Source organism: Flavobacterium limi, assembly GCF_010645075.1.
Taxonomy (GTDB): domain Bacteria; phylum Bacteroidota; class Bacteroidia; order Flavobacteriales; family Flavobacteriaceae; genus Flavobacterium; species Flavobacterium limi.
In genome coordinates, this window is the sequence record NZ_JAADZV010000001.1 from 1,038,086 (window position 1) to 1,095,756 (window position 57,671).

At 35.6% G+C, this 57,671-nt stretch carries 49 protein-coding genes and 1 tRNA gene (2 of these 50 running past the window's edge); 25 read left to right on the plus strand and 25 right to left on the minus strand.

All coding sequences use genetic code 11. The features are described 5' to 3' along the window. The 6 genes from GXM16_RS04490 to GXM16_RS04515 form a co-directional block, all read left to right on the plus strand. Window positions 1-1,554: the 3' portion of a molybdopterin oxidoreductase family protein gene (locus tag GXM16_RS04490; protein ID WP_163393102.1), read on the plus strand. 663 nt of this gene lie to the left of the window's left edge; the window shows 1,554 of its 2,217 coding nt (coding positions 664-2,217); the start codon falls outside the window, past its left edge; it ends in the stop codon at window positions 1,552-1,554. An 18-nt stretch (window positions 1,555-1,572) separates the two neighbouring features. Beyond that, on the plus strand, window positions 1,573-2,142 hold the full coding sequence (locus tag GXM16_RS04495) for a 4Fe-4S dicluster domain-containing protein (RefSeq protein WP_163393104.1): 570 nt from the start codon (window positions 1,573-1,575) through the stop codon (window positions 2,140-2,142). An 11-nt stretch (window positions 2,143-2,153) separates the two neighbouring features. Further along, window positions 2,154-2,669 carry a Rieske (2Fe-2S) protein gene (locus tag GXM16_RS04500; protein WP_163393106.1) on the plus strand — a complete coding sequence of 172 codons (516 nt, stop codon included), beginning with the start codon at window positions 2,154-2,156 and terminating at the stop codon, window positions 2,667-2,669. 20 nt (window positions 2,670-2,689) lie between these two features. Next, window positions 2,690-2,935, plus strand: a complete 246-nt coding sequence (locus tag GXM16_RS04505) for a DUF6755 family protein (RefSeq protein WP_163393108.1) — start codon at window positions 2,690-2,692, stop codon at window positions 2,933-2,935. 34 nt (window positions 2,936-2,969) lie between these two features. Then, entirely contained in the window at window positions 2,970-3,995 is a 1,026-nt protein-coding gene (locus GXM16_RS04510) for a 2-hydroxyacid dehydrogenase (RefSeq protein WP_163393110.1), read from the plus strand. Window positions 3,996-4,090: 95 nt separating this feature from the next. Next, on the plus strand, window positions 4,091-4,690 hold the full coding sequence (locus GXM16_RS04515) for a hypothetical protein (protein WP_163393112.1): 600 nt from the start codon (window positions 4,091-4,093) through the stop codon (window positions 4,688-4,690). Window positions 4,691-4,737: 47 nt separating this feature from the next. On the opposite strand, the gene GXM16_RS04520 is transcribed toward GXM16_RS04515, so the two are convergent. From GXM16_RS04520 to lysS, 3 genes are all read right to left on the minus strand, one after another. Beyond that, window positions 4,738-5,232, minus strand: a complete 495-nt coding sequence (locus GXM16_RS04520) for a hypothetical protein (protein WP_163393114.1) — start codon at window positions 5,230-5,232, stop codon at window positions 4,738-4,740. Beyond that, entirely contained in the window at window positions 5,229-6,560 is a 1,332-nt protein-coding gene (locus GXM16_RS04525) for an AAA family ATPase (protein WP_163393116.1), read from the minus strand. Before GXM16_RS04525 ends, GXM16_RS04520 begins: the two co-directional genes overlap by 4 nt. Before the next feature lie 86 nt (window positions 6,561-6,646). Further along, complete coding sequence (lysS, locus tag GXM16_RS04530) at window positions 6,647-8,347, minus strand: lysine--tRNA ligase (RefSeq protein WP_163393117.1); 1,701 nt, start codon at window positions 8,345-8,347, stop codon at window positions 6,647-6,649. Between the two features lie 453 nt (window positions 8,348-8,800). Between lysS and GXM16_RS04535 the strand changes: the two genes are divergently transcribed. The 7 genes from GXM16_RS04535 (at window position 8,801) to GXM16_RS04565 (ending at window position 15,816) form a co-directional block, all read left to right on the plus strand. Next, entirely contained in the window at window positions 8,801-9,556 is a 756-nt protein-coding gene (locus GXM16_RS04535) for a hypothetical protein (protein ID WP_163393119.1), read from the plus strand. Window positions 9,557-9,561: 5 nt separating this feature from the next. Then, on the plus strand, window positions 9,562-10,260 hold the full coding sequence (gene lipB / locus GXM16_RS04540; RefSeq protein WP_163393122.1) for a lipoyl(octanoyl) transferase LipB: 699 nt from the start codon (window positions 9,562-9,564) through the stop codon (window positions 10,258-10,260). Window positions 10,261-10,277: 17 nt separating this feature from the next. Further along, complete coding sequence (locus GXM16_RS04545) at window positions 10,278-10,853, plus strand: Crp/Fnr family transcriptional regulator (protein WP_163393124.1); 576 nt, start codon at window positions 10,278-10,280, stop codon at window positions 10,851-10,853. A gap of 64 nt (window positions 10,854-10,917) precedes the next feature. After that, complete coding sequence (locus GXM16_RS04550) at window positions 10,918-11,658, plus strand: SDR family oxidoreductase (protein ID WP_163393126.1); 741 nt, start codon at window positions 10,918-10,920, stop codon at window positions 11,656-11,658. 131 nt (window positions 11,659-11,789) lie between these two features. Continuing rightward, window positions 11,790-12,641: a nuclear transport factor 2 family protein gene (locus GXM16_RS04555; protein WP_163393128.1), complete on the plus strand. Its 852-nt coding sequence runs from the start codon at window positions 11,790-11,792 to the stop codon at window positions 12,639-12,641. Between the two features lie 148 nt (window positions 12,642-12,789). Continuing rightward, complete coding sequence (locus GXM16_RS04560; protein WP_163393129.1) at window positions 12,790-13,371, plus strand: Crp/Fnr family transcriptional regulator; 582 nt, start codon at window positions 12,790-12,792, stop codon at window positions 13,369-13,371. 69 nt (window positions 13,372-13,440) lie between these two features. Continuing rightward, a complete protein-coding gene (locus GXM16_RS04565) occupies window positions 13,441-15,816 on the plus strand; it encodes a TonB-dependent receptor (RefSeq protein ID WP_163393132.1) in 2,376 nt (791 codons plus the stop codon). Window positions 15,817-15,862: 46 nt separating this feature from the next. On the opposite strand, the gene GXM16_RS04570 is transcribed toward GXM16_RS04565, so the two are convergent. Beyond that, window positions 15,863-16,531, minus strand: coding sequence for a ribonuclease HII (locus tag GXM16_RS04570; protein WP_163393134.1), 669 nt, complete (start codon window positions 16,529-16,531; stop codon window positions 15,863-15,865). Window positions 16,532-16,704: 173 nt separating this feature from the next. Between GXM16_RS04570 and GXM16_RS04575 the strand changes: the two genes are divergently transcribed. Both GXM16_RS04575 and GXM16_RS04580 read left to right on the plus strand, forming a co-directional pair. After that, complete coding sequence (locus GXM16_RS04575) at window positions 16,705-18,669, plus strand: putative porin (RefSeq protein WP_163393136.1); 1,965 nt, start codon at window positions 16,705-16,707, stop codon at window positions 18,667-18,669. Between the two features lie 47 nt (window positions 18,670-18,716). Then, window positions 18,717-20,078, plus strand: coding sequence for a pyridoxal-phosphate dependent enzyme (locus GXM16_RS04580; RefSeq protein ID WP_163393138.1), 1,362 nt, complete (start codon window positions 18,717-18,719; stop codon window positions 20,076-20,078). A 52-nt stretch (window positions 20,079-20,130) separates the two neighbouring features. Here GXM16_RS04580 and GXM16_RS04585 read toward each other — a convergent pair whose 3' ends face one another. The 9 genes from GXM16_RS04585 to GXM16_RS04625 all read right to left on the minus strand — a co-directional run bounded on the left by GXM16_RS04585 (window position 20,131) and on the right by GXM16_RS04625 (window position 30,488). Next, window positions 20,131-20,334 (minus strand): hypothetical protein, encoded by a 204-nt coding sequence (locus tag GXM16_RS04585; protein ID WP_163393140.1) that lies wholly within the window; start codon window positions 20,332-20,334, stop codon window positions 20,131-20,133. Window positions 20,335-20,532: 198 nt separating this feature from the next. After that, on the minus strand, window positions 20,533-21,753 hold the full coding sequence (locus GXM16_RS04590; RefSeq protein WP_163393142.1) for a DUF763 domain-containing protein: 1,221 nt from the start codon (window positions 21,751-21,753) through the stop codon (window positions 20,533-20,535). 83 nt (window positions 21,754-21,836) lie between these two features. Continuing rightward, complete coding sequence (locus GXM16_RS04595) at window positions 21,837-23,270, minus strand: glycosyltransferase family 2 protein (RefSeq protein WP_163393144.1); 1,434 nt, start codon at window positions 23,268-23,270, stop codon at window positions 21,837-21,839. Beyond that, on the minus strand, window positions 23,267-24,100 hold the full coding sequence (locus tag GXM16_RS04600) for a hypothetical protein (protein WP_229684135.1): 834 nt from the start codon (window positions 24,098-24,100) through the stop codon (window positions 23,267-23,269). Before GXM16_RS04600 ends, GXM16_RS04595 begins: the two co-directional genes overlap by 4 nt. Window positions 24,101-24,111: 11 nt before the next feature. After that, window positions 24,112-24,477 (minus strand): response regulator transcription factor, encoded by a 366-nt coding sequence (locus GXM16_RS04605; protein WP_163393146.1) that lies wholly within the window; start codon window positions 24,475-24,477, stop codon window positions 24,112-24,114. A gap of 80 nt (window positions 24,478-24,557) precedes the next feature. Then, window positions 24,558-26,546, minus strand: coding sequence for a GAF domain-containing hybrid sensor histidine kinase/response regulator (locus tag GXM16_RS04610; protein ID WP_163393148.1), 1,989 nt, complete (start codon window positions 26,544-26,546; stop codon window positions 24,558-24,560). A gap of 225 nt (window positions 26,547-26,771) precedes the next feature. Beyond that, the gene (locus GXM16_RS04615) at window positions 26,772-27,503 is read right to left on the minus strand and encodes a YqjF family protein (protein ID WP_163393150.1); all 732 of its coding nucleotides are present in this window, start codon (window positions 27,501-27,503) and stop codon (window positions 26,772-26,774) included. A 217-nt stretch (window positions 27,504-27,720) separates the two neighbouring features. After that, the gene (locus GXM16_RS04620; RefSeq protein ID WP_163393152.1) at window positions 27,721-28,326 is read right to left on the minus strand and encodes a YciE/YciF ferroxidase family protein; all 606 of its coding nucleotides are present in this window, start codon (window positions 28,324-28,326) and stop codon (window positions 27,721-27,723) included. A gap of 17 nt (window positions 28,327-28,343) precedes the next feature. Beyond that, a complete protein-coding gene (locus GXM16_RS04625) occupies window positions 28,344-30,488 on the minus strand; it encodes a catalase (RefSeq protein ID WP_163393154.1) in 2,145 nt (714 codons plus the stop codon). A 371-nt stretch (window positions 30,489-30,859) separates the two neighbouring features. Here GXM16_RS04625 and GXM16_RS04630 point away from each other — a divergent pair, with 371 nt between their 5' ends. Further along, window positions 30,860-31,114, plus strand: coding sequence for a hypothetical protein (locus GXM16_RS04630; protein ID WP_163393156.1), 255 nt, complete (start codon window positions 30,860-30,862; stop codon window positions 31,112-31,114). 75 nt (window positions 31,115-31,189) lie between these two features. Here GXM16_RS04630 and GXM16_RS04635 read toward each other — a convergent pair whose 3' ends face one another. Further along, a complete protein-coding gene (locus tag GXM16_RS04635; protein WP_163393158.1) occupies window positions 31,190-31,846 on the minus strand; it encodes a DUF6766 family protein in 657 nt (218 codons plus the stop codon). A gap of 280 nt (window positions 31,847-32,126) precedes the next feature. On the opposite strand from GXM16_RS04635, the gene GXM16_RS04640 reads away from it, so the two are divergent. Beyond that, window positions 32,127-32,720 (plus strand): YciE/YciF ferroxidase family protein, encoded by a 594-nt coding sequence (locus GXM16_RS04640; RefSeq protein ID WP_163393160.1) that lies wholly within the window; start codon window positions 32,127-32,129, stop codon window positions 32,718-32,720. Between the two features lie 89 nt (window positions 32,721-32,809). Here GXM16_RS04640 and GXM16_RS04645 read toward each other — a convergent pair whose 3' ends face one another. Beyond that, window positions 32,810-33,658 carry a mechanosensitive ion channel family protein gene (locus GXM16_RS04645; RefSeq protein WP_163393164.1) on the minus strand — a complete coding sequence of 283 codons (849 nt, stop codon included), beginning with the start codon at window positions 33,656-33,658 and terminating at the stop codon, window positions 32,810-32,812. 197 nt (window positions 33,659-33,855) lie between these two features. Between GXM16_RS04645 and GXM16_RS04650 the strand changes: the two genes are divergently transcribed. Then, window positions 33,856-34,146, plus strand: coding sequence for a hypothetical protein (locus tag GXM16_RS04650; RefSeq protein ID WP_163393167.1), 291 nt, complete (start codon window positions 33,856-33,858; stop codon window positions 34,144-34,146). A gap of 90 nt (window positions 34,147-34,236) precedes the next feature. Here the strand turns inward: GXM16_RS04650 and GXM16_RS04655 are convergent, their stop codons facing one another. Further along, complete coding sequence (locus tag GXM16_RS04655; protein ID WP_163393169.1) at window positions 34,237-34,992, minus strand: SDR family oxidoreductase; 756 nt, start codon at window positions 34,990-34,992, stop codon at window positions 34,237-34,239. Window positions 34,993-35,415: 423 nt separating this feature from the next. After that, complete coding sequence (locus GXM16_RS04660; protein ID WP_163393171.1) at window positions 35,416-37,218, minus strand: O-antigen ligase family protein; 1,803 nt, start codon at window positions 37,216-37,218, stop codon at window positions 35,416-35,418. A gap of 211 nt (window positions 37,219-37,429) precedes the next feature. Between GXM16_RS04660 and GXM16_RS04665 the strand changes: the two genes are divergently transcribed. Then, entirely contained in the window at window positions 37,430-38,857 is a 1,428-nt protein-coding gene (locus GXM16_RS04665; protein ID WP_163393173.1) for a transglutaminase-like domain-containing protein, read from the plus strand. Window positions 38,858-38,963: 106 nt separating this feature from the next. Here the strand turns inward: GXM16_RS04665 and GXM16_RS04670 are convergent, their stop codons facing one another. The 5 genes from GXM16_RS04670 to GXM16_RS04690 all read right to left on the minus strand — a co-directional run bounded on the left by GXM16_RS04670 (window position 38,964) and on the right by GXM16_RS04690 (window position 44,601). Beyond that, window positions 38,964-39,758, minus strand: a complete 795-nt coding sequence (locus tag GXM16_RS04670; protein WP_163393175.1) for a hypothetical protein — start codon at window positions 39,756-39,758, stop codon at window positions 38,964-38,966. Window positions 39,759-39,813: 55 nt separating this feature from the next. Further along, window positions 39,814-41,343, minus strand: coding sequence for a hypothetical protein (locus GXM16_RS04675; protein ID WP_163393177.1), 1,530 nt, complete (start codon window positions 41,341-41,343; stop codon window positions 39,814-39,816). A 55-nt stretch (window positions 41,344-41,398) separates the two neighbouring features. Further along, window positions 41,399-42,874 carry a T9SS type A sorting domain-containing protein gene (locus GXM16_RS04680; protein ID WP_163393179.1) on the minus strand — a complete coding sequence of 492 codons (1,476 nt, stop codon included), beginning with the start codon at window positions 42,872-42,874 and terminating at the stop codon, window positions 41,399-41,401. A 35-nt stretch (window positions 42,875-42,909) separates the two neighbouring features. Next, window positions 42,910-44,037, minus strand: coding sequence for a hypothetical protein (locus GXM16_RS04685; RefSeq protein WP_163393181.1), 1,128 nt, complete (start codon window positions 44,035-44,037; stop codon window positions 42,910-42,912). 479 nt (window positions 44,038-44,516) lie between these two features. Then, window positions 44,517-44,601: transfer RNA gene (locus tag GXM16_RS04690), tRNA-Ser, on the minus strand. Between the two features lie 284 nt (window positions 44,602-44,885). On the opposite strand from GXM16_RS04690, the gene GXM16_RS04695 reads away from it, so the two are divergent. Continuing rightward, window positions 44,886-46,391, plus strand: coding sequence for a MauE/DoxX family redox-associated membrane protein (locus GXM16_RS04695; RefSeq protein ID WP_163393183.1), 1,506 nt, complete (start codon window positions 44,886-44,888; stop codon window positions 46,389-46,391). Window positions 46,392-46,496: 105 nt separating this feature from the next. Then, the gene (locus GXM16_RS04700) at window positions 46,497-46,763 is read left to right on the plus strand and encodes a DUF6520 family protein (protein WP_163393185.1); all 267 of its coding nucleotides are present in this window, start codon (window positions 46,497-46,499) and stop codon (window positions 46,761-46,763) included. 75 nt (window positions 46,764-46,838) lie between these two features. Here the strand turns inward: GXM16_RS04700 and GXM16_RS04705 are convergent, their stop codons facing one another. From GXM16_RS04705 to GXM16_RS04715, 3 genes are read right to left on the minus strand one after another with little or no spacing between them, the layout of a single operon-like run. Beyond that, entirely contained in the window at window positions 46,839-49,490 is a 2,652-nt protein-coding gene (locus GXM16_RS04705) for a S9 family peptidase (protein WP_163393187.1), read from the minus strand. After that, window positions 49,480-50,877: a RagB/SusD family nutrient uptake outer membrane protein gene (locus GXM16_RS04710; RefSeq protein ID WP_163393189.1), complete on the minus strand. Its 1,398-nt coding sequence runs from the start codon at window positions 50,875-50,877 to the stop codon at window positions 49,480-49,482. Before GXM16_RS04710 ends, GXM16_RS04705 begins: the two co-directional genes overlap by 11 nt. Window positions 50,878-50,887: 10 nt before the next feature. Then, window positions 50,888-53,911: a SusC/RagA family TonB-linked outer membrane protein gene (locus GXM16_RS04715; RefSeq protein WP_163393191.1), complete on the minus strand. Its 3,024-nt coding sequence runs from the start codon at window positions 53,909-53,911 to the stop codon at window positions 50,888-50,890. A 504-nt stretch (window positions 53,912-54,415) separates the two neighbouring features. Here GXM16_RS04715 and GXM16_RS04720 point away from each other — a divergent pair. The 4 genes from GXM16_RS04720 to GXM16_RS04735 all read left to right on the plus strand — a co-directional run. Further along, entirely contained in the window at window positions 54,416-54,892 is a 477-nt protein-coding gene (locus tag GXM16_RS04720; protein ID WP_163393194.1) for a helix-turn-helix domain-containing protein, read from the plus strand. Window positions 54,893-55,364: 472 nt separating this feature from the next. After that, window positions 55,365-55,892, plus strand: a complete 528-nt coding sequence (gene kwaA / locus GXM16_RS04725; RefSeq protein WP_280115141.1) for an anti-phage protein KwaA — start codon at window positions 55,365-55,367, stop codon at window positions 55,890-55,892. After that, window positions 55,889-56,848, plus strand: coding sequence for an anti-phage protein KwaB (gene kwaB, locus GXM16_RS04730; RefSeq protein ID WP_163393198.1), 960 nt, complete (start codon window positions 55,889-55,891; stop codon window positions 56,846-56,848). Before kwaA ends, kwaB begins: the two co-directional genes overlap by 4 nt. A gap of 350 nt (window positions 56,849-57,198) precedes the next feature. Then, window positions 57,199-57,671, plus strand: partial view of a Piwi domain-containing protein gene (locus tag GXM16_RS04735; protein ID WP_163393200.1) — the beginning only. It continues 1,819 nt past the right edge of the window; 473 of the gene's 2,292 nt are visible here — the first part of the coding sequence; its start codon is at window positions 57,199-57,201; the stop codon falls past the right edge of the window.

Sequence of the window (57,671 nt, forward strand, 5' to 3'; positions counted from 1 at the left end):
AGAGGCGCAAAACTGATTGTAATTGATCCAAGAATAATTCCGCTGGCAAGAACGGCAGATATCCATTTAGATGTTCGTCCTGGAACCGATTCGGCTTTGTACGGAGCCATGTTAAAATATCTGGCAGATCACGATATGCTGGACCATGATTTTATAGACAATCATACTTCGGGATTTCAGGAAACTTTAGACGCTGTAAAAGACAATACACTCGAATGGGCGGAAGAAGTTACCGGAATAAAAAAAGAAAAAATACAGCAAGCAGCTGAATTATGGGGAAAAGCCAATACGAGTTTTTTGCTTCATGCAAGAGGAATCGAACATCATTCAAAAGGAGTAGATAACGTTTTGGGCTGTATCAATTTGGTTTTGGCAACCGGAAGAATCGGGAAACCTTACTGCGGTTATGCAACCATTACGGGACAGGGAAACGGTCAGGGAGGAAGAGAACACGGCCATAAATGTGATCAGTTACCGGGTAACAGAGATATCGAAAATCCGGAACACCGAAAATATATTTCAGAAGTTTGGGGAATTAACGAAAAAGATTTACCCGGAAAAGGTTTGTCTGCTTATGAAATTATAGAAGCCATTCACAGGGGAGAAATCAAAGGTTTATTGTCCATTTGTTTCAATCCGCTGGTTTCTTTGCCGAACAGTAATTATGTTCGTGAAGCTTTGGAAAAACTGGAGTATTATGTTTGTATTGACTTTTTCTTAAACGAAACTGCCCGCCATGCCGATATTGTTTTAGCAGGTTCTTTACAGGAAGAAGAAGAAGGAACGACAACTTCTGCAGAAGGAAGAGTTATCCGTATCCGTCAGGCTGTAACGCCTCCGGGAGATGCCAGAACAGATACTTCTATTATTTTGGAAATTGCCAAACGTTTAGGCGTAAAAGATAAATTTACCTATGAAAACAGCGAAGCCATTTTTAACGAATTGCGTGTAGCATCAAAAGGCGGTACAGCTGATTACTACGGAATTACCTATAAAAAAGTAGAAGATAATATGGGTGTTTTTTGGCCATGCCCAAGCGAAGATCACCCCGGAACGCCTCGTTTGTGGGAAGACCGAAAGTTTAAAACTCCTGATGGGAAAGCGCATTTTAATCCGGCACCGTATAAACTTCCGGGTGAAGTTACAGATGAAGATTATCCGGTAATTTTAACAACGGGACGTGTGGTTTCGCAATATTTAAGCGGAACACAAACCCGTAGAATCGGAAAATTGGTAGATCAGTTTCCGGAACCTTTACTGGAAATTCATCCGAATATGGCTAAACAATACGGAATTAAGCAAAGAGAATTAGTCCGCGTTTCAACCAGAAGGGGAGAAGGCGTTTTTCCGGCTAATATTGTAGAAACCATTCGGGAAGATACCGTATTTATTCCGTACCACTGGTCCGGGAAAAAATCAGCAAATCAACTGACACCGGGAACACTGGATCCAATTTCAAAAATACCTGAATTTAAAGTCTGTGCCTGTCATTTGGAACCGCTTAATGAAATTGCACCTCCATCGAGTGAATCAAAAGCCTACGCCAGTATTTAATCTATAAAAAGCGAATTAATGAATTATACCAGTTTTAATACAAACGAAGAATTTTTTGTAGACATGCAGCGCTGCATTGGGTGTAAAGCATGCGAAATGGCTTGTGCAGAATGTGAGACTAACGGTCAGGAAACAATGATACATGTTAATTATGTAGACCGTGCGGCTACTGTGCAGACAACCGTTCAGGTATGCATGCACTGTGAAGATCCTGTTTGTGCAAATGTCTGCCCGGCAGATGCAATTTCAAAAGATGAATTCGGAATCGTACATACAGCAAATACTGAAAGATGTATCGGATGTTCGAATTGTGTGATGGCTTGTCCTTTTGGTGTACCCAAAAAAGAAGAAAACTACGATTTGATGATGAAGTGTACCATGTGTTACGACAGAACCAGTGTTGGTAAAAAACCAATGTGTGCTACTGTTTGTCCAAGTGGAGCTTTGTTCTATGGTACAAGAGATGAAATTCAGGAAATGCGTCCTAACAGTACTCCGGTAAACAGTTTCATATTTGGAAAAGAAACAGTCAATACAAAGGTTAACATTATGATGCCTAAAGGAAGTACTGAACTGATAATTTATTAAAGATTGCACTCATGTCTAAAGAAGATAATTTAAACAAAAACTGGAAAAAAGACTTTCCCATTGAGAAACAGCTGGCAACAAGTGTAAGCCGGCGTGACTTTGCAAAATTCCTGACTTTGGTTTCGGGTGGACTAATGGTAGGCAGCGGTTTAGTTGCCGCTAAAGCTTATATTTACCCTAAAGAAGAAGTTGAAGGAGAACATTTTGTATGCAAGAAAGAAGAAGTCCCTGTAGGAGGAACGCGTGCTTTTGTAATTGAAGGCAGTACAATTCCGTATATATTGATTCACTTGGAAAATGGTGAATTTAAAGCGTATGAGCAAAAATGTACCCATCTTTCCTGCTCTGTTTTTTACAAACCCGGAACCGGAATAATTCACTGTCCTTGTCATGAAGGCTCTTTTGATGCCAAAACAGGGGATGTTCTTGCAGGTCCTCCGCCAAGAGCTTTGCCAGGTCTGGATGTGTTTTTCAAGGATAGTGATGTCTATGTAAGAGCTGTCGTTCAGCAAGAAAATCCGGTATAAATCATTAAAATAAATCAGTTATGAGTAATTTTAGAAGAAGTCAGAACCAATCCAATCCGAATAAGCTAAACGCGATTCTTTCGTCGCTGATTTTTATATTAATCCTGAATGTAAGTATTCAGATCTGGCTGTTGTATGCGGCATTAAACAATGCTTTAGATAACAATAAAGAAATTCTTATTCCTGCCTTTATTGCTTCTTTAATATTGTTTTTGATTGGCTTTAGCTGGCTGTATTATTTGCCGAAAGGGAATTTTAAAAAATGATCCGTACTAAATCAAAATTTTAAAACAATTAATGATGAGCTTAAATTCTATTTATAACAAAAAAAAGATTGCTTTTTTCTCTACCCAGCCGTACGATAAAGCATTCTTCAATAAATACAATGATGAATTTAGCTATGAGTTGGATTATTTTGAAACCCAGCTGAATCCGCAAACGGTAATACTGATCGAAAACGCAGCAATTGTATGTGTTTTTGTGAATGATATTGTCAATGAAGAAGTGATCAGACAATTGGCAGAAAAAGGCGTAAAAATTATTGCATTGCGCTGTGCCGGTTTTAATAATGTCGATTTAGAAGCTGCAAAAAAATACAATCTAAAAGTCTGCAGGGTTCCTGCCTATTCACCTCAGGCAGTTGCCGAACATGCTATGGCAATGATTTTAACTTTAAACCGAAAAACACATAAAGCTTACAATCGTGTTCGCGAGCAAAATTTCTCCCTAAACGGACTATTAGGTTTCGATTTATTCGGAAAAACAATCGGAATCATCGGAACCGGAAATATCGGTAAAGCTTTCGCTAAAATTGCCTTAGGTTTTGGCTGTAAAGTGATGGCGTATGATATTGTAGAAAATGATGAAATGATCAAAGACGGAGTCTCCTTTGTAACTTTAGAAGAGATTTTCAAAACGAGTGATATTATTTCACTGCATTGTCCCCTGAATGATCAGACCAAACATGTAATCAATAAAGATTCAATCAATTTGATGAAAGAAAGCGTTATGATTATCAATACAAGTCGTGGCGGATTAATTGAAACGGCTTGTGTCATTGAAGGTTTGAAACAAGGAAAAATCGGTTATCTCGGAATCGATGTCTACGAACAGGAAGAAAAGCTGTTTTTCAGGGATTTATCAGACGATATTATTCAGGATGATGCGATTCAAAGGTTAATGAGTTTTCCAAACGTTTTAGTTACAGCGCATCAGGCCTTTTTTACCAACGAAGCTTTAACGCAGATTGCTTTGGTTACTTTTAATAATATAAAATCTTTATTGACGCAGAATAATATTGAAAATAAAGCTGCATTATTGGTTTAAGATTAATTTACGGTAGAAACCTAACAGGTTTTTAAAACCTGTTAGGTTTAGCATGTCGGATATTTTTCGTATCTTAATGATTTAAAATACAAATCATGAAAAGTAAAATTTTAATAATATTATCAGTACTGGGATTGTTTTCCTGCCAGAAAAAAGAAGAAACCAGCAAAAATATAATCAAAGCAATTGTTCAGGATACCTTATCCAAAACAATCGGCGGTACTGCGGATGTAAGTGATGCTCCGCCAAAAGAAGATGAAACAGCCGAACTAATTCGCAAACAATTGCAAATTTTATTAAAGCAGGATTTACCGGCAATGACAAAAGAAGACCGCTATTTTTACTACGAAGCTTTTGATTTAAATAATGATCAGAAAGACGAATATTTCGTAGGTTTCTCCAATTCGTATTTCTGCGGAAGTGGCGGCTGTTCCGGTTATATTTTAAATAATAATGGAAATTTGATCAATAAATTTACCGTAACTGATTTTCCAATTTATGTCACAACAACGCCCACGGAAAAGTTTTATGATTTGATCATGGAAAGCGGTGGGAAATTCCGTCATATAAAGTTTAAAAATGGAAAATACCCATCAAATCCTTCTGTTCAGCCCGAACACAATGGAGATTTTCCGAAAGGTAGTTCAAAGGTTTTGGATATTCAGGGGAAGAAATTGGAGCGGTATTCGTTTTAAATAAAAATAAAACCCGACAAGTTTTAAAAAATATGTTGGGTTTGAAATTATTCGAAAGAAATATAATTACTTTCAATAAGATTTAGTTTGTACGAATCTTTAAATTCTTTTCTTTTTGTGGATTTACTTGCACTTACGATTCTTCTTTTACTTGGAAAACAAACTACGGCATTTAGGCTATAAGAATCAAAATTTATCAGTTTTGAATAATGCTTAAATGTGTTTTCTAACTGAGAATATGCATCTTTTCTGTGATTTGCCTGATTTCCTTTAGCAACTTTTACTTCCGTGAAAAAGACATCTTTATCATTACAAATTAGGTAATCACATTGACCGCCTTTGACCTTTTTCATAATGCAATCATCATTTTGAACAAAATAGCATTCAGTCTTTAATTTGTTTTCAATGTGTAAATGCCAAGAATCTTTTGATGTGACAAATAAAACGGTTTCAGCTTCAAAAACAAATGTATGTTTGTCCGTGATTGTTTTTAAACAACTGGCTTCAATATTAGGAAATGCTTCTTTAAGATGTTGAATCATAAATCAAGCAATTTATCAAACTCATTAGCAAAAGCATCCGAAACACCATCAATCATATTTTCAGAAATCTGTCCTAATTTGTCATTCATTATTTTTTTGGCTTTGCCATTTTTCAATTCATAAGCAATAAAGTTTTTAGGATTTAACCAGGATTCTTTCTTTATGATTTTATTTACTTCTTTTGGGTTTGTTTGTCCTTTATCATAAGCTAATAATAAATTATTTATAGAAGCTAAAACAAATGGGCTATGGGTAGTTAGAATTAAACTCTTTCTATCAAACAAACAATTTTTAATTAAATATTTAATAAGTTCATGTTGTGCTTTAGGATATAAATTTAATTCGGGCTCTTCAACAACAAAATTGAAATTATATTCTTCTTTTAATGATTTTGAATATTCAACTAAAAGTAAAATAGGTATTATTGATTGTAGGCCTGAGGCAGATTCTAGTAAATCAACTTTTTCGTTTTCGTTGTGATATATATAAGATGTTTTTCCTTCCCTTTTATATTTAATTTTTTTGTCAATAATAGTTAAAGGCAGTTCTTTAATTGTTTGAATTGCTTTTTCATAATCTTGTCCACTATTTAATAAATGCTTAGGAATTTGTATATTATTATTTATTAATCCTAAAGTATTTTCGGAAATTAAATGAAGAAAATTTCTTTCTGCAGGAATATATAATGAGTCAAATAAAAATATATTTGGAAATACACTTATTATTTTTTCATACAAAAATATATAACTTTCAATATTTTGCTCCCTTTTTAAAATATCAATTAATAAATCAATATGTAAATCTTTAATATTAAGTTTTTTTATTCTTACATTAGAAAATTCAATTTCAAATTTTACTTTTTGAGTTTCATTCTCAAATATATTGTAGAAATTCTCTCTAAGTAAAAGTTTGTAAGTGTTTACAGTTGACTTAATTAATTTTTTAGTTATTTCTGTTATCTCTTTTTCTTGATCTAAATTATTAAGACTAATGTTTTTAATTCTACCGACAAGATTTTGTAGTGTCGTTATGTCTAACTTATTTTTTTGAAAAGTAAAATCGGCAATTGTTATATTTTGATTTTTACTTTTGTAGTCGATATAACTCTTATCAGTGAGGTAAGATAAAATATTATATTTTTTTAATTCTTCTTCAAAAGATACTTTATAATCACCTCTAAAATTCTCATCTTCAAATATTGATAATAACTTAGCCAAAGTACTCTTCCCAGAAGCCTGCGCACCAATAAAAGTGACCATTTCCCTAACTTCGATATCAATATCCTTTAGAGGTCCAAAATTTTTAACAATAAGTTTTGCTCTTTCCATGTTTTCAAAATTAAGGAAAATATTTATATATGAAAACGGAGCTTCGATAAAAGCTCCGTTTTAAATTTTATATGATTAAAATGAATTTACTCCACCAATTCCACAAACTTAAACTCTCCTTCCACAGCAACTTTCGTCAAACCGTGTTTCGATAAATTTTTCATCGAGGCATCCCATTTTTTACCGCTTAAGTTGGCCGTAATTTTTAATTGCTGAAGATCCATTTTATTATCATTACCTTTCAATAAATCGACGATAAATTTCTCTTCATCAGAAAGTTCAATTATTTGTTTTTTCTCAGGACGCATTTGCGGGAACAATAAAACCTCCTGAATCGAAGCGTTATTAGTCAAATACATAATCAAACGGTCCATTCCAATTCCCATTCCGGATGTTGGAGGCATACCGTATTCAAGCGCTCTTAAGAAATCTTCATCGATAATTCCGTTCGCTTCATCATCCCCTTTTTCAGAAAGACGCATCTGTTCTTCAAAACGCTCTCTTTGGTCAATTGGGTCATTCAATTCAGAATACGCATTTGCAATTTCTTTTCCGCAAACCATCAATTCAAAACGCTCAGTCAAATCCGGATTGTCGCGGTGCTCTTTACAAAGCGGAGACATTTCTTTTGGATAATCCGTAATGAAAGTTGGCTGAATATAATTTCCTTCACATTTTGCTCCAAAAATCTCATCAATCAGTTTTCCTTTACCCATGGTTTCGTCAACCTCAATTGCCATTCCGCGTGCTGCTTCAAACAATTCCTGTTCTGTTTTTCCTGAGATATCAAAACCGGTAAAATGTTTGATAGAATCAGTCATTGTCACACGAGCGTAAGGCGCTTTAAAGTTGATTGTGTGCTCGCCAAAAGTCACTTCGCTGGTTCCGTTTACAGCAATTGCACAATGCTCTAATAAGCCTTCTGCAAATTCCATCATCCAGTTGTAGTCTTTGTAGGCTACATATATTTCCATTGCGGTAAATTCAGGATTATGCGTTCTGTCCATTCCTTCGTTACGGAAGTTTTTAGAGAACTCATAAACACCTTCAAATCCGCCAACAATCAATCTTTTTAAATACAATTCGTTCGCAATACGCATGTAAAGCGGAATATCAAGCGAATTGTGATGCGTGATAAAAGGTCTCGCCGAAGCTCCACCCGCAATAGGCTGCAAAACCGGAGTCTCCACTTCAAGATAGCCTGCATCGTTAAAATAACCGCGCATCGCAGTAAACAATTTGGTACGTTTCAGGAAAGTTTCTTTAACCTGTGGGTTTACCGTTAAATCTACGTAACGCATTCTGTAACGCAATTCTGCATCGTTAAACGCATCGAATACTTTTCCGTCTTCGTCCACTTTTGGCAAAGGCAACGGGCGTAATGTTTTACTCAAAAATGTAAAACCACTCACACGAATACATTTTGCACCAACCTGAGTCGTAAACAATTCACCTTCAATTCCAATAAAATCCCCTAAATCGGTCAATTTTTTAAATACCTGATTGTACAACGTTTTGTCATCACCTTCGCACAAAACATCACGGTTTACGTACAATTGAATACGGCCTTCGCTGTCCTGAAGCTCAGCAAAACAGGCTTTACCCTGATCACGAACACTCATCAAACGTCCCGCAACAATAACCTTCTTACCCTCTTCAAACGTTTCCTTTATCTGCTTCGAAGTATGATTTACAGGAAAAAGATTAGCCGGATAAGGATTGATTCCTAAGTTGCGTAAGTTTTGAAGTTTTTCTCTTCTGATGATTTCTTGTTCTGATAATGCCATTTTGTGCTCTGTTTTTAAGTGTGCAAAGATAGTTTTTAAGTCGCAAAGTTGCAAAGTCATAAAGTCTAAAGTTTTAGAATAGAATACTATTTTTTATCAGGAGCAGAAAAATCAGGTTTTTCAGGACATTCTGTCCCGCTATTCACTGCAATCTTTTGCTTTTTAAAGAAAAAAACAAAAGGATTTTCGCTGCTATCGGGGCTAGATTAGAAATCTTGTTTTCAAAAGATGTTTTGTTAGAATCTTTAAAATTTTATCGTATAAAAACCAATTAAATTCCGTAGGAATAAACGATATTGTAGCAACGGATTTTAATCCGTTGAATAAAATAATGTCGGATAGTCGAGTTCCATAGGAACGATCCATATAAAAAATCAAGACATCATAACCTAAGGCCTCATTGCCTTAAAAGTAAAATAGTCTTCGTATCTTTGATAAAAAATTACACTTAAGATGAAATTATACAAACTGCTTAGTTTTTCTTTTTTACTGGCAACACTTACAAGCTGCACTTTTACAGAAAATATCACAATCAACGACAACGGAACAGGAAAATTTTCTGTAGATATGGATGGTTCTGCCTTAATGGCAATGGCAGGTGACCAGATAGGAAGCCAGCTGGGAGCTGATGCCAAAAAAGATATCGACTCTTCTTTTACATTCAAACAGCTATTCGAGGAGAAAAAAGATAGTATTGCAAAGCTTTCCCCTGAAATGCAGAAAGAACTGAAAAAACTCGAGAATTTTGTGGTAAAGACCAAAATGAGCTCTGAAAAGAAAGAGTTTTTAATGACGCTTACAACCGATTTTAAAAATGTAAATGAAATGCAGGATATTCTGCAGACTTTAAGTGTTTTACAAAAATTAGAACAGGGAGGAAGCTCAGTATCACCATTTGGGAGCAATTTCGGGAATAATAATAGTAAATTGAATTACAGTTATGACGGTAAAAAATTTAGCAGAAAGGCAATAATTGATACCAAAAAACTGGCTGAAAAAGCAAAAGATACTACAGCAGATATGTCTAAAATGATGTTTGCCTCGTCTAGTTATGTCGTTAAATATCACTTTCCAAAGAAAATCAAAAAGGTTTCGAATCCGAATGCTTTGTTCAGCGAAGACCGTAAAACAATTACCATTCAATACCCTTTCACGGATTATATGGAGAATCCCGACAAACTAAACTTTGATGTTGAGTTTGAAAAATAAATAAAATGAATAAAAAAATTCAACTTCAGGATCTGGGAAAAAGAGATTACAAATCGACCTGGGAATATCAGGAAGAAATTTTCAAAGATATAGTCGATTTAAAAATCAAAAACAGAAGGGAGGAACTTGATCTGCCAACTCCAAATTACTTATTATTTGTAGAGCATCCTCATGTTTATACTTTAGGGAAAAGCGGCGATTTTGAAAACCTTTTATTAAACGAAAAACAGCTCGAAGCCAAAGGAGCTACTTTTTATAAAATCAACCGCGGCGGAGATATTACGTATCACGGTCCCGGACAAATTGTAGGTTATCCGATATTAGACTTAGAAAATTTCTTTACCGATATTCACAAATACCTGCGTTTACTTGAAGAATCAATTATTTTAACCTTGGCAGAATATGGTATAGAATCGGGCAGAAGCGATGGAGAAACCGGAGTCTGGCTCGGTGTTGGAACTCCTTTCGCCCGTAAAATCTGCGCAATGGGTGTTCGCGCATCCCGCTGGGTTACTATGCATGGATTTGCCTTAAACGTAAATGTTGATTTAGGGTATTTCGATAATATTATTCCGTGTGGCATTCGCGGAAAAGGCGTTACGACTTTAAACGTTGAACTTGGTGTTGAAAAAGTAGACGAAGATGAAGTCAAAGCTAAAATTATCAAACATTTGACAGCTTTATTTGAAGCCGAATTTATTTAAGATTCAGGGTGATTCGGATGGAAACTGGAGATAAAAAAACATTTTTAAGTCATTTAAGCCTTCCCGAAAGGGAATTACAGGAATTGGCAGCTATTTCTGAATATAAAATAATTCAGAAAGGAAATTATTTTATCAGAGAAGGTCAGATTCCCCGTAAAATGGCTTTCGTTATCAAAGGTTTGTTTCGATATGTTTATACGCACGAAAACGGAAATGAATTCACTAAAAACATCATAGCCGAAAAGAATTTTATCAGTTCCTATTCGGCTATGATTTATAATACCCCTTCTTATTTTTCTGTTGAAGCGCTAGAGGATACCGAAATTCTCGAAATCGATTATTTGGATTGGCTAGACATAAAGGGAAAAAATCCGTTTTGGAATGCATTTTTAGTTAAGGTTCTTGAAAAAGCTTTTTACATTAAAGAAAAACGGGAAAGAGAATTATTATTGCTGGACGCAGAAAAGAGATACGAGATCTTTATTACTGAATTTCCAAATATCGAAAACCGCGTGTCACAGCAAATCATAGCTTCGTATTTAGGTATTCAGCCTGAATCGTTCAGCAGACTCAAAAGAAAGCGTAAGAATTAACATAGGTCAATGTAAGCTTTCAATTGGTAAACTATTTTTGATTCATAATTATAAAACACGAATTATGGAAATCTCAAATAGTACCGTAATTATTACCGGAGGAAGTTCCGGTATTGGATTTGAAATGTGCAGACAGCTTATTATGAAAGGGAATAAAGTAATTACGTGTTCTCGCTCTTTAGAGAAACTTACAACTGCAAAAAAACAGCTGCCCGATTTAATTATTTACCAGTGTAATATCGCTCAGGAATCTGAATGTAAATCCTTTGCTGGCTGGATTAATGAAAACCATCCTGAAGCGAATGTTCTAATTAATAATGCCGCAATTGTATCGCAAACTAATTTTACAGAAGATCCTTTTATTCTGGAAAAAATGAATGTCGAAATAGAAACAAATTTTCTTGCCCCGATTCGGCTCATAAAACTTTTGTATCCGATTTTGATTAAAAACAGCCATTCTAAAATTATAAATATTACAACAGGATTAGTGTATGTTCCAAGAGCTATTTATACTTTTTATAATGCTTCAAAAGCAGCGTTGCATTCTTTTACACAGATTTTGCGTGAGCAGTTAAAAAGTGAAGATATTAAGATTATAGAAGTGCTGTTTCCGGCTGTTGATACTCCATGGCATCATGGAAATCCTCCCAAAATTGCCATTTCGCCCAAAAAAGCAGTTTCAGAAATGCTAAAAGGAATCAATCGTGATAAAACTGAAATCAGGATTTCAAAAGTGAAGCTGCTCTATTTTATTTACAGGTTAGCTCCCGGATTTGCTTTCAAAAAAATAAATAATATAAGCTGAAAATGGCTTTTTTGAAATAATCCGGTTTTAAAAAGTAAATTACGTATCTGTTGTAATTCTTTTCAGGATTTTTGGTAAATTTAGGTTCATGTTTATTTATGAAGCTTTTATTAATCTAATCTGTCTGAATCATGAGAAAAATTTACTTTATCTGTTTCCTTTTTATATGCAATGCTATTTTGGCTCAAAAGAAGGATAAATTATATCCGGTTACGATTTATGAAAAAGCCTGGAAGGAGAAAAATAGTGAGGCGAGATTAAAGCTGATCAAAACAATCTGGCTCGAAGACAGCACTTTTGAAGAGCCTTCGACTTCAATAAAAGGTATTGCAGCATTTAATAATGTAATCAATGAATTTTACAAAAAATTCCCGGATGCTGTTTTTACGTTCGGTTCAAAAGTTGTAAAAGACAATTACGTAACCTGGGAATGGAAGATTCAGGATTCTAAAAATAAGCTCATAATGGGCGGCCGTGATTTTGCCAGATTAAACGGAAAAGGTCAGGTGAGCAAAATAATAGGTTTTTGGGACAAGGATGCGACTTTCTCAGAAGAAGATATTTTGAAAAATCTGGAAGCTGATAATTTTAAAGTTGTAGCGCAATATTTTGAGTGCCTTTTTAAAACCAGGGATTTTAATACAATGGCGACTTTAATTGAAGAGGGTGCAATTTACAATCAGGCAGAAGGATTACCTTATGGAGGAACTTATAAAGGATTTAATGAATGGACTAAAATGTATGCAAAATCAGCTGAATTCTTTGATTTAGAAATTGAAAAAGAGCCTGTCTATTTTAGCAATGCAGCTAAAAATGAGGTGATTATTTATTTCACCATAAAATGCAAAGCAAAAAAATCAGGCAAAACACTTTCAATGCCAATCTCTGAACATTTTGATTTAAAAGATAGAAAAATTACTGCCATAAGACCTTTTTATTTTGATACCAAACAATTTGCTGAGTTTTTAAAAAGCAGGAAATAACAAGTATTATTAATTCATTAAATAGTTTAAAATTTTTAGAAAAAGTTTATTTTTGTTTAATAAGATTTTTTGGAACAATTTTAAGTAATCGTTTCATTTATATGTATTTAATTAAAATAAAAAAGGAAGTTTCTAAACTTTTTGAATAATGCAGAGTATACTAACAGATTTATCACGATTTATAGAATGTAATGAGGCTGAAAATCAGGCTTTTTTAGATGCTTTGATACTAAAAAAAGTAAAAAAGAAACAACATCTTTTGCTTGAAGGTGATGTTTGTAATTTTGGTGTTTTTATAATTGAAGGGTGTATTCGCTATTACTACCTGGAAGATGGGGTAGAATCTACAGGAAATTTTTTCTTTGAAAACAGCTGGTATGCCGATATCGATAGTTTTTTAAACGGAAAGCCTTCTTTATTATATATTGAAACTCTCGAAGATTGTGAGATGTATTTTCTTTATAAACATGATCTGGATAAGTTAATCCGTGATTATCCTGTTTTTAGCATGTTTTTGCCTAATATGATGGAAAGAAGTATCAGGGGATTGACTACCAGAAATAAAGCAATGTCAACATTTTCAATTGAAGAAAGATATCTTCGTTTTATCAAAGACAGGCCTAAGGTAATGGAGAGGGTTCCTCTTAAATACGTTGCAAGTTATTTAGGAATCAAACCGGAAAGTCTAAGCCGATTAAGAACCCGTCTCACATTAAATAGTAAATCTTAACTTTGGTCAATTTTTAAGAATTTTCAGCGATTTACTTTTGCCTTTATAATCAATAAAGCAAAGTAAAAAATGAAAAAAATATTTTTAATTATTTTAAGTCTCCTTGGCTTGACTTCTTTTGCCCAGACAGGAGTTGTTAAAGGAAAAATAATTGATAAACAATCTGAAAAACCAATTTCCGGAGCGGTTATAATGCTCATAGGGAATGATGAAAATCAAACCACATCTGATGAAGAGGGTAATTTTAAGCTATCCGGAATTCCTCTGGGGAGACAAAGTATTTCTATAAGCCTTACAGGATATGAAAGTACATCGGTTTCTGATCTTGATATTACCACCGGAAAGGACAATCTGCTCACCATCCCGTTGACCGAACAGTTCAATACGTTAGATGAAATTGTAGTTACTGCAGGATCCAATAAAGCGAAAGCGATTAATAAAATGGCAATCGTTTCTACAAAACAATTCAGTCCCGAGGAAGTTACAAGATTTTCCGGCGGAAGAAGTGATGTGGCGAGACTTGTTTCGAATTTCGCCGGTGTTTCAACAGGTGATGACAGCCGAAATGATATTGTAGTACGTGGGAATTCGCCTTCAGGGATGTTATGGCGAATTGAAGGAATGCCTGTTCCAAATCCGAATCACTTTGCGACTTTGGGAACTACCGGAGGACCTGTTTCTGCTTTGAATCCAAATCTTCTGGCTAATTCTGATTTTATGACATCTGCTTTCCCTGCTGAATATGGGAACGCCATTGCAGGGGTTTTTGACTTAGGTTTCAGAAAAGGAAATCCGGATGAGTACGAATACATGATCAGTGCCGGAGCTTATCCCGGATTAGAATTTATGGCAGAGGGGCCGCTTGGCAAAAAAGGCGGGTCGTTTGTAGCATCAGCACGATATGGTTTTGTAGGGGTAACAGGTTTGGCCGGAACAGATGCACAGCCTAATTACAGCGATGTTAGTTTTAATGTTGATTTTGGGAAAAGCAAAATAGGTAATTTTTCAATTTTTGGAATTTACGGAACTTCGGATATTGATTTCTTAGGAAAAGACATAGACAAAGAAGATCCTTTTGCTGCTCAGGACGAAGACGGCTATGTAACCTCCCTGTTTGGTTCTGTTGGTTTGAAACATAATCTGGCTATCGGAAGCAATTCGTCATTAAAAACAATTCTCGGATATTCTAATTCCGGAAACACCTATAAAAATGACCGTTATTACGATTTTGGTACACCTGATGAAAATAAACTGAGGTTTTCAGATGTTGATAATACCGAAAACAGATTCACATTTTCTACTTTGTTCAATTCTAAACTCAGCAAAAAAACGACAATAAGAGCGGGATTACTGTTTGAAAATTATACTCTTAACGCTAATGTTAAAGACAGGGACAGACAAGATGATGCTGATGGCGACGGTTACGCAGATTTAGTACAGATAGTGGATCTTGACGGGAATTACAATATTGTACAGCCATTTGCGCAGGGGCAATTTCGATTAACCGAAAAATTAACTTTTAATGCAGGGATTCACGGGCAGTATTTCTCTATAAATGAGCAATTTGTTTTTGAGCCCAGAACGGCTTTAACCTATGCTTTCAATTCATCCAATTCTGTCAATTTCGGATATGGTTTGCATCATCAGAGTGTAGCGGCTCCTATTTTGTTCCTGAATGAATTTGTAAACGGAAATCCGGTTCAGACGAACAAAAATCTGGATTTAGTACAGAGTCAGCATTATGTTTTGGGATATGATGTACGATTCTCTAAAAAATGGAGAGGAAAAGTAGAAGTTTATTATCAGGATATCAGCAAGGCAGGTGTAGAATCGTTTCCAGGCAGTTATTCAACTTTAACAGAAGGTGCCAACTTTGGTTATTCGATAGATAAAACATCATTGGTGAGCAAAGGGAAAGGACATAATCAGGGAATTGAGTTTACGGTTGAAAAATTCTTCAGTGAAGGGTATTATACTTTATTTACCACCTCACTTTTTGAAAGTAAATATAAAGGTAGTGACGGAATCGAACGAAATTCGCCTTTTAATAACGGCTATGTGGTTAATCTTTTGGGAGGAAAAGAATTTAAAATCGGAAAGGCAAAGAAGAATGTCTTTTCGATCGATACAAAGTTTACCACAGCAGGAGGCCGTTATTATACTCCGGTTGATTTGCAGGCTTCAAATGATGCCGGTTATGAAATCAGGGATGATGCCAATGCTTTTGGCAAACAATATGATTCATATTTAAGGCTGGATGTGAAATTTGGAATCAAATTCAACAGTAAAAAGAAGAAAAGGTTTCATCAGTTTTATATTGATCTTCAAAATATTACCAATCACACTAATATTTTCACAATGGAATATAACAGGCTGACGAATAGTATAAATCAAAAAGATCAAATTGGTTTTTCACCGGATTTTGGATATAAATTTCAGTTTTAGTTAATAGATTTTTAGTAAATAAGGCTTGTCGGTTGATAAGCCTTTTTTAATGCTCAAAAAAATCGAGTTCTAATTGTTCGGGCAGGAGCCTGAAACTCATTCGGTGATATTTGGTAGTACCATATTTTTTAATGGCTTCACGATGTTCTTTGGTAGGATAGCCTTTATTTTGTTTCCAGTTGTACATCGGGAATTCTTTGTGAATTTTGTTCATGAATTCATCACGATACGTTTTTGCCAGTACAGAAGCTGCGGCGATACTCAGAAATTTTGAATCACCTTTTATAATGCTTTGATTCGGTATTGATTTTAATAACTCAATTTCAGTAGCAGAGAATTGTCTTCCAAAAGTATTTTTCAGGCCCAATTTTGCATTCAGTGAACGGTTTCCGTCTACAATAATAAATTCAGGTACCTGGTTTAATTTAAGGATGCATTCCTGCATTCCTTTCATCGAAGCATTCAGGATATTGATTTCGTCAATTTCATCGGGATGTAAATGCGTTACGGCAAAACAAATAGCGTTTTCTTCAATTATAGGTTTTAAAGATTCCCTTATTTTTTCTGAGAGTTGTTTACTGTCATTTAAGAACGAGTGCTCAAAATCAGCAGGTAAAATTACAGCTGCAGCAGTTACGGGTCCGGCAAGGCATCCACGGCCGGCTTCATCGGTTCCGGTTTCGAAGACATATCCTGAAAAATTTTTCTGAAGCATTCTTTAATTTTTAAAACACAAATATTGTAAAATTTTCTGTAAAAATATACGTTCTCATTCTGTTTGATAAAGCAGTTGCATAAATTGATGCGTTTTTTTATTTATACATATTTATAATTTACCTTTGCTTTAGCAATTTTATCGAAAATCATTACACATACATACGCTATCAAATGAGAATACTTTTTTTTCTATATCTATTAGTTCTGCCTTCTTTATTATTTTCTCAGGAAGTAACTCCTAAAAAGAGTTTAGATATGAATTCTCAATATTCCAGTATTACGGATACTGTAAAAAAGAAAAAAGCACTTGTAGCTAAAATTGATCAATATCAAATCGTTACTTTAGAACACGATACCACAATTGTGGATACTTCTTTAACTTTAAAAAGTGCCTACAGACAAAATTACCTTAGAAGGGATAACTTTGGGCTTTTGCCTTTTTCTAATATTGGGCAAACCTACAATACGTTGCAATATAGCCTGACTGATTTTTCTCCTTATCCGGACATTGGTTTCCAGGGAAAACATTTTAATTTTATGGATGCTAGTGAGATTCACTATTACCATGTAGCAACACCATTGACTGAATTATTTTTTAATACATCCATTGGGAAGGGACAAAACGTTGACTCGTTTATTACGCTGAACACATCAAAAAACCTTAACTTTTTTGCCGCCTACAGAGGTTTGCGTTCTGAAGGGAAATATATTAACCAGTTAACCAGTATTGGTAATTTTAGAATTGGGGCAAGTTATAATACAACGGAAAAGCGTTATGTCTTATATGCCCATTATACTTATCAGGATGTTTTAAATGAAGAAAACGGCGGAATCACAACACCTGAGGATTTTGAAAGCGGAGATCCGAATTTTACTAATCGCCAGCGATTGGAAGTGTATCTGACAGATGCTGAATCTTTCCTAAAAGGAAAAAGACTCTTTTTTGATCATGCCTTCAGGATAAATCCTAAAAATGCAAACAATAATTTATATATAACACATCAGTTTAATTTTGAAAATAAATTTTTCGAATATAAACAGCCAACAGTTTTGTCAACAGTAGGAAGCACATCTGTACAGCGATTTGGGGAGTCGTATGTGACCAGTAATCTTAAAGACCAGACGCATTTCGAAAAATTGTATAATAGGGTTGGGGTTGCATATGAGAATTCATTGCTGGGAAAATTTAATTTCTTTATTGATGATTACAGGTCAAATTATAAATACGAAAGAATTATTGTAATTGATGAAGATAATTACATTCCCGACAATTTATTCAGGGAAATCAATAGTATAGGAGCGCAATATGAATATCAGAAGAATAAATGGAATGGAAGATTTTTGTTCTCAAGATCCATTACAAAAGAAGCTATTTCTGATTTAGATGCGAAGCTGAGGTACAATTTAAATGAAAAAATTCAATTTGATTTCCGTTACAGAAACATTAGCAAACTGCCTAATAACAACTATAATCTCTATCAAAGCAGTTATATAGAATACAATTGGTTTAATGATTTTAAGAATGAAAAAATCAATTTGCTTAGTGCCAAGATATACACTCCATGGCTAAATGCAGAGGCCAGCTACAGGGTTTTAAATGACCATTTGTATTTTGAAGATAAATCAACAGATGCTCAAAAGGCTGTGAATACCCAAATTATAAAACCAGCACAATACGGGAGTGCTATTAATTATTTAGAAATAAAAGCAAACAGAGAATTTAAATTCGGGGCTTTTGGATTAGATAATACATTATTGTACCAAAAAGTAGATCAGTCTCAGGCGATTTTGAATGTGCCTGATTTTGTAACCAGAAACACGTTTTATTATTCAACTCATTTGTTTAAAAAAGCGCTTTATATCCAAACCGGAATCATCTTTAATTACTTTACAAAGTATTATGGAAATGATTACAACCCTGTAGTAGGAGAATTTTTTGTTCAGGAAACTGAAAAAATAGGAGGTTACCCAACTTTTGATTTTTTCCTGAATGGTAGAATTCGCCAGACGAGAATTTATTTAAAAGCAGAACATTTTAATGCTGCTTTTGGAGAAAGCAATTATTATTCAGCTCCAAATAACCCATATCGTGATTTCACTATCCGGTTTGGTCTGGTTTGGAATTTCTTTCAATAAAACGAACTTTGTTTTATCTTAAAACAAAAAATTAAACTTATATAGAGATGGACTTTTCAAATAATATTTTAGGAACCATAGGCAACACACCATTAGTGAAACTTAATAAAGTTGTTGCTGAAATTGATGCTTTGGTATTAGCAAAAGTCGAAACTTTTAATCCCGGAAATTCTGTGAAAGACAGAATGGCTGTGAAAATGGTTGAAGATGCTGAGGCTGATGGCCGTTTAAAACCGGGCGGAACCATAATTGAAGGTACCTCTGGAAATACCGGTATGGGATTGGCACTTGTTGCTATAATAAAAGGGTATAAGCTAATTTGTGTAATATCAGACAAACAGTCGAAGGAAAAAATGGATATTTTGCGTGCTGTTGGTGCCAAAGTAGTTGTTTGTCCCACAAATGTCGACCCCGCAGATCCAAGATCGTATTATTCGGTTTCAAAGCGTCTGGCTGAAGAAACGCCAAATTCGTGGTATGTAAACCAATACGATAATTTATCCAATACTCTTGCGCATTACGAACAGACAGGACCTGAAATCTGGAAACAGACAGATGGAAAAATCACTCATTTTGTTGTGGGAGTAGGAACAGGTGGAACTATTTCGGGTGTTGGGAAATATTTAAAAGAGAAAAATCCGAATATTAAAATCTGGGGAATTGATACGTATGGTTCCGTTTTTAAAAAATACCACGAAACCGGTATCTTTGATGAAAACGAAATCTATTCCTATATCACAGAAGGTATCGGGGAAGATATTTTACCTAAAAATGTTGACTTCTCACTGATTGACGGATTTACAAAAGTAACTGATAAGGATGCGGCTGTTTATACAAGAAAAATTGCTCTTGAGGAAGCCATTTTTGTTGGGAATTCTGCAGGAGCATGCATAAAAGGATTGTTGCAGCTAAAAGAACATTTTAAACCGGATGATGTTGTGGTAGTTTTATTTCATGATTCCGGAAGTCGTTATGTAGGTAAAATGTTTAATGATGACTGGATGCGTGAACGAGGTTTTCTCGATGAAAATGTTACAAAAGCAGAAGATGTTATTAAAGATCATATAGACAAAGAATTGATTGTCGTTCGTACCGAAGAATTGGTTTCGCATGCTATTGAACGTATGCGTAAATATAAAATTTCACAAATTCCGGTAGTCGATATTAATGGATTTGTCGGTTCTGTTGATGAAACCGATTTGTTCAGAAGTTATGTGGCTGATAAAAATGTAGCCGAAAAACCGATCAAGGAAGTGATGGGAAAACCTTTTCCAATTGTTAGGTTAGGCACTTCAATTGAAGATGTGTCAAAACTGTTCACGAAAGAAAATGATGCCGTTTTAGTAGATTTAGGAAATGGGAATCATCATATTATTACGAAATACGATATTATTGGGGCTATAAAATAAATGCTTATTGTATAAATTATAAAAGGCATACATTGTAAATGTATGCCTTTTTTTAATTACTGCGTTTTTCATAATAATCAGAATCGGTATTATTCGAATTCTCTCTTTTTGAAATCCGGTTTGGACTATCATCTATAAATTCTTCAACAGTCTGGGTGTTTTTATTTTTCTCAGAGTGTATTTTTGAATAAAGATTTTCTATCGTGTCTTTTTCCGGACAATTATCGTTATCCGGATCATAATTTTTCTCGACCATGACTTTTGATGTTTAATTGTTTTTGGCTGAATCATTAAACTGCTTTTTCAGGATAACAGTTTTAGTGTTAGATATATATGTCAATAAAATTAGATAAATTAGTACATTTCTTTTTATAAGATTGAAATCTGCATTTATATAATTATGAGCCAATAATTTGAAATCTTTGGATAGTATTTATTCCAGATTTGAACCAACCTAAAATAATTCCAGTTGATTACTGGGATTTATGGGCTTGTTTTTGGGAGGTTTTGCATCGCCAAAAACAGTTTTTCCTCCATATTTATAAGATTCATTCCGTTCTTTTTGAATCAGTGCATCAAAGTTAGAATTGGGTGTAAAACTCTCCTCGGCTTTTCTTGAGATTTCAGACAATTTTTTAATGGCTTCTATTTTATCACTATTACCTATTTTAGCTCGGTTAATGGCTCTTTGCAAAGTGTCAATTGTTTCATCATAGATTTTTACAGGTACTGGAAAGGGATGTCCGTCTTTACCACCGTGAGCAAATGAAAATCGTGCAGGGTCTTCAAATCGGGTTGGGGTGCCGTAAATTACTTCACTTATCAGGGCCAGTGATTGCAAAGCTCTTGGTCCCATTCCTTTTAAAAGCAGTAGTTCTTCAAAATCTTCAGGATTATTTTCATGTGTTGCCCATAACATTGCACCAAGTCTTTTCATATTGACATTTTCCATTCTGACATCATGATGTGCAGGCATTGCAAGATGCTGCATTTCTTTCATGATTTTTGTTGGGGATTCTTTCGAAAGTTCTAAAATCCCTTCTCTGGATTTTACAGCACTATTTGCTGTAAGATTTAAAATAGAACCTTGGTTTTCGCCATATATGAACGTATGAGGTTCATTTATAAAAGATTTCAGTTCCTGCGAATGCCAGTGATATCTTCTGGCTGTTTTAGAGTTCGGATTCATTCCTTGCTGTATAACAGCCCATTGTCCTTTGTTGTCTACAATAAAATTATGTTGGTATAATTGAAAACCATCCTGGATAGCTGTATTGTCAACTTTGGCAGTTAGTTTGCTGCAATTTGCAAGATTATTGCCGTCAAGTCCTGTTTTTTCACCAACAAATAAAAGTTCATTAGGAGTAAGCATAGAATGTTTTCCTTTGCCTCCGCAGATATAAATGCCCAGTTCTTTTGAATGTGGATTTACGGATTTTTTTAAAGCACCAAGTACAGAAGTTGTAATTCCTGATGAGTGCCAGTCCATTCCCATAACGGCACCAAAACTCTGAAACCAGAAAGGATTACTCAGCTTACTGATCACTTCTGAAGTAGAAAATTCCATCGCAATAGTTTCAACAATGGCAAGGCCAAGTTTCGACATACGTTCGGCAAGCCATAAAGGTACATGTCCATAATGTAATGGAAGATCTGCTGTTCCGGAACGTTTCATGTAATGGGATTTTGTATACTACAAAAATACAAAAAAAGTTTTTTAATGCCTGAGAGCAAAAAGCCCGGACCAGACTATATGAATTATTCTTTCTTTGTAAAACCTTTTCGGGTCATTTCACCCCAGCCTTTGGTCCCCATGACTTTTTCTTTATACCCCACTAAGGCAGCATATACCGTAAGTGGATGAAAGTACAAGGGTTCTATAAAGGCAGCCAGCAGAAGCTTGAAAAAATCAGCCTGTTTTGGATATTTGTGATAGGTATACTCTTCACTAAACAAGGCTATAACTGAAAAGAATACAGCAAATGTATAAACAAAAAGGACCAGTAAAAGGAAGAAATGCCAGTTAATGAACCCGAAAAATATAAATATAAGGGTAATAAGCAGCCCAATAAATTCTATTGCCGGAGCCAGAAATTCAAAGAATGTCCAGTAAGGGATACTAACTATACCCAGAAGTTTATACTTAGGGTTTAGGAACATTTTTTTGTGAATTGTAAGTGTCTCAATGGTGCCCCTCATCCAGCGGCTGCGCTGTTTTTTGAATATTTTGAAATCTTCAGGAGCTTCTGTCCAGCAGAGTGGGTCAGGTATATAACTAACAGAGTAGGGTAATTTATTTTCAACCATATAACGTCGCATTCTTACTACAAGCTCCATGTCTTCACCTACCGTTTTAGTATCGTAACCTCCTGATAGAAGTGCTATTTCCTTGTCAAATGCACCAAATGCCCCGCTGATAAGCAATAGTCCGTCGAGTCTGCCCCAGGCCATCCTTCCTAAAAGAAAAGCCCTGAGATATTCTAAAACCTGTATTCTTGGTAACATAACATCAGGGATGTGTACTTCTACCAAACGGCCATTTCTGATCACACACTGGTTCGCTATCCTTACAACGCCACCTGTAGCAATAATACGCTTCCCATGAGATTCTAAAAAAGGTTTTGCTAATTTTAATAAGGAGTCTTTGTCTAAAATACAATCAACATCGATACATACTACGTAAGGATTTTGTGCAATATTGAGCCCTACGTTTAAAGCATCAGCTTTTCCTCCATTTTCTTTGTCAACAACAATCAGTTTTTTAAATGCAGCATTTTGGGAAATATATATTCCTCTAACCTTTTTGGTTTCGATTTTTGAATCGTACTTAAGTTCCGTCAGGACAAGATTATAGGTGTTAATGAGGATTTCCATCGAATTGTCTTTGCTGCCGTCATTTACTACAATTACCTGATAATTATTATAGTTTAAAGAAAGTAATGATTTTACGTTTTCTTCAATAGTAAAACCTTCATTGTACGCAGGGGCAATTAAGGAAAGTTTAGGTGCAAATTCACTGGTAAGCAGTACTTCATAATCTACAAAACTATTCTTTTTAAGATAGCTTCTTAGCGCTTTTGTAGAAAGGTAGGCTAATATAAGATAAGACGACATGATCAGGATGGCATATCCAAGAATGAGGAGTATATAAACATCCAAAAACCATGTTGTTTCACTATTAAAAAAAGTCATTCGCTGATAAGATTTACTGTTAGTGCCTTTAATACACTTTGTGCTTCATACTGTATTAAAATATTTGGAGCCCTTTCTGTCAATTGTTCTACATGATGGAGCTTTTGCGTAAGCTTAAGTTCTTTGATAAGTTTTAACCCAAGTGCGACAACTGTTGTGTTTTTTGACTCAAGCAGGTATTCGACACCCTGTGTATCGCCAATATCATGTTTTTTGAAAGCATTTATAATATTTAACTGAGTCCAGTCATCAATAGGATAAGGATGCTCTGTAAGGTGTATTATTCCATTTATTCCTTCAAGTCTGATAGCCGCATTAATGGCAGTAATTTTTAAGACTTTGTTTTTGGATTTGGAAAGGCTGATGATTTTATCAGAAGCGTCAGTAATATTCATTTCAGCCAATTCCGTAATTCCTTTGCACTTTACTTCCCATTTATGGTTTTTAAGTTTTTTAAAAGAGCTGTTTATTAATTCGGATTCTTTGTAAAATTGTTCCAGTTTTAAAGCATAAACACCATCGTAATTTTTATGAAGATTGATAACCGATTCATTTAGTACTTCCCTGAAATAAGCATTCTTAAAAAACATCACATAATTTGGATCTTCTTTTACAGAAGAAAAAGGAGTGTCCATGAAAACAACTGAATACATCAATTCTACAATGATTTGTTCATAATCATTTCTGAGTTTTTCCTGTTTTATTTTTCTGTTCCGGCTTTCAATAATTAATAAGTACAAAACAGCTGATATCCCTACAAATAAGCAGATTGAACCCATTAGAAAAGGTTCTACCCAGTTGCTGTTTTTATAAAGTTCCCAGATATTCACTACATTAATTTTTATAAACGTATATTAAGTAATTTATTAATTCTGATTAAAAGTACAGCAGGACTAATTGGTTTGGCAATGAATTCATTGGCACCAATGTCAAAAGAATCTAATTCTGTCTGTTCTACACCAGAAGAAGTAAATATAATAATCGGAATGTCAGGGCTAATATTTTTTCTTACATATTGCGTAATTTCCATTCCGCTTATGCCAGGCATATTGATATCAGTCAGAATTAAGTCATAACTATTTTGTTTAATAGCTTCAAGCGCCTCCTGACCATCAGAGAACTGGTCAACACTAAATCCTTTAGATGTTAAAAAAAAAGATAGAGATTTGCGCAGGATTTCATTATCTTCAGATAAAACTATTTTCATTGTTTTAAATATTTGTCTTGAATCAAACTTATTTTATAAAATCAGGAGATATTGTAGAGCTATAGCATATTTATCTTTTATCATAACTCCTTTAGGATTTTAACTACTTCTGTAATTCCACAATGTAAGATATTCATTCTGTCAGCACTTTCAGTAGTAAATTCTCCGGCATTCGCTTCTTTTTCAATAACAGACAAGTAATTTGAAAGATCTTCGAGCATGAAAATATCAAAACTGGATTTCATATTATGTGTCAGTTTTTTTACTGCATCTGTGTTGTTAGTACTAAATGCTTCTTCCAGCTGAGCTACTTCATTTGGAATTTTTTGTATAAACAGATCTATCATTTCTTGCTTAAAGTCAGGATTACCACCAGATATTTCATCTAAAAATGACAGATTGACCTTTCTCTTTACAGAATGCTTAATGTCTTTGTTGAGAACTGTTTTTATGGTCTCTAAAAGCATAGCCTGCTTAAAAGGTTTAGGTACATAAGCATCCATTCCGACATCGTAACAGCGTTCCTGTTCACCTACAAGGGAATGTGCGGTCATGGCTATAATAGGAATGTTTAAATTCATTTCGTTTCTAATGTATTCTGTTGTTTGGTACCCGTCTTTCACAGGCATCTGAAGGTCCATCAATACTAAATCATATTGGTTTTTTGATAACAGATCAATTCCTTCCTGACCATTTTCAGCAATGTCTAATTCAAAACCAAAATTATGAATCACATTCTTTGCCAGTTTCTGGTTTAAAGCATTGTCTTCACATAGAAGGATTTTTAATTTACCCAGATCTTCCTTCTGTAGTGTTTCATTTTCTGTTTCAATATGATCTGCTTTTTTATAAGTAAGTACGAAGAAAAATTCTGAACCGCGCCCTGGTTTGCTTTTTACATGAATTTCAGAATCTTGTAGCTCTATCAGCTGTTTAACAATGCTGAGTCCGAGTCCGGTTCCGCCAAACCTTCTTGTCGTACTTTCTTCTGCCTGTGTAAATCGTTCAAATATAGTGTTGAGCTTGTCCTCCGGGATGCCGATTCCGGTATCTTTAACGGAGAATCTGAGTGAATAATGGTCTTCAGTTTCATCAACTTTTTTTACCGATACTGTAACTTCTCCTTCCTGGGTAAACTTAAGGGAGTTACCGGTAAGGTTAACCAGTATTTGGTTTAATCTTCCCTGATCGCCTATTACAGTCTCCGGTAATTCTGCATCCAGAAACAGATTGAATTCAACATCTGCCGGAACTTTAACCTTTAGTAAATTATAGACATGCTTAAGTGTCTTTTTTAAATTGAAAGGCTGAGCATCAATATTCAGATTGCCCGATTCGATTTTGGAAAGATCCAGAATATCATTAATAATCAACAGTAAATTCTCTCCTGCAATTTGTACACTATCAATATAGTCCCTTTGCGTAGAATCTAATTTTGTTTGCGATAAAAGATCCGTAAAACCAATTATGGCATTCAGAGGTGTCCTGATTTCATGACTCATATTTGCTAAAAAGCTGTCTTTAGCCAATACGGCACGTTGTGCAATTTTTTTCTGAGTGTTGAGCTCTATGTTTTTTGTCGTTAATTCCAATTGATTTATCACGTGTTTCGCAACAATCGACAACGCATTTTTCTGATTTTCGTTAAGTTCCTTGGTAACATGATCTATTGCGCAAAGTGTTCCTATATTATAACCATCTGGTGTTGTCAGTGGAATACCGGCATAAAATCGTACTTTAAATCCTCCTGTAACATTCGCATCATCTTTAAACCGATCGTTCAAAAGAGTATCCTGGATTTCAACCATTTTGGTGTCCATAATCGTGTACTGGCAAAAACTAATTTCGCGCGGCACTTCTGATACTCCTATACCAACTTCAGATTTGAACCATTGTCTGCTCTCATCTATGAATGAAATATGTGCGATTGGTACGCCACATATATAGGAAACAAGTTTTGTTGCATCATCAAAAGCAGTATCAGGAAGCGTATCAAGGATATTATAACGTTTTAATGCAGCTAAACGTTCTGCTTCATTGTGAGGTATTGGAAGTTCTATGTTTTTCATTTTGATAAAGTAGAATGTATAAATATAATAATTTGGGTTAGAACTTTACAATAAATTAGAAGATCAGATTTAGTTTTTTATCTCTACAATTTGAAGATTGGTTTGTTTGTTCTTTTTTGAATGCAAAACTAAAAAGAAAAAACCTTTAAACGTGCATGTTTAAAGGTTTTGACTTTAATTTTTTTAATCAGAGTATGAATTTAACTGACCGGAGCAATTCTCGGATCAGGAATGTTTGCTTTTTTCTTTTCCCCATAATAAAACGTCAATTTTTTCGGCATATTGAACCTTATCAGGAAAAGTACTCAGGATGTATTTGCCGACTTTGTATTCAATATTATTTATGGTTGCATCTAAATTTTTAAGATTCCATTCTTTATGGTGGATGTCAAACCGGCACATCGATTCCCCGCAGTTTTCGTATAAGGCATGTCTTTCAGTAAGCCAAAAATCCAGAGAAGTTTTTTCTTCGGTTAAAGGTCTGTTTTTCCCAATTGTAATATCTACATACTGATGTTGAGGTTTGTTTTTAGAGAGAAGACGATTTGGAGAAGTTTTTATTTCAGCTTTTTGATAAGGAAGCCCTATAAATGCTCTGGTAAGTACAACCTCAATTAGTTTATCTGTTTCGATTGAAAATAAATAAATTCCGGGCTTATTATCTTTGATAACATATGTTCTGATATTGATTTCATGAAATTGGGATATAAACGGTAAAGAAGGAAGATTTCTCAGTCTCATATTCTTTACTTCAAAAGACACAAGGGATACCCAGGCCATATTATTGAATACGTCAAGCTTAAGGCCTTCAGGAATATACTCTTCTAAAAAAAAGACCGGAACTTCCCAATGAAAAAACATAGTATTGTGCCATTCCTGGAAATACTTCCATTTTTTTTCCGGAAGCGGATATTGCCGGCATGCTGTGCTTTGGAGTATTTTATCAATTGTGTTCATGCGTTTTATTATTTTGAACCTCTAATATAATTATTGATAAGGTACATTTTTTATATTATCTGTTATTGATCTTATACAATAGCTACTAGATAAAACGTCTACTGAAACTCGAAAATATCCTAAACTTTTTAAGTAGTACCAAAAGCAAAAAAACACCCGTGCATAACACGGGCGTTTTTCCCAAATAAAATAAAAAAGTAACAAAAAACAGTTTTTTTTATATTATTTCAGCAGCTACAGTATTCACCGCGTTTAGAGCAACATCATTCAGGATGCAGTCTGCTTCTTTTTCTTCGGCAAGAGTTTGCGTTAATAATTTTGCAGCATCGTTTTCGCCTATTGCTTTTGCGAATGCTACTAAAGTTCCATAAGTTGCAATTTCATAATGTTCAATCTTTTGCGAGGCAGCAATGATTCCTGCATCTCTTACTGGTCCCGGCGTAGTTTCCAGTAATATCGAATCTCCTTCTTTTAATAAGCCAGCTAAAGCTTCACATTTTTTGCCTTCGGCTTTTTCACCCAGAAGCTCAAAAACCTGATTGAGTCTTTCAACCTGAAGCTGCGTTAAGGCTATATGCTCTAAAATTGCTCCTGCAAGACCGGGATTAGTAGCATTCGCAGCCATTTTAGGCAAAGCGGCGACCAACGCATTTTCTGCCCAGTAAATGTCTTTTAAGCTGTCAATAAACAGTTCTTTTAATTCTGTTGCTGCATCAGATGAAGGCTCAACCATATTTATTTTTGCGTTTTCTTTTATCGTTTTAGTCTGGGTTACTTTTGCCTGACTGGCGTTTGTCTGATTTTGTTTTTCTGAATTTTTCATGTTTTTCTTTTTTGAAATTAAATGTATAAGTTTGGCTCACGCTGCCAGAAACGGTGTTTAGCCATTGCAGCGATAAATTCCTGCGCAAAAGACTCAGAAGCCACTTCGTTAGTGATGATAATCCCGCTATCATCATTTGTAATTTTTGAAGCAAAAGGGGCGGCACTGATAATATCAGCAGCATCTCCATCGGCAGCGATTACTTTACAATGTTTGTAGGCGTCGTTAAGGTATTCTAATGCATCATCATTTTCCGCAATCACGTTTAAACCTATTCCGTGTGGTACATAAACGGCATCAAATAATACTGATGATGCAGTAAGGAAACTATATTCGGCAGCAAGGGCGCCATCAGAATCAGTAAGAACGGATCCTAAATGCGGTGCAATTACACATCCTTTAGCACCTTGTTTTTTTAAGGCAGTCTTGATATTTTGAACAGCTGCCTCAGAAACTCCGTCAGATACAAGGATTGCAACTTTTCTGGATTCGATTGTAGGCTTATTTGTTGGGTTTTTAACCATGCTTAATGCCTCAGAAGAAGTAACGGATTGCTCTGTCGTTCTTGGTTCCTGGGTTCCTGCTTCTTCTGTTTCCGGAGATACCCCTTTATTTATTGGCTTTTCTAATATCGGTGGTACAGTTGCACCAAGTCCTAAAGCTACTTTTTCGGCAAGTTCAGTATCAACCTGAGACAACAATCCCAGCATTCTTACTCTAATAGCTGTTGTCTTTACCTTGCCTAACTCGAAGCGAAGTGCTTTAACGATATGACTCTTTTCTTCAGGTGTCTGGCTGTTAAAGAACAATTTTGCCTGACCAAAATGATCCGCAAAACTTTCACTTCTTTCGCGCACTTTATGTGCTTCTATACGCTCGTTAAAGCTTGAAAATCCGCCATTGGCAATTTGCTGCTGATAAGGACAGCCGCCTCCAAGAGAATTCGGATGATAATTGACACGTCCTTTGTTGATTTCCTGACGCATAAAACCGTCACGCTGATTGTTATGAACCGGAGCTATGCTTCTGTTAATTGGAATTTCATGAAAATTCGGTCCTCCTAATCTTGTAAGCTGGGTGTCAGTGTATGAAAATAGTCTTCCTTGTAGTAAAGGATCATTACTAAAATCTATTCCGGGAACCACATGTCCGGGATGGAAAGCAATTTGTTCTGTTTCTGAAAAGAAGTTGTCAGGATTTTTGTTCAGAACCATTCTTCCAATTATGGTAACGGGTACTGATTCCTCAGGAACAATTTTTGTAGGGTCAAGCAAATCAAATTCGTATTTTTCTTCATCTTCAGCAGGTATTATCTGTATGCCTAATTCCCATTCAGGGAAATTCCCCATTTCAATGGCTTCCCATAAATCTTCTCTGTGAAAATCAGGGTTTTTACCTGAGATTTTCTGAGCTTCATCCCAGGCAACGGCGTGAGTTCCTAATTTGGGTTTCCAGTGAAATTTTACAAATACAGATTCTTCCTGGGCATTTACCAGTCTAAAGGTATGAACCCCAAAACCTTCCATCATGCGATAGCTTCTTGGAATTGCACGGTCAGACATGGTCCACATAATCATATGCATCGATTCGGGCATTAGCGAAATGAAATCCCAAAAGGTATCGTGTGCAGAAGCAGCCTGCGGCATTTCATTATCTTGTTCCGGTTTTACAGCATGAACAAGGTCCGGAAATTTATTTGCGTCCTGAATAAAAAATACAGGAATATTATTGCCTACTAAATCGTAAACTCCTTCCTGGGTATAAAATTTAACCGCAAAACCCCTTACATCTCTGGCAAGATCTGTTGATCCGCGAGAACCTGCAACAGTAGAGAATCGGGTAAAGACCGGTGTAATCTGACCTTTTTCCTGTAAAAAACCTGCTTTTGTTAATTCCGGAATTGGATTGGTTACTTCAAAAAAACCGTGCGCTCCTGATCCGCGGGCGTGAACAACCCTTTCAGGAATTCTTTCGTGGTCAAAGTGGGTCATTTTTTCTCTGAAGATAAAATCCTCTAAGAGGCTAGGTCCTCTTTCACCTGCTTTCAGTGTATTGTTGTCATCATTGATCTGAATGCCCTGATTAGTAGTTAAAACCTTATTCGTGCCATCTGATTTGTTAATCGATAAGTCACGTTGCTTGTCATCTTGAAAATTTTTCATAAAGTTTCTTATTTGTTAATTCGTTCCTTTTTTATTGAAAGTCCAACTTACCATCAGATTAATAGATAGTTAAGGCTGATGTCGTTCATTATTCCAAATTTAATTTCTGAAAAAATGTCATTTTTATAGAATTACTTTTCATTATTGCACAATTGCCATAACAATCTGCAGATAAGAGTAAAACACTAATTAATATGGAATTCCATCTAAGAATTGTTTTGTTAAATTATGACGATTCATTTGCTATGAGTATGGTAATCCTATAAACTTAATGTCTTTTGGTATAAATAATTGAGGTTTAAAACGGTAACATTTGTAATAAAACAAAAAGTATTGTTTTGAAAATCAGATTATTAATTAAAGATGAAATTATGAGAAATTTAATTGCAAGCTTTTGTATGGCCCTATGTTTTGGGATTGCATCAGCGCAGGAAGCTCCTGCAAAGAAAAGACAGAGTACGGATACTGTTCACAGTAAACACACTACTAAAAAAAGTACTAATACAAGAAAAACGGATACAGTCAGCAGACAGGGCACTGATCAAAGAAAAGGGAAAACCGTAAAATCGAAGGGAAATACAAATACGAATACACAGCGTAGAGATTCAATCGGAACAACTCCTTAAATATTGATTGTATTTTCAATTTTATAAAAGTCTATTTTATGCATTTAAAATAGACTTTTTGGTGTTATTTAGTTTTTAATCACCAGTCTCCATATGCGGTGCATCAACTGGTTTCGATTGTGATGAACCTATTTGACGGAAATAGATTGACAGCATTACAATGGCAAAAACAGAAAGGAATTCGCTTTGCCAGTTTTGAAACGATTCAAACCAGAATCTTGAGTTTCCAATGTAGGAGGAAACGGTTTCTAATGGTTTTCCTTCCAAAAGAAGTTTTTCATTTTCATCTTTCAAACTTCCGTAAAAGTGGATGACAAATGAAATCAGAAATAACAAAAATAAAACGATGGTGAGCGAATGTTTGTAAATCTTTAATATGAAGCCGCCTTTTTTCACAGGCCACGGAGCATCTTTTCTGTTTGGATCCGGTTCGCGATCGACTTCTTCCGGTTCATCCAGTTTTTTTGATTCTGAAGATCCTTTTTGTTTAAGAAATATGGTCATTAAAACAAAAAGTGCCATTTGCAGAAATTCACTTTCCCAATTTTCAAAAGTAGACTGATAAAAATGACCGGATACAAGATAAGAACCCAGGGTTGTAATTTTTCCCCCTTCTTCAATAAGTTCCTTATTGTGTTCTTTGAAACCTAAAAATATCTGTCCTGCTAACGAGATAATAAACAGCAGTATAAAACAGATACATAACCCATTGTTTTTTAAAAATGTTTTCATTTTGTATTTGTTTTAGAGTAAATTTCAGCAAAGAATCTAACCCATTTTTATACAATTAGAATTTTAGGTTACAGATTTTTCATTATAAGCTAAATTTCGATTATTATTTATAGGTTTAAATCTATACATGAATTTAATCCAGAGTATAGAATTTTTTTTATGCCTGTTTTATAGTTTATTAGGTAGTTTAATTTTGTAATACTGAATGATAATTCTGTAAAAATTGCATTTGTGTGTAGAATATTTTTGTTACAGTTAAATCATTAAAAAATATAATATTATGAAAACTGCAGAAACAAAAAAAGCCAGCACAAAGAAGGCTCCGGCAAAGACAACTCAGTCAAAAGGAAAAACAGTAAAAGCAAAATCGAATGCAGCTGAAGGATTAAGAGAACTATTTGTTGATTCATTAAAAGACATTTACTGGGCTGAAAAAGCATTAACTAAAGCACTTCCAAAAATGGCTAAAAATGCAACTTCTGAAAATCTTATTACTGCTATAAACGAACACTTAACAGTTACACAGGGGCAAGTAGAAAGACTTGAAAAAGTTTTTGAATTGCTGGGAGAAAAAGCTGCTGCTAAAAAATGCGACGCAATGGAAGGCCTTATTAAAGAAGGTGAAAGCATTATGGAAGAAACTCAGGAAGGACCAGTACGTGATGCCGGAATTATAAGTGCATCACAAAAAATCGAGCATTATGAAATTGCTTCATACGGAACATTGGCTGCTTTTGCTTTGACTCTTGCAGAAGAAGATGCCGCAGCTTTATTGCAGCAAACCTTAGAAGAAGAAAAAGAGGCTGATACCATTCTGACTGAAGCAGCTTACAACACCATTAATTTTGATGCTTCTGAAGAAGATGAAGAATAATTTTCTGATTTGCATTCAAAAGACAAAGCCCTGTAGTCATTTAATTAAAATGGTTACAGGGTTTTTTAGTCTTTATCACGATTTATGAATTAGTGTTCTTGTTTTCTATTTGAAAGGATTTCAACTTCTTTTTCAATTATAATTTCCCGCCTTGATGCCGGAATATCAATTTTTTCGGTTTTAAAAGCTTTTTTTATATTTTGATAAAAATCAGAAACCACAAATCCGTAATCAGGGTTAGAAGTCCACATAAGAACCGATAAAAGCACAGCGTCTGCTGTTAAGTCTTTTACCAAAACTAATGGTTCGGGATTATCGAGAATTCTTTTGTCATTTTTTATCACGTCAAGTATAATATTTTTAACATGATGTAATTCACTGGTGTGATTGACACTCAGTGTAATGTCCGTACGACGTGTCATTTCTTTAGAAAAATTCCGGATTATCCCATTTGATAAGGCGCCATTAGGCATGTAAATAGACTGGTTATTGGGAGTAATTATTTTTGTGCTAAAAATAAATATTGCTGCAACAGTACCAGCTTCGCCCTGAGCTTCGATATAATCTCCCACCCGGAGAGGTTTAAAAAGAATAATTAATAGTCCTCCGGCAAAATTTGCCAGAGATCCCTGCAGTGAAAGTCCAATGGCCAGACCGGCAGCTCCAATAGCGGCTACAAAAGCAGAGGTTTCTACACCTAATTTGGTAATAATACTGATAAACAGTAATGCACGAAAAACCCATATAAGCACATCCATTACAAATTTAAGTAATGTAGTATCGAACCGCTTACGGTCAATAAGCTTCGTCATTACTTTTCGAAAAATTTTTATGATTATAAGCCCAATAGCGAGCGTGATAATCGCAGATAATAGATGAGGCCAAAATGTAATGGCAGCACGAAGTGTTTTTTGCCAGTATTGATTGATTATTTCCATAGCTTTTTAAATATAGTAGAGATAAATTTCAAATTATTTAAAATCAATACTTTATATAATTTTATTGAAACATTTCATAATAATTTGGCAAAACCAGTATGCTGCAATAGATGCTTTTATTATAATAAATTTCGAAAATTGTATAAAAAAACGATTGACAAGTGGTTTACTTTTCGCAATAACAAAAATGATATAATATGAAAACTTTATTTAAAAGCAAGATTGCAATGCTGTTCCTATTAACCGCATTAGCATTTGGATGTAAGAAAAACACTGATAGTGATTCGGAGTTCCAACAAAACGAAACTGACAGTGTAGATATGTCACTAGATACAATTGGCCCTGCTGTTGATTCGTCAGCAACTTTAAATTCGGGGCAAAATGGTAAAAACGGAACAACCGGAGCAACAGGTGAGGGTGCTACAGGATCAGGGACGGAAGGGTCAACTCAAAAAGGGAATCAGAATGTTAAAACAGATTCTATCTAATAATCTGAAATATTGAAGAATTAGATAATTAAGGTATTCATAAAAAAAACTCTCAGTTATGAGAGTTTTTTTATATAATAAGGGACGATTCTAAATGGCCTGTAAATGAGGCCTGATCTGAAGGCTTACAATATCACATCGTTTGGGCTGTGACAAGCAAAATAAAACGCTCATCGCAATATCTTCGGCTTCAAGCATTTCCATTTTTTTTATTTTTTCTCTTTGTTCTTCTTTCGGTGCGGGCTGCATATCGCTGGTTACTGAACCTGGCTCAATTAACGAAACTTTGATTCCAAGTTCGTTTATTTCCTTTCGAAGTGCAGCACTGAAACCTCTTATAGCCGACTTTGTAGCTACATATACAGTTCCGGTTTTTTCACGTGTTTCGGCGCTCATTGAGCCAATGTTGACAATATGTCCTTTCTGATCGCTTTTCATTCTGGTAACAGCTTCTTTTGTAAAAGCAAGATAGCCCAAAAGATTGGTCTCAAGAATGTATTTGATGTTCTCATATTCTTCCTCGATAATTCCATTGGCCGGGAGTGCGGCATTATTGATTAAGATATCAATTCCGCCAAGCGTGTTGTCAATCTCATTCCAAATTAGTTCAATATCTTCTTTTCGTGCAATATCAGCAGTAATTCCGAAAACATTGCCTTCAGCTTCAGTTTTAATGTCTGAAAACGCCTTATCGAAATCGTCTTTATCTCTTCCAAAAATGAATACATGACCTCCAAGTGAAGCTAAAAGTTTAGCAGTTGCCTTTCCTATTCCGGTTGTGCCTCCGGTTATTACGATACGTTTCCTGTCAATATTTTGCCCAAAATAATTTGATAGATTTCCCATAATTCTATTTTAAAATTATAACTAGTTTTTTTGAATCACATATAACTGAATCAGTGTATGCATCAAATTTGCAACTTTATGCGGATTCGTTTTTATATAATAAAATCTTTATGTTTCAGGAATTTCATATAATTTGGAGCTTATGGATTTTACAGTGAAGCAAACTTTGTTTATGAAGTGTATAGTGAGGAAGTATAATGAAATGAAAGCAGGCCTGTTATGGGAAAATATTTGATAGTCTGACAAACTATTATTATCTAAAGTGGTTTTCTGTTATTGAAATTAAGATGTGTGAATATAAATTCCCGCTTCTTTGATGGTTTGCCTTAAAAGAAAGGGCTTTTCTGTTTTTTTGTTTGATTTCACTTTCAGCATGAGGTATTATCTATGGTATAAGTGATTTAACAATTTTAGCTGTCCATATTATTTTCTAACTTTAAGAGCCGATTTTGCAATGTTCTTGTAAAAATTGACTTGAGCAGAAGCCTTTTTTGCTGGTAAATTAACTATTTCAGTAGCAGTTTTGATTTTTTTCGTTTGTGAATTTCTATTAATATAAAATTGCAGTAAGTTATTTCGGGGTTCGAAGCGTGAAGGTTCTATCCCAATATTCATTTTTAATAATTGCTCAGCTCTATTATATTCTTTATTTTGTATATATAAATTAGCAAGAGCAAAATTTGCTTTTGGGATTGGATCTTTTTTAACTGAATTTTCCATCATTTTAAATCCTTCTGATTTATCATCCTCCTGATATTTTTCATATCCCGTAAGGAACTCCACATACGGGTCTTCCTGAATATAGAGTAAATCAGACTTATCTAATTTATAGTAAATTTTTTGATTGCCGCTATCAATAACTGTTTTAAATCTGGATAAGCCTATTGTCTTTTTTGAATAAATTGTTCCAATAGTGCAACTTATTCCAATTAGAAAAACAGCAAAAATTTTAATGGATAATTTATTTTGTACTTTAATTAATGGTATTCTGGTTTTACCGAAAACAACTAAAATAGAGAGAGCCCAAATGAGATAAATCATGGCATTTGGATTGTATAAGACAGAGGTGAAAATCGCCAGAAAACCAAAAGATACAATCAATGCCAATGCTAATCTTGTTTTTGGATTGAATAAGATATTTTTTGAAATAAAAAATAGGATTAAGATAATCAAAATCAAACCGATAATACCAATTTCAAAAATAATTTGCAGATAATCATTAAATACATATGCTACATAATCGCCTACTTTTATTTCGCTCCATGGTCGTTGTGACTCTAAAAAATAATGAGCTTTTGTATTATTATAAATACCAGTAAAATTGAAAATACCATTACCCAGAATTGGTTTCTCTGAAATATGCGTAAACGTTATTTTACGAATAAAAGATCTTCCATCAACAGAATCAGTATTCATTCTGTATAAGAAATACAGACTCAAAACACCGCAAAATACAATTAAGGAAAGTATTCCGAACGCCTTAATTAGGTTGTTTTTTATATACAAAAGACATTTTTCTGAGGTGGCTAAAAAAACAATAATGGCTACGAATGCAGCCATCCATGATGCCCGTGACTCTGTCAAAATAAGGACATAGACCATTAAAAATGCAGAAATAATTAATGAAGTTTTTAATAAATTATTTTTAAAAAATTGAAAATACAATAAATTAAGCGTGAAAATCAGGCCAATAGTCATATTGACACCCAGATAGTTTGGATTTATAAAAGTACCAACGACCTTAAAAAACTCATTTTCTGATTTTAATAGATCAAACTCTTGTAATATTCCTACTATAGATTGTGCCGTGCATATGATCCAAATTAATTTTACTGTAAAATCAAAAATCTTTTCTTGAGTTTTAAAATTCTCAAAACTCCATTTAAATAAATAAAACAATATAATATATCCAAAAAAAATCCAAAATTCGTTGTATAAGAATCCAAAATAGGAATAAAAGTAATAATGTGAAATACAGTAAAATATAAAAGCAAAAAAGGTAATATCAATAATATTGATTTTTAATAATTTTTCTCTGAAAAAAGATATCGCTCCAAAAAATAACCAGATAGAAATAATAGAAGAAAAATACAGTTCCTGTCCCACTTTAATGGGATTAAGTACGAATTTATAAGAAACAAAAGGGAGTCCAAAAATTAGAACTATAAATAATAGATTGATAATTGTAAAAGAATTATTATGGGAAGGAAGTTGTTTTAAATTCATTTATTTTTTAGGTTTTAAAAATATTTAAATCGGTTTCAAATTTAATGAAAAATAGTACTAAATTGCATTAAATTATGGTTTGCCATCCTCAATTATTTGCTCTAATATGTTTTCAATAAGAACTAATTTCCTTTTTACAATAGCATTGCTTATTTTTACTTCAATAGTATTTTCACAGAATCAGAATAAATCAACAACCTCTTCTTCGGAATTGGATAAAGTTTTGGATTATTTCAAAAAAAAAGGTGATACAGATCAATATCAGGCAGCTCTTTTTCTAATTGCCAATATAGATGGGCATTATTCATCTAAAAACATTTGGCTTGACAAATCTGGTAAGGAAGTCTTTTTTAATACGACAAAATTCGCCGATATTGAAGAAGCAATCAAGGGATTCCAAAAATTAAAAGATAGTATTGTTTTAACACCCAAAGAAATAATTATAAAAGATAGGGATATTATTGAATCTTCATTTTTGATAAAAAATATTGAACTTGCATATCAATCCTGGAAACAAAACCCTTGGTCGAGCAGTTATGATTTCAAAACATTTTGTGAATATATTTTACCATATCGAAGCCTTACGGAACCTTTAGAGGATTGGCGGTCGGAATATCAATTTGCATATCAAAAAAGTGCGACTAATTTATCTGATAAAAATGATCCTGTTGAATTGTGTTCGCAAATAATAAAAGATATAAAACATTTTGATTTTGTAACAAGTCGGTTTGATCCAAAACAACTTCTAGGGCCTTCTGAATTATTATTTTGGAGGCAGGGTAATTGTCCAGACCTAGCGAATGTTGCATTATTTGCTTGCCGTTCATTAGGAGTGGCAGTGACTTTTGATTTTACTCCTCACTATGCTGCTTCGTCCAACAGACATTTTTGGAATACTGTTATTGATAATAAAGGTGTTCATGTTCCATTTAATGGTAATCAGGATCTGCCATATATTTATAGTCCCAATCATAGGAGAATGGGAAAAGTTTTTAGGTCGACATTTTCTAATCAACAACAAAGTTTGGCGGCTATACTTCCTGCAAACCAGATTCCGGAACCATTTCTTAGAAGTAAAAATATTCTTGATGTAACTTCAGAGTATGTTCCAGTGAGTGATCTAAACTATGTTTTTGATAATATATCTTCAAAAATTGCATATATTAATGTGTTTAATCGCGGTTCTTGGAATACAATTGATTGGGCAAAAGTTGTAGATAAAAAAACAACTTTTACAAATATGGGTAGAAACATTGTGTATTTACCAGGAATTTATGATGGCAGCAAAATGATCTTTGAAAAATATCCCATTTTGATCGATACGAAAGGGAAACAAACAATTTTGAAACCAGATTACGGAGTTCTTTACACAGCTAATTTATCCAGAAGCAATGAAATTAAAAACGAATTTAAAGACAATAATCCTTTGCAGATCATAAAAGGAGAAAAGTATACTTTGTTCATATGGAATAATGGAAATTGGCAAGTAATTGACCAACAAATAGCATCTGCTGATGATTTGGTTTCTTTCTTAAAAATTCCAAAAAATGGGCTGTTTTTAATGGCTTCTTCAAAGCCAGATTTTTTTGAACGTATATTTACAGTTGATACGTTTACGAGCCAAATTACCTGGTATTAAAAGCATAAAAAAAAACTACAGCCCACAGAGGTTGTAGTTTTTTTCTTTCTTATGTGCTTTTTGAAAACTATTATGCACTTATATATAGTTTAATAAAACTTTTAAGTTAGAAAGAACTTGACATCATATTTACCACCCTGTCGTGCCTGTAGCTTTTTATCTTAAGAGTTGTTTTGGTAATTATTTCTTTCCCTTTAATTGTTGGGTGATTTACACGGTCATATTTAAAAACAACCTGATAAAATCTATAGTTCTTATAATCTAAATAGCCTAAGGGTATATCATTAAAATTTATATCTGTATTAGGGGTTTGTATAATTTCCTCATAATTTTTCAATAATTTTTCCTTTAATTCCTTGTCGCTTTCATTTAATTCAACCACGCCATTCCCATTAATAAAAACGAGCGATTTTAAATACTGAGAATTGTCTGGAGTTACTCTGCCACAATTTAATAAAGACATTAATATTTCATTGGTTAAAGTCTTACAGATCTCACTTTTATTAATATGTAAAGCATTTAAAGCTTCTACATACTGTCTGGTAAAAGTTGTATTTACTTTTTTTATTATGTTGGGCAAGCTCTTTTCATTTCTAAATTCCCAGTAATCCCTATGGGTATTTGATAAAAAAGGAATAGCGTAACATTCTTTTTTTGAATTTATAAAGACCATTATCTTTTGTGGATCTCTTACGGTATCGGTCTGTGAGTATAGTTGAATTTCAAAATCATACTTGCCGTTTTTGATACTCTTTTCAAATTTATATTCATCAATTCCCCCTTTTAGTATTTGGGGGAATTTTGTTGTAACCTCAGACAATGCTCTATTAATATCAGGCTCATTATTTTTGCATCCAATAAAAATGAGCAAAGTAAAAAATATAATTATTTTAATTTTCATATATGTATTTTTTATTGGGTATCACTTTTCATGTAATAACTGAAATTTTTGTTAATTAAATTTTTTGCGGCTTAAAAGGCACAGGGTATGGAGTTGGATCTCCAGGTCTATAAACGTTTAACTGTAGATCTTTTCCCTTATACGGCGCTCCCAATTCCGGTCGTACATAGTCAATTTTATAGCCATAATTCGCACCTTTAGTATTAAAGTTATCAATAATACTATTTATTGTGTTTATGCCATAATTTCCTTGTGGGGTATCCCTGTTCATATTCATAATATAATTAGCCAGAGAGGCAATTACATCTTCTTTAAATTGTGGTGTCGTCATTCCAAAAGTAGAATGTCTTATTTGTTTTAGATAAACACCGACATGGGTTTCCAAAGTTTCTACATAATCTTTATCTTCATGATCTTCTTTATGAAAATTTTCATGAATTATAACGCTGATAAAATTAGATTTAACATCTAAATATTTACTGAATCCCCCGTTAATATTTAAATAGATGGTCAATAAGGCAGTAGATGCTGCACTAATATCAGAATCTTCATCTCCTTTGTTTGTCTTAAAAACAGTTCCTGGATCTACTCCCATTTTTGCTGCATAATAGGCTGCGATTTTTAAAACAGCATATCTGGATCCAATTGAATTGTCTAACTGTGAAGGGGTCAAATATTTTCCGTTTTTAAAAATTTTAACAGAGTTAGTATTGGTGTTAGGATGATTAGGTCCGGTAATTATTTTGCCGCTGGTGTCAAATATCTGGTCAGGACCCGTGCTATGGGTTATTGACTGATTTATTGTAGTAGTTGTGATACTGACTGAAGGATTTACATTTGGATATGAAATATCTGGTGCAGGATCATTATAAATTTTAACCATTTGATCTGTTGTAATAGTTGGATCATTTATTTGCATATATATAGCAAGAATTGCTTCAGCATTTTCCTTTTGGTCTGCAGGAAGTCCAGAGGCAACTTTAGCTATTAAATCTGTAATAAATTTTTCTCGTCCGTTTGTCAGATCAGGTATTACTTTGTCTATGTATTCTCGTATAACCATAAATGCTTGTGATAACGTTACAGTAGATTGATTGTTATATCCTATAGCTACAAAAAAAGGAGATCCTGGGGTTGTATCAATTGGTCCGGGAGTTACTACACGAGGTATTGCATCATAAGTAACTACAGGTGGTGTACTGGTATTAGAACCAGTACCATTGCTTGGGACCGTTACTGTGGTACCACCGCCGTTACCACCGCTGCCTTGATTTTGCTGCGCTTGATATTGTTGCTGAGCTAAGAGGGCTGCCGCTGCTGCTGCGTTAAGTGCTGCAAGATTAGCTGCATTTGCATTATTTGCTGCCTGATTGGCAGCAGCCTGAGCAGCTGCTTCCGCTGCTGAATATGCAGCTGCTTGTGCGGCAGCTTGAGCCGCTGCCGCCGCATTATTTGCATTAACTATCGCTTGTAATTGATAAGCTTGTAATAAATAGGGATTTGTGATTACATTTTCTGCCCCATTACCACCGGGATAGCCACAATTACAAGGATTGCCTTCATTATATTGTGCATATGCTCCCATACTTATAAAAAATAATAAAAGACAAATATATAGATTTATTGTTTTTTTCATGATTTTATTGTTTTATTAAAATTCTAGTATGGACTTGGTTGTCGACAGATACTCTTACTACATACATTCCTGATTTTAAATTGGTGCCATCCAGAGTATAATGGTGGGGTCCCAATTTCTGTAAAGTTTCCTGCTCCAGATTTATTGATGCACTGTTTCCTGATAAATCATAGACTGACACACTTACATTAGCATCTTTTTCCAGCTCATAAGCTATTAATACATCTGTAACAAAAGGGTTAGGGTAAAACGCTATAAATTTGTCTTTTTGTTCACTAATGGCAATCAATTCTTCATCGGATAATTCATCACTTGCTTCATTTACATCCTTTAGAATTAGTCGCATAGGAGGTCCAGGCTCTTGCCATTCTGATGTAAATGTTTCAAGATTTGCGGTTAAATATGTTTTTTTGTTAATGGTTTTAAAGTCCATTTGTGCGGATAATATCTGCCATTTTAACGTATTAGAAAGAGAATTGTCGCTAAATGGCAAGTCTAATGTCATATTTAAATTTTCAAAATATAAACTATTATCTTCCAGTATAGTTGTATTCTCTGTTACATGATTATTTAATTTCCATTTGTACTCAATTTCATTTTCATGAACAACAAATTCTAATGATACGGGTAATATTCGGGTAATTTCCTTACCCGACCAATCTAATTCAATGAGTTTTCCTTTCCATTTACCATTTAAATATTTTGGTTTAATTACCCTCTTTTCTGTTTTTGATTCATCGATAATCCTAGTATCAATTGTTTTTTCAATAGTTTCTTTAGCAATTGCTGAATTTTCAGAAGTCTCTTTTTCATTGATTTGTTTATCAAGAGTAGAATCAACTGTATCTTTTACATTTTCAAAAATATGTTTAAGCATCATATTGCTATTTGGGGTCTGACTCTTGGTGAAATTAATTATTGCTTTTTGCTCATCCTTAACTACTCCATAACCAAAATAATAGCATATTCCCAGCCAGTGTTTTGCCATTGGAAAATTTGAAAGTTCAAACCACGATACAGCTGTTTTATAATTTTGCTCCACACCAAATCCTTTATAATACATGTAGCCCAAGCCATATGCCGCACGTTCGTTGCCTTGATCAGCGGAAGCTGTTAACCAATATTTAGCTTTGTCAAAGTCAATGTCACAGCCAGTACCTATCATATAAAAACGTCCCAAATTATAAGCAGCCGTTGAATTGCCCAGACTAGCTGCTTTCTTAATAAGTTCAAAAGCAGTATTTTCATTTTTTTCAACTCCAAGTCCTTCGTTGTACAAAATTCCTAGCCAGTTCATACAGTTCGTATTTCCCTCATTAGTTAAAGCTTCAAGTTGAAATAGACCTGTTGGATGGTTTTGGAGATCGCCAACATCATATAAATTGATATTAATTTGTGTTATATAGTCAGTCGTGGCTTGCTGTGCTATACCATTATATACACCTGTATAAAAAATAAAAAGAAGTAGAATTTTTTTCATCATATTGGTAATTAAAAATTATTGCTGTTTATAGATTATTTGGCTGTGTTGGAAGCTGTCATTTTTTGTACAGTTTCACGAATACCTTTTTCATGGCGATATTCTACGGCCCGAAGTTTTTGCTGGTATAATTCATAACTGTATTTGTAGTATTCTTCTGTTACTACTTTTTCAGTATTTTTTTTCAATATCAGTTTTTCAATTTCACTATATTGTTGTTCTGTCAGATTATAAGTGACTCTTAAAGTTTGAAATTCTTTCTTAGAGTCTCGAATAATTCGGTTTTGCATTTGGGATACAAAAACTGTTTCAAACTCTTCTATTTTTAATATTTTACTTAATTGCTCACGAAATTCAAGATAAATTGGATATTCATCGTCATCAGGATCATGAAAATTGATTACGTTCGCTGCATCATTTTCTCTCCATGTTTTAAGCCTTTTGTCATTTCGTTCCTGTAAGATCTGTAATGCAATTAAAATTTTATGTATTCTGTCAGAATCAACATTCGCGACATTAAGTTTTTTAATAAGGTTGTCTGTTTTTGTGTTTTTGGAATAGAATAATCCAAAACTCTTCAATAATTCCCTTTCCTTATCTGAGGATTTTATTTTTTCTTCCGTATAGTTGTTCCATGATAAATTATCATCATAATTGTAATATTCTTTTGTTAGAATTTCATTGGCAGTAGTATCATACAGAAGTTTTTTTAGTTTTGCCTCCTGATCGGAAGTAAGTTTGTATCTCTTTTTCAAAACATTGAATTTATCATTTGCCATTAGCTCTATTCTCGAAGCCAGTTGAGGCAAAAACAACTGTTTGAATTGCGCTATGGTAATAATTTCGGATAATGCGAGGATAAATTTTTGATTACGGTATTTAGTAGTCGTTTCTTCGTCATGAAATACAAAAGGATATTTTGCTTTTAGTTCGCTTTGCTGTTTTAAGTCTTCAGCAATTAGCCTGTCTAATTCCATGATTAACTCTCTGACTTTAGCAGTCTGGCTTTTTGATAAACCGGCATTGTTCATCGTATTTACAAAATTATCTATAAGATTATTTGTATCTGCTTGGCTAAAAGAAAGTTCAAATTGAAATAAAAATAGGATAAGGAGAAGAAAGGGAAATTTTTTGGTCAGGAATGATTTGAGGTTTTTATGCATTTTTTTGTAAAATTTTTCATCAAAAATAGTTGCGTCAAATTTGGATATGTGGCGATATTTTGTCAAAATACAATACTATTTTATCATTTTTGAAAAGCATGACTAACAGGTAAAAAGACATATAATTGATTTGAATATCTCTATTTAGGAGGCTTGTCTATTTTTTTTGAGGATGTTGCCTTGTAGGGCGACTAAAAAGTATTATGGCAGATGCAGCAAAAGAAAACTACTCAAACAAGAATTTCTGTAATATATCCGAATGCTATTAAAAGAATATCCAGCTGTAAAAGATTTTGCATGTCGCACCTCTGTGAGCGAACTGATAGTTACAGAATGTAAAATCTTTGACTCTGTGAATGACTGTGCCACTATTATCGCACTAAACTTTTATGTAATTACTTTGTAAAGCAGTAAATGTAAATTTGTAAAATGAGAAAAGTATTTAAATAAAAAAAGCACCTCGTTGAGGTGCTTTTAAGCGGAGAAAGAGGGATTCGAACCCCCGGACCTGTTACAGTCAACAGTTTTCAAGACTGCCGCATTCGACCGCTCTGCCATTTCTCCAGTATGCCGCAATCATTCTCTGAATGCGGGTGCAAAGATAAAATGTTTTTTGGATTCTGGAAATTTTTCTGCTACTATTTATCAATAAAATGATTTCTCGTGTACTTGACTCTTTAATGACAAAATTTTAATAAAAGGCCTGAACCTTTTTCAAAACCTGAAAAAGGCACGTTTTTCACAACTTTTGTCCTGTTTTTCACAACACTTTTTAAAAACCACCCATCTAAATTTGTTTAGGGTTTAGAAACAAATCGGAAGTTAGGTTTAAAAAAAGCAAACAGGGTATGGAGTCAAAAGTAAGTCTTAAAAGTATAATTGTAGAAATAATCTGTTATCTGTATGTCCTTTTATTTGTCTACGCGGCAGTAAGCAAAATATTGGATTTCGAAAATTTTCGGGTACAGTTGGGGCAGTCGCCTTTGCTAAGTGCCTTTGCAGTAGGCGTGGCATGGCTCGTTCCGGCAATCGAACTGCTCATTGCACTGGCGCTCATGCTGCCAAAGTTTCGAAGTGTAGGACTTTTAGGGGCCTTTACACTGATGACCATGTTCAGCGTTTACATTTTCATCATCCTGCATTACAGTTCCTTCGTTCCCTGTTCCTGTGGCGGAATATTAGAAAAAATGACATGGAACGTCCATCTCATTTTTAATATCATATTCGTCCTGCTGGCTGCTTTGGCAATCGGATGGCATGCTAAAGAGAATAGAAAGAAAAGAAGTATCTCAACTGTCGTGACCATACCACTTTCAGCCGTTTCAGGTACTCTTGCAATCATTGCGTTATTTCTGTTTTCAGAAGACATTATGCAGTATAAAAATCCGTTTATCAGACGGTATCCACAGCATCCCATAACCTTAATAAACAGCATAGATCTACAATTTAACTCCTATTATATAGCAGGTTATACCCGGAACAAACTCTATTTGGGCAACTACACTGCACCGCTTCATATGATAGCTATAGGTCCCGGTTTAAAAACCCGGGAAATCATAGAAATTGCTTTTGAACCCAAAAAAATTCCTTTCAAAAGCGTCAGGATAGCCGTTAGGGATTCCGTCTTTTATCTGATGGACGGCAGTGTTCCGGTGGTATTTACAGGCAGTACAAAGAATTGGAAAGTCAACAGCCAGCTCAAAGGAGTTCCTTATTTTACATTAGCAGAACCCATAGACACCACGAGTATCCTGTTCAGATCAAACAACAGCAAAAAGGCATCCCATGTTTTAGGGGTTTACAAGAAAAACCGGAATCCCAAAAGCAGTTACAATCCTTCACTTTTAAAACAGCAGATCGATGGCATTTTTGATACGGATGGTTTACTGGTTTTCGACCCCAAAAAACAGCGTATGGTATATGTGTATTACTATCGAAATGAATTTATAGTAGCCGATAAAGAACTAGCCCTAAAATACCGGGGACGCACAATAGATACCATCACACAGGCAAAAATAAAAGTAGCGTATCTCAATAAAAACACGTCCCGAAAAATGGCGGCACCACCCCTCACAGTCAATGCACATGCCGCACTGTGCGAAAATCTGTTATGGGTCCATTCCAATATTCAGGGACAATTTGAAGAAGAACAGCTTTGGAAAAATGCGTATATCATTGACGTTTACGATCTCAAAAAGCATCGCTATGTGCTGAGTTTTGCAATCTACAAAGTAGGAGATAAAAAGTTGAGGGCGTTGTATGTAACCCCTTCGCATCTATATGCCCTGATGGACAATGAACTTGTAATGTACGAGCTGCGTACTGTTTTAAAGAAAGAAATGAAAGGCAATTAGAGAGTAAAGAATTTTAATGCCAAAAAATATACTGGCCGGTATCAGGAAAAAGACCGAACACCTGTAGAAAAAAGTAGGTCAAAGTGTAACATAATATAGAATAGTATGAAAACTTTATTTTTAAAAAAAGTAACACCTTTTGCTGTGGTAGCATTGGCAGTTGCGGGGGCATTTGCAACAACATCCATGCAAAGTGCTTCAGTGGTTGCTGACGAAATAGGATATACGCTTAATTCTCAGGGCGCATGTAATATTGAAGTGGAATGTAGCACCATTCAGGCTCAGGTATGTCGCGTCAATGGAGACAGCGGGGCACAGGCTTTTGGTAAAAACGATCAGGAAAACTGTACCGAACTTTTGTATCGTCCTTAATTCTCCAATCTTTTTTTTCAAAATTGTAATGCAGTTCCGGTTCGGAACTGCATTATTTTTTAAGAGGTTTTGTAATTACTCCGTTCCTTTTTCAATCCAGGAGGGGAGGGCTTCATTTTTAAGATAACAGCCAAACCACTCCCCGACACGCTGTGTAAAATCCTTTTGATTTTCGGGATTAAGCAGACTGTGCGCTTCGTCAGTATAAAACAAGGTGACATTTTTTTTACCAAGACGCCGGAGTGCCATATAGTATTCCACGCTCTGATGCCAGTCTACGTGCTGGTCTTTTTTGCCTGTCCATAACAGCAGAGGGGTTGTAATGTGCTCCGCATTACATACAGGCGAATTACGAGTGTAGGCCAGAGGGTCTTCATAAGGACTTTTCCCGATTCTCCACTGCTCCTTGTTCATCCGCCAGAGATCAGGCTTTCCGGTGTCCCATCCTACGTTCAGAAAATAACTGTTCAGGTCCGTTACGGCTGCTCCGGCAATAGCAGCGGCAAACAGGTTGGTCTGCGTAATGATAAAAGCGGTTTCATAGCCCCCGAACGAATGCCCGATCAGCCCGATTTTGTTGGGGTTGACCAGCCCGGTTTCAATCACTTTTTTAGTACCCGACACCACACAGTCGGTTGCCGAGATGCCGGGATTTCCCTCCTTGTGAAGGATATCCGGCAGGAGAATAAAATAACCCTGTTGCGTAAGGTTCGCAGCATTAAAACCTTCTTCCGAAAAAAGAGAGGGATTACGGTACAGATGAAGTTCATTCGACAGATATTCATAAATATGTACTACCATCGGATATTTTTTTCCTGCACTCCATTGAGCGGGATACAATAAAACCCCTTTCAGGTTTTCTTTCTCTGAATTTTGATAGTGTACCAGTTCAGATCTTCCCCAGTCATAATCAAAATGATGCGGATTGCTCTGAAAAATCAGTTTTGGAGCTGATGATACCGTTTTGGAAAACAAGGCCGGGGGCAAATCAAACTTTTGCTGCCTGTAGAAAAAAGTGTTCTTTTTCTCGTTGCAGAACAGCTGGTCAATAAAATAATCCCCGTAAACAATAGCTTGCAACTCAGACTGTTTATTCCGTATAAAATAGCCGGTCTTTCCATCATCACCTTCAGCCCGCAGCAAAACCTCTTTTTCCAGATCAAGGACGTCACGTCTGAACCCATCATAATACAGGGAGGTTTTGTAGGCAGGCGAACTATCGGCTATTCGGTACCGGATTCCGGCTTCACGCCCTTTGGTTATTCTTCTGTACGAACTTCCGTCAGTCTTGATAGCCCACAGGTCATAGTGGTCATAAAGCACAATTTCCTTGTCATCCACAGTCCAGCCCGGATTACCATAGGCAGAGACAGTGACCAGCTTGAATACTTTTCCGTAAAAAACGGCCTTTGTAGCGGCAGTAATATTGGTATGTCGTTTTTCCCTGATCGAATACACCCACCAGTGGTTGGCGCTAAAATAAGCGATGTATTTTCCACCGGGAGAAACAAGCATCTGGTGGGCAGAAGCAGCATGATTTTTTAAAAACAATTCCTGTTGGCCGGTCTTAAGGTTCAAAAGATAATAATCCCTGTTGCTGCTATATTCAAATTGCGGTTCATAAGCTTTTGGGTTCGACAGGATCGCATAACGATAATCTCCGGTAAGCATGAGTTTGGGCAGCTCATTGCTGGTAACAGGCATAAAAGCATTTGTAATAGGAAACCAGACTGCAACTTTTGACTGCCGGTCAAATTTTCCCTCTTTCTGTTCCTGGGGATAAATCCATTTGTCTTTGGTATGCCAGATTTCTACAGCAGCTTTTGGTTGGGCATCGCCGGGACTGTTTTTCTTTTTAAGGGACACAAACACGCTTTGCAGGTCATCCGCTATAGTAATTTTATAAGTGGAACCTAAAACGATAGCACGGTCCTTGGGAAATTGAGGCTGGCCAGCTGCATCAAGGCGGTACAATTTTTTAGTCTTTAAAATATAATAATGGAGCATGTTTTCGTTTAAATTGCGTCCCTGTCCCAGAAAAGCAACAGATTTGCCGTCTTTTTGCCAGACAAACCCGTCAAAATCAAAATCGCTTTCTCCCGTAATCCATTCAATTTGGGTAGTTTGGGTCAGGTGCAGCAGTCCGATCGCCTGTTGGCTGTTGGAAACCACCGAAAAAACCGCGGCAGCACCGTCAGGACTTACCGAAAAACGTTTTACTCCCTTGATTTCTTCAAACCGGCTTTCAGACGGACGCCTGCTGCGCAGGACCTGGCTTTCGGTTCCATCGGGCTTCAGGAGCATTAGCCGGTCGGCTTTTTTCGAATAGGCATAGGCTAAAACGTCAGGGATAGTTTCCTTGTTTCCGGTGTTGAGGTTCATGATAGTCAGTTGGTTGTTTTTTTGGGTGATAAAGTGATTCGATTCCGTAAAATCAGACTGCTCACAGCCGGCGAAGCTATAAGTAACGGCGGTAGTGGTATTTTTTACAAACAGGCTGTCGGTGCCATTTTGATACTGAATCCGATAACTGATCCATTTGGAATCACGCGATAGCTGATCAGAACGAAGCTCTCCCCACAAGGGATAATCGTCAGGGGTTAATTGCTTTTTTGCCCCCTGTCCCCATAAGGGACAGGTTACTAATGGCAAAATAAAAAATAAAACGGCGATTTGGGGTGAAAATTTAAAATTCATACGGGCTGAGGAATTAAGATTAGTGTTCATAACCCGGATTTTGGATGCCCAAAAAAGGGTTGGCATTCAGTTCGTTAAGCGGAATAGGAAACAGCGCATCGGAGGTATTCCATCCGGGTTTCAGGGGCGTCAGTGTCGCATCCAGCAGGCTAGTGCGTTTAAGGTCAAAAAAACGATGGCCATGCTCGGTAAACAGTTCCCATCTTCTTTCCTGAAGAACGGCTGTTACGAGCTCTTCGGGTGTTACAGCATCCGTATCGCCAAGTCCGGCACGTTTGCGCACAGCATTCAGGTCTTCTTTGGCACCAATCAGGTCGCCCTGTCTGGCCCTCGCCTCAGCCCGGATCAGATATTGTTCCGCAAGACGAAACACCACAGCATATTCAACAGAGGTGGTGGTAAAGGTGCGTTCCTTGTATTTATAAGCATGATACCAGTTTGAAGTTCCTTTGGTAACCATTTTAATCCAGTTGAACCGGCGTCCGTCTGCAGTGGCAAAAGAGTTGACCAGATTAGGATGTAAGGCAACAAGCGAAGGGGGACCGGCAGTAAAAATAAATAAGGCACCTTCCTTCGTGTTTTGTCCTGCCGTGGGCGACTGCAATTGCCAGATGGTTTCTTTAGAACCAATCAGGAAAACCTCGTTCAGTTTAGGGGTCAGCACAAACAAGCCGCTTTCGTTGATCAGGGCAGAAGCAGCGTTGGCAGCCTCGGCATACGACTGATTGTACAGGTACACTCGGGCCAGCAGGGCTTTGGCAGCATATTGGTTGGGGATGCTTCTGTCGGCAGCACTGTATTTAGGCTGTAGCAGGGCAATGGCGTTTTCCAGGTCGGTAAGGATTCTTTCATACACCTCACCCAAAGGCATGCGGGTTGCTTTGCTGTTGATTCGGTAATCTGTAGTGGTAATATAAGGCACATCGCCGTACAGATTAACAAGATAAAAATGAAGCAGCGCACGGATAAACAAGGACTCACCACGCAGTTGCCTTTTGTTTTCATCGGTAAAATTATCGTTCCCTTCCACAGCTTCCAGAATAGAATTGGCAGCATAGATATGGTTGTAGGTGGTATTCCAGTACGTCGCAACAGCAGCATTAGTGGGCAGCAGGGCGTTGTTGTAAAAGTTAAAACTCGCATTAGACGGAGTGCCGTAAGGCGTCAGCTCATCGCTGTAATGCCCCAGTTGATTCGAGAGTCCGGTGTTGACTCCCGTCAGGATGCCTCTGTCCCTGATCTTGGCGTATATATCCGTCAAAGCGGCATTCGCAGTGGCGTACTCCCCAAAAACGGTTTCTTCGGTCAGCTGCGAATCCGGCAGGGGAACCTCAATAAACGAGTCACAGGAAACAAAGGCGAAACAGGCCATCAGGAAACGGGCGATAGGGGGCGTAATCGTATAAATAGTTTTCATATTGTTCAGATTAAAAAGTTAGTTGTACTCCGGCAGTAATAACTTTAAGCGGGGGCAGGTATCCGGTAAACGTAAACTCAGGATCACCGCCTTTACAACGCGTAAAAGTCAGCAGGTTCTGGCTTTGCAGCAATACAGTACATCGGGTATGGTTAAGCTGCAGCGGTACATCGTACGAGAGCGCAATATTTTTTAGCCTGATAAACGAGGCATCCGTGATACTGGCTGTACTTTTATTGAACAAATTATCGCCCTGTACCACACTGCTGTTTACACCCGTTGTATACCGCTGGTAAGAAGCGGGATCGCCCGCACTAACCCAGCTGTCGCCTGCTGTAAGGGGCTGGTTGGCCATCTGGCCTGCAAAGCCCATTGGGTAAAGGATATTGTCCTGTTTGACAAACTGAAAAAGAAAATCCAGTTTCCAGTTCTTGTACCGAAGCTCATTGTGTAGCCCGCCGTAATACTTTGGGTTCAGGTCGGCTATGGTTTGCTGGTCTTCCGGTGCCGTTATCCTTCCGTCCTGATTCAAATCTTCAAATTCGTATACGCCCGTCTGGTCGTTAACGCCTTTAAAAGTATAGAGCAGCAGGATATTCAAAGGCTGTCCGATCCGGTATTTTTGACTGTAGGCAGAATTCGCCAGTCCGGGAAATTCAATCAGGCGGTTGCGGGCAAACGTCAGGTTCAGGCTGGTCGTCCAGTTAAAATGGGCAGTGTTCAGGTTGACAGTCCGCAGGCTCAACTCCCAACCGGTATTCTCGACCGTGGCGTCAAGATTCGACTGCAGTACGCTAAAACCCGTAGTGCCCGGCAGCGGAACACCAACCAGCTGATTAGAGGAGCGGTTGCTGTACCACGCCGCCGTGGCAAAAATCCGGTCCTGAAAAAAGCCAAGTTCCAGTGCAGCCTCGGTTTTTTTGTTGGTCTCCCATCCAAAATTGGCATTAAACAGGCGCGTAGGCTGCATCCCGACAGCGTTGCTGTAATTCGCACTGGCTGTAGTATAGGTATTAAGAAACATATAATCGCCAATCTGGTCATTGCCGGTCGTCCCCAAACTCGAACGTATTTTGCCAAAACTCAGCCACGGCAGTGCAGCAAACAGCCCTTCCTGATGAAAAAGCCACGCAGCGCCAACAGCACCAAAAGTGGCAAACTGATTGCCCGGGCCAAAACGGCTTGAACCATCACGTCGGGCTGTCAGGTTCAGGATATAACGACTGGCGTACGCATAATTGATTCTCCCAAAAAAAGCCTGATATCGGTATTGGGTGCTTTCATCCAGCAAAACCTTGGGGAATTTGGCAGCCGCCAGATTATAGATCAGGCTGTTGGAGCTGAAACCGCTTCCCGATTCATACAGCTTTTCAGTAGTCTGATGCTGAAAAGTAGCGCCCAAAAGCACATCCAGAGCGCCCCGGCCCGTTTCTTTTTTCCAGTTCAGTTGAGGTTCAGCAATCCACGAAGAGCGATGGGTATGGTTCACATAAATCGTCGACCGGTCACTCGTGATACCGTAGGCAGGGTTATAAATCGTCGATGGCGAGGTACGGGTCTCCACAGTATTCAGGTCCGTATACCCAAAACTGCTCTTCAGGGTCAGTTGGGGCAGTAGCACATACGACAGCACCGTATTGGCAACAAGGTCTTTGGTTCTGGACAGAAACTGCGCATTAAGGTTCCGCAGCGGATTGTCCCACGTTCCGTCTTCCCAGTTCAGTTCACCATTGGCGTCATACAAAGCAGGGGCATTGGGCGCAAGCGCTCGGGCATCATACGTCAGGTCAAAAGCAGGCAGGTTGTTGTCCTGTGCAGTATACCCGCCGGAAAAGGCAATACGAAACCGGTCATCCTCAGAACGATGGTTGATATTGACCTGCGCACCGCCTTTTTTATAAACAAAATCCCCGGGAAAAACTGTCGTTTCCTGATGGTAATTCCCGCTCAGCAAAAACTGCGTCCGTTGGGATCCGCCGGATACAGTCCCCTGAAAATCCTGCAGCAGCGTAGTACCGCCCAACAGTTCTTTTTGCCAGTCGGTATAGCGGTTTTGGTCCCAGGTGCCGTTAATATCGTAATCGGTGGCACCGTAACTCGTGAGTCCGTCATTCACAAAAGCCTGTCTCCGCATGGCAAGATACTGCTCGGTGTGCATCAGGTCCATAAATCTGGTCACCCTTCCTGCTCCGGTAGAGGCATTAACAGTAAAGGTAGTTTGGCCCGCTTTGCCTTTTTTGGTCGTAATCAGCACCACACCATTGGCACCTCTGGAACCATAAATAGCCGTAGCATCAGCATCTTTAAGGACTTCGATACTCTCAATGGCATCAGGATTGATACTGTTCAGCGGACTCGTAACACTCGGATACGTAGTAGCCGTCTGGTTGTACCCGATGGGGTCAGAAGCATACGGTACACCATCGATAATATACAAAGGCGCATTGCCCTCAGTACGAATGCTGTTTTGACCCCGTATCTTGATGTCGAATCCCCCGCCGGGCACTCCGGTAGTCTGGGTAATATTCACACCCGCCATACGCCCCTGCATCGTAGCGAGTACATTAGTCACAGGCTGATTTTCGATGTCCTTTGCCGTAATCCGGGCAATGCTTCCGGTACGTTCGCTTTCTTTTACCGAATAATATCCGGCATTTACCCGAACTTCCTGTAGGGTAGTGGTATCAAATTGCAGGACAATAGCAATTTTAGTACGGCCGGAAATTGGAAAAACAGCAGTTTTAAAACCAATAAAAGAAACAATCAAAGTATCCTGAGGCGAAGCCGAAAGACTGTACTGACCACTGTAGTCAGTAATGGCAGTAACATTGAGTTTGCCTTTTACGGCAATCGTAACCCCGGGCAGAGGAGCAGTACCATCTGTTACAATACCCTGAATTTGATGTTGTTGAAGAAAAGTTGTGGAATTCCGGACTCCGTTTTTGGAGTAAACAGGGTAGAAAGGCAGTAAGAAACCCATTAAAAATAGGCAATAAAGAGCCTTTCCACCCTTGATAAATGAAAATTTATTCATAATATTGGGTTGGTTAGTGAAACGGTGGTTTTGTTAGCTTAAGGTCCTCTACGCTAGTTTGGCGACGAAGTAGAGGGCCATTTTTTTGTCATTGCGAGGAACGAAGCAATCACACTAATAGTATTTAATCATAGGCAGCAAAAGTTATAAGTTGGTTCTGGCTGCGAAACCTTATAAGATATTAAGAGAGAAGTATTGGCTAAGAATATAAGCTGGGTAATAAGCATAAAAAAGGCGCGGAACTCAGCTTATTGTTTCAAAGGTACTTGGCATACCCACCCACAAATAAGTGAGCCCACGCCATAAGCGTGAGCAATCTACTTATCATCCTGTGGGTTTAAACTGCCAAGTTTTTTGAAACAGGATTCAAAGCGAAAGCTTCAAATATTTTTATATGAAGAATCGCAAATTTATTTTAAATATCAAATATAAGCAACTTTTATTTAACTACAAAATTTCATTTTAACATATTTTTTGTCGTCAAATGAATTTGTCAATTTGAATATGGTTAGATATAAAAATGAAATTGCTCTAAAAACTTTAGGTAAAAGAATAAAGGCTGAAAGGCTGAAGTTAGGACTAGAGATTGAAGATTTAACTGCAATGACTGGATTCAGTTATACTATTTCTAATATTGAAAATGGATATGAAACTTATGTTACGTATTTTATAGAGGTTTGTTTTGCTCTAGGTGTTCATCCTAAGTATATTATGGATGAAGAGTTCAATCTAAAACCTAGATTTCCCTTACCTGCATCACGACTAGAAAAATCACGATTGACAAATAGAATTAAAGCTTTAATAGATGCTGGCTATTTTAAAGAAGAAAGATCAGCAAGTGATGTAACTGAGAAACTTAGTTCAGATCATAATTTAGATTTTGAGTCAAAAAATGTTTCTGTTATATTGGTTAGGTTTGTTAAAAGTACTGTCCTAAAAATAACTAAAGTTGGAAATAGAAATCTTTATAGTAAAAGATAGGAATAAAAATGAATACATATTTCCTTGATAAAGAGGGGAGTCTTAATTGAAAAAAACGAAAGTTGTAATTATGAAATGGTATGAAATAATTTTTATTATAATAATGATTCCAATAGGATTTTATATTTTCGGTAAGGTATCAGAAACTAGAAAGGGATATAGATATAATGATAGTTGGAGAACAAGAGATAAGAAAAAGAGGCGTTGAGCCTCTTTTTTTGTTTTTAAAACAGGTATTTATACGGGTTTCCTTTTTTTATTAAAAAGCTAATTTGGCATCTTTCAAAGAGCATTATGGAAATCCGTAAAATAAAGTAAAAGTGTTTTTTTACATTTGATTTTGAAAATTGGCCTATGAAATAATTCCAATCAGAATTGAGCTATTAAGACTATTTATGGTTAGTATAAATAAGTTCCATAAGCAAATTAATGTATGTTAACTAAAATAGAATAATGAAAAAAATACAACTTTATATTATCTCACTTTGGTTATTGTTTTTTTTTAGTAGCTATCAAAGAATTCATTTTTATTTCTTGGACTTTTTCATTTTCTCGTGAAAATATAATGAACTTTTTAAGTGTTAATTCAATTTCATTGGTCTCATTTTGTTTTTCTCTTTTAGGATTATTTTACTATGCAAGATTTACCTATTTTTTACAGGGGTCAACTAAATTGCCCAAAAAAATCATAAAAATTGAAGATCAAAGCTATGAGCATTTAACATTTTTAACAACATACATAATTCCTTTTTTAAGAGTAAAATTAGAAGGTAAAGATTTAGTTGTCACCATACTTCTATTGATAATAATCGGAGCAATTTTTATCAAAACTAACTTATTCTATAAAAACCCAACTTTAGCATTATTGGGCTACAAACTTTATAAAGTAGATACAGAAAAAAATATTGGATTAATTTTTATATCGAAACAAAATTTAAAATTAGGTGATGAAGTTCATCACATTCCATTGAGTGATAACGTATATTTTGTAAAATTATGACAAGAGAAGAGCTAATTATTAGACTAAATTATTTTTTAAACCCTGACAACAATATTGGTGCAGTTTTATATTTTGTGCTAGATCAGGGAGGGGAAACTTTAATAAGGTTTGCTGATATTGAAAATGGAGCAAAAATAGAATTAAAAAATAGATTTCTTGAATACATAGAGCAAAAGTTCATAAACAACGAAGACCTTCATTATCAAAATATAAGTGAAGCTGATGATCGAAAGAACGTTGTTTATAAATATGATATCGATGAACGACCAGAAAGCTTAAATATTCTTGATGAAATTCTTGAGAACGAAGAACAGATTCATTTCAACTTTAATCAAGATCAGCTTCCTAATATTAAAGGATATCTAATAGTAATTGGGAACGAAGGGAATAAAATAGCTTTATATAAAAAACATCACTCAATGAATATATTGAGAAGAGATAGATTTTTGTTAGTACCAAGTGGGGAAAGGCTTGTTGGAGTTCAAAATGATGTAATAGCATTAGATAAAAGTTTTGATTTTATGATGGTCGATGACAACTTAATAGTGTTGAAATTAAATATTCTTGAACGTTATTTCGGTTTTGAAGATGTTATCAGAAATCAAGCATCTAACACTATTGATTTAGTTGAGGCAAATGAATTACTTGAAGATATTCAACAATTACAAGAAATTGCTCAAAGTATGCCAAATGCAAGAAAGTTAATGAAAATTCGTAATTCACCGGTTTTAAATGTACCTGCAATCAATGTAATGAATTTTATCAGGAATCATCCGGAATTAACTGGTAAGATAAATTTTAATGCAGATGGAACAAAAATAAATTTAGAAACGGGGATATCTAAAAAAATGTTTTTAAAGTTACTAAACGACGATTTCTTATTTTCTCAACTTACAGAATTACAATATGACAGTCATGCAAAAGATAAGTTGATGGAAGTTCGAAATGAAAATTAATAGCAAATAAAACTATCAATCAATAGTTACTTTCTCTCCGTCCGATGTGCTTTCATGAAAAGATAAATGTAATCATGAAAGCTATTTTAAGTTCAATACCCCAGTCCTCCGAAGTGTTCCATTCTTTATTGAGAAGGAGTAGAGGTAACTAAATATTCTTTGATGTGTTGTAATCTTTTTTGGTTATTTTTGAGAATATAAAAAACTATGGAATTGCACTAATTTAAACTAAAGTTGATATGATAATGTTTGTTTGGGGGATATACGATTTTTAGTGTCAATAGTTATCAAACCAGTCCACGAAATAAGCTCTGAACAAAAAACTAAGAAAGGATAAAATAAAATATAGTATGCAATTAAACTACTTTCCTATAAATATAGATTTTGATAAGTTTCAAATTTTTACTGAACAATACAGTGAAGAGCTCCTTGCTGAATTAAGAAATCAGCACAATGCAACACATTCATTTTTTAGAAATGGTGACTCCATTTTTATTTCAAATAAAAATGGCGAAGAAAATGTGACAATTGGGAAAATTTCAGAACAAAGTACTTATGGGAATCACAATATTACATCTTCATTAATTAAACATTTATTTTTCCGCACCTTTAAAGATCGTTTTCCTAATCACACACCAGTTGATTTTTATCCGTTTCGTTTTTTCTCTGGTCAACAAAAAGACGATATTATTTATGATGCCTTGCCTGATAAATTAAAAAATCGTATTGCTTACAAAAAGTTAATTGAACTTCAACTACGACTAACTGAAATAAATGGAAAAAAACAATTTGGATTTTTAATCAACATCAAACGCAATTGGAT

Excerpts from the sequence above, each read along its gene's own strand:
- GXM16_RS04695 (WP_163393183.1), top strand. The coding sequence starts at position 44,886 with ATGGAGTCAAAAGTAAGTCTTAAAAGTATAATTGTAGAAATAATCTGT.
- GXM16_RS04620 (WP_163393152.1), bottom strand. The coding sequence starts at position 28,326 with ATGAAAAATTCAGAAAAACAAAATCAGACAAACGCCAGTCAGGCAAAA.
- GXM16_RS04710 (WP_163393189.1), bottom strand. The coding sequence starts at position 50,877 with ATGAAAACTATTTATACGATTACGCCCCCTATCGCCCGTTTCCTGATG.
- GXM16_RS04525 (WP_163393116.1), bottom strand. The coding sequence starts at position 6,560 with ATGGAAAGAGCAAAACTTATTGTTAAAAATTTTGGACCTCTAAAGGAT.
- GXM16_RS04685 (WP_163393181.1), bottom strand. The coding sequence starts at position 44,037 with ATGCATAAAAACCTCAAATCATTCCTGACCAAAAAATTTCCCTTTCTT.
- GXM16_RS04515 (WP_163393112.1), top strand. The coding sequence starts at position 4,091 with ATGAAAAGTAAAATTTTAATAATATTATCAGTACTGGGATTGTTTTCC.
- GXM16_RS04510 (WP_163393110.1), top strand. The coding sequence starts at position 2,970 with ATGAGCTTAAATTCTATTTATAACAAAAAAAAGATTGCTTTTTTCTCT.
- GXM16_RS04520 (WP_163393114.1), bottom strand. The coding sequence starts at position 5,232 with ATGATTCAACATCTTAAAGAAGCATTTCCTAATATTGAAGCCAGTTGT.
- lysS (WP_163393117.1), bottom strand. The coding sequence starts at position 8,347 with ATGGCATTATCAGAACAAGAAATCATCAGAAGAGAAAAACTTCAAAAC.
- kwaB (WP_163393198.1), top strand. The coding sequence starts at position 55,889 with ATGACAAGAGAAGAGCTAATTATTAGACTAAATTATTTTTTAAACCCT.
- GXM16_RS04655 (WP_163393169.1), bottom strand. The coding sequence starts at position 34,992 with ATGGGAAATCTATCAAATTATTTTGGGCAAAATATTGACAGGAAACGT.
- GXM16_RS04585 (WP_163393140.1), bottom strand. The coding sequence starts at position 20,334 with ATGGTCGAGAAAAATTATGATCCGGATAACGATAATTGTCCGGAAAAA.
- GXM16_RS04640 (WP_163393160.1), top strand. The coding sequence starts at position 32,127 with ATGAAAACTGCAGAAACAAAAAAAGCCAGCACAAAGAAGGCTCCGGCA.
- GXM16_RS04505 (WP_163393108.1), top strand. The coding sequence starts at position 2,690 with ATGAGTAATTTTAGAAGAAGTCAGAACCAATCCAATCCGAATAAGCTA.
- GXM16_RS04535 (WP_163393119.1), top strand. The coding sequence starts at position 8,801 with ATGAAATTATACAAACTGCTTAGTTTTTCTTTTTTACTGGCAACACTT.
- GXM16_RS04680 (WP_163393179.1), bottom strand. The coding sequence starts at position 42,874 with ATGAAAAAAATTCTACTTCTTTTTATTTTTTATACAGGTGTATATAAT.
- GXM16_RS04720 (WP_163393194.1), top strand. The coding sequence starts at position 54,416 with ATGGTTAGATATAAAAATGAAATTGCTCTAAAAACTTTAGGTAAAAGA.
- GXM16_RS04550 (WP_163393126.1), top strand. The coding sequence starts at position 10,918 with ATGGAAATCTCAAATAGTACCGTAATTATTACCGGAGGAAGTTCCGGT.
- GXM16_RS04635 (WP_163393158.1), bottom strand. The coding sequence starts at position 31,846 with ATGAAAACATTTTTAAAAAACAATGGGTTATGTATCTGTTTTATACTG.
- GXM16_RS04675 (WP_163393177.1), bottom strand. The coding sequence starts at position 41,343 with ATGGGAGCATATGCACAATATAATGAAGGCAATCCTTGTAATTGTGGC.
- GXM16_RS04580 (WP_163393138.1), top strand. The coding sequence starts at position 18,717 with ATGGACTTTTCAAATAATATTTTAGGAACCATAGGCAACACACCATTA.
- GXM16_RS04700 (WP_163393185.1), top strand. The coding sequence starts at position 46,497 with ATGAAAACTTTATTTTTAAAAAAAGTAACACCTTTTGCTGTGGTAGCA.
- GXM16_RS04610 (WP_163393148.1), bottom strand. The coding sequence starts at position 26,546 with ATGAAAAACATAGAACTTCCAATACCTCACAATGAAGCAGAACGTTTA.
- GXM16_RS04500 (WP_163393106.1), top strand. The coding sequence starts at position 2,154 with ATGTCTAAAGAAGATAATTTAAACAAAAACTGGAAAAAAGACTTTCCC.
- GXM16_RS04575 (WP_163393136.1), top strand. The coding sequence starts at position 16,705 with ATGAGAATACTTTTTTTTCTATATCTATTAGTTCTGCCTTCTTTATTA.
- GXM16_RS04705 (WP_163393187.1), bottom strand. The coding sequence starts at position 49,490 with ATGAACACTAATCTTAATTCCTCAGCCCGTATGAATTTTAAATTTTCA.
- GXM16_RS04605 (WP_163393146.1), bottom strand. The coding sequence starts at position 24,477 with ATGAAAATAGTTTTATCTGAAGATAATGAAATCCTGCGCAAATCTCTA.
- GXM16_RS04570 (WP_163393134.1), bottom strand. The coding sequence starts at position 16,531 with ATGCTTCAGAAAAATTTTTCAGGATATGTCTTCGAAACCGGAACCGAT.
- GXM16_RS04650 (WP_163393167.1), top strand. The coding sequence starts at position 33,856 with ATGAAAACTTTATTTAAAAGCAAGATTGCAATGCTGTTCCTATTAACC.
- GXM16_RS04545 (WP_163393124.1), top strand. The coding sequence starts at position 10,278 with ATGGAAACTGGAGATAAAAAAACATTTTTAAGTCATTTAAGCCTTCCC.
- lipB (WP_163393122.1), top strand. The coding sequence starts at position 9,562 with ATGAATAAAAAAATTCAACTTCAGGATCTGGGAAAAAGAGATTACAAA.
- GXM16_RS04645 (WP_163393164.1), bottom strand. The coding sequence starts at position 33,658 with ATGGAAATAATCAATCAATACTGGCAAAAAACACTTCGTGCTGCCATT.
- GXM16_RS04555 (WP_163393128.1), top strand. The coding sequence starts at position 11,790 with ATGAGAAAAATTTACTTTATCTGTTTCCTTTTTATATGCAATGCTATT.
- GXM16_RS04630 (WP_163393156.1), top strand. The coding sequence starts at position 30,860 with ATGAGAAATTTAATTGCAAGCTTTTGTATGGCCCTATGTTTTGGGATT.
- GXM16_RS04670 (WP_163393175.1), bottom strand. The coding sequence starts at position 39,758 with ATGAAAATTAAAATAATTATATTTTTTACTTTGCTCATTTTTATTGGA.
- GXM16_RS04715 (WP_163393191.1), bottom strand. The coding sequence starts at position 53,911 with ATGAATAAATTTTCATTTATCAAGGGTGGAAAGGCTCTTTATTGCCTA.
- GXM16_RS04625 (WP_163393154.1), bottom strand. The coding sequence starts at position 30,488 with ATGAAAAATTTTCAAGATGACAAGCAACGTGACTTATCGATTAACAAA.
- GXM16_RS04660 (WP_163393171.1), bottom strand. The coding sequence starts at position 37,218 with ATGAATTTAAAACAACTTCCTTCCCATAATAATTCTTTTACAATTATC.
- GXM16_RS04495 (WP_163393104.1), top strand. The coding sequence starts at position 1,573 with ATGAATTATACCAGTTTTAATACAAACGAAGAATTTTTTGTAGACATG.
- GXM16_RS04590 (WP_163393142.1), bottom strand. The coding sequence starts at position 21,753 with ATGAAACGTTCCGGAACAGCAGATCTTCCATTACATTATGGACATGTA.
- GXM16_RS04565 (WP_163393132.1), top strand. The coding sequence starts at position 13,441 with ATGAAAAAAATATTTTTAATTATTTTAAGTCTCCTTGGCTTGACTTCT.
- GXM16_RS04560 (WP_163393129.1), top strand. The coding sequence starts at position 12,790 with ATGCAGAGTATACTAACAGATTTATCACGATTTATAGAATGTAATGAG.
- GXM16_RS04615 (WP_163393150.1), bottom strand. The coding sequence starts at position 27,503 with ATGAACACAATTGATAAAATACTCCAAAGCACAGCATGCCGGCAATAT.
- GXM16_RS04595 (WP_163393144.1), bottom strand. The coding sequence starts at position 23,270 with ATGACTTTTTTTAATAGTGAAACAACATGGTTTTTGGATGTTTATATA.